Below are 55,058 nucleotides of genomic sequence, written 5' to 3' on the forward strand. Positions count from 1 at the left end.
CACTTCGCAAGGTCAGAGCGCTGTCGCTCGTCGAAGCCCGCGCGATGGCCGAGGAACTCTGTAGCAGGGGGCTCGAAGGAACCAGGGTCGAGATGGAGGTTCTGGCGATTGCACTGCGCGCAGCGGGCGCGATCGTCAGTATTCGGTCCTCCGATGCGGTTTGAGCACTCGCTCATCGGCAGTTGAGTGCGTTCGCCGGCTGGCGCCGCGCTTCTCAGCAGCGCGCGAACCGCGGCATTATCGGGCGTTCGGCCGAGATCGAGGCAGGCACCTGCCGACGCTCATGCTTTGAGGTTGAACGGGTTCGAGAATCGTCGCGACGTGGTTGTCGTAGGCCGACGCTAGATTGGGCGTGTGACTGAGTTCGTGGACTTCAATCTCAAACTGGCAGTTATCGAAGAACTCATGTACGGCGAGTCCCCCAAGCTCGAGCCATGGTCCCTCGAGGACACGCTGGAAGCCCAGGGCTTCGATGGTGACCTCTGGGAGTACTCCGCCGACAACTACTACGACCAGGTCGTGCCGGAAGCTCAGGCCTACTTCGAGAGCCTCGAGCTTTCTGTCGATTTACTCGCAGGGATTGAACAGCTCATCTTCGACGGAGGCTGCCAGGTCTACGCCGAATGTTGCCCGCACTGGGACGGCGAGGGCGAGCAGTTCGACGTCGCCAGTCTCGACGACCTCCATCTCCTCCCGAATCTGAAGCGCGTTCTAGGTGCGGAATTGCTTGCGCCCCACCTCCAGACGGTCTTGCGGTCCCGAGGCATCGAGTTGATCCACTAGCCTCACCGCAGTCGGCGCGACTGAACTTGCTGAGCCACAACACCCCTGAGTACCAGCCGGCCCCGCGTGGCTGCTCGGCTCAGAGCGATCCGCGGCATTTTGCGGACGTGCTCGCCGGGCGCGGCGGTGCGGTGGTTCAATCGCTCGATGCGTGGTGACGAGATCATCGGTCAGTGGAGTGTGGAGGCCGGGTATCACAGCTCGACGGAGGATGAGCAGTTCGTCTTCTGGAGCGATGGTGTGGGGTTGGTGGAGTACGCGCGGCCCGGTGCGAGTGAGTGCGTGCTGTTCGGATGGGCGCGGACGGCGATTCGGACGGTGCGGCTCGAACCGCATCGGTGCGTCCGTCGCGACGGCGATGCGGTGGTGGATGGTGATGTGCCCGAGGTGGTCGAGATCGGTTATCGGATCACGCGGGAGAAGCGGCCGTTGATCGGTGAGGTGCTGCCGGTGCTGTATCTGCCCGCTCCGTTCGCGGCGACTCCGGACGGCGGGTACGGGTTGATCACGCGGGAACCGGCGGTGTATTTCACGAAAATGCGGCGCGCGAGTTCGTGAATCGAGGCGTCGTCGAAAGTCTGGGCGCACCACTCTTACGTCCGCGTGGCCTACTTGTAGACATGTTCGGAGACTTTGCGACCGTTCCGAAACCTGGATTCAGATCAGCCGCAACCATTTTCGCTTGAGAGCAACAGGCAGCCGGTGTACCTTGGGCGCGCCGACGCTGAGCACTCGGCAGTAGGGCAGACGTTCCGACGGCGTCGGATCACTACGGTCAGTTGATTTTCGATGGTGCCGCGCGGCCCGGTTCGGCAGCCTGGGTCGCGGCAAGAGAGCGCGTCGTACGTCGCAACGCCGCCTGCGCATTCGTGTCTGTCAGTTCACTCGATCCAGGCAGTAGCATGCGCTCCGTGCAGTGGGTGGAAGGCGAATTACGGCCAGAAGACTTGGTTATCGCGTATGAGGAGAGGTCGAGAATCTTTGTCTTCGTACCAGCGCAGTCGGCCGAGTTCGACCGAACCATCTGCTGCGATCGCCCGGAAATCGACGTGCCGATACAGCCAGATCAGCAGTGGCTCCAGTGTTTCGAAATCCTCGGGGTGAACCTCTTGTCGGGCTTCGAGATGCCAGCCGGTCGAGGTCTTTCGGAAGCTCGAGCTGAGCATTCCGTCGACCTTCCACGCAGGCCCGACCTGGCTCAGGAACGGTTGTGGGTCCGTGAAGACAAGTTCCCCTCCTTCACTTTCTACAACACCGACATACCCCCGCGAGAGCCGAAGCTCATCAATGGGCGCTTCACCCTGCCCCACCTGCCATCGCAACTCCGCGATGTCCTCGCCGGACAGGTCGGAGCGAAGCTCCACCGAGATCACAAACTCATAGATATCTGCCACCGTCGCACAGTATTACCGAACCCCGACAGACTCGATCACAACAGATGCGACCGCACGTTGAGTGCGTTCGCCGGCTGGTGCCGCGGCCCTCGGCATCGCGCGGGTCGCGGCACGAACGGAGGTCTGTGATGCTGGTTTCTTGGACGGAGCGATCGACTGCTCGAAGGCTAGAGTCGGATTCATGAAACGTCGGCCAGTCCTCGTCGTGGCCCTGATCGGGGGCTTCATCGGCGCAATGCTGTCGAGTCCGTTGGCCGTGTACTTCGGCTTCGGCACTCCTGCGCTCGCGACCGCCATTGTCGGCGTGGGAATTTTGCTCGCTGGAGTCATAATGTTCGGCGGCCTCTGCGCTGCAATGGCATTGGCCGTCAGGGCCGACCGACGTAAGGGTGGTTATCACTGTCGCGGGTGAGAGCCGGGCATAACTTTTCGAAGGTACTGTCTGGCGGCACGGCCAGCAGCCGAGAGGACGCGGCAATCGGCAGGAGCCCGCTTCCGTGGGTTGTGGTCCGTGCACGATGAGTGGTGTCACTCGTGGCGGAGGTCGCCGAGGTCAGTGGTCGGGAACGTGGACCGTGATTTCCCCGCCGAGGTGATACCCCTCGGCCAATCGCAGGTTGTCGCCGCTCCAAAATCTGCCCGGGTCATACCAATTCGGACGTCTGTTCGGCAACAAGCCCATGGCCTCATACGTCATGGCGACGATCTCCGCGCAGTAGGCGTTCTCCAGACCGGCTTGATCGGATTCGCGCTTCTTCGACCGCTTCGGTACCGGCACTCGCCCCAGCAACCAACGCCCCGCCAGCGCGCCGGTGGAGGGGAAGGGCATGCCGTCCAGCCTCGCCACCACCCGCAGCGCCGCACCCTCCATCTCGTGGGTCACCGGCCGATCCAACTGACGCATCCACGCCTGTTGCCCGTACTCCTGGGCCCATCGGATGACCGCGGCCCGCATATCGTGTAGCTGGGCTCCGCGATGATGGCTACCCGACCAGATGTCCGGCAGTGCCCGACCGAGCTCGGCATGCCATATCAGCGCCGGTAGGTCATCGATGACCACTGCCATGCCGACGTGGTTCACCGGACTGTTGGTCAACCCCCGTATCGCGCGATCGGCGCGAGAATGCCCGCGAAACAGCCATAGATCCCCCGTTCGTGTTAGCTCTACTGCTTCGTCCAAGCCGATACTCATCGGGGTTTCGCGTGACACAGCGACTAGCCTAGGCGCATGCGCTGGTGGAAGATATTGGGTCTGGCCGGGACCGCGGGTGTCGCGGCGACCGGAGTGGTCATCGTGCGGGCCGAACGCAAACGTCGCGCCTACACCCCGGACCAGGTCCGCGAACGGCTGCACGCGCGCCTCGGCGATAAATCCAACCGAGCGAACCCCACCACGCCAGTCGATGACGGCAAGTCCTGATCGAAGATCGTCGGGGCATCCCCCTATTCGCCGGGTCGACAACGACCTGCCATCGGCAGAATAGCGGGTTCAGGCGGCCTCATCGACCCAGAGATCTCCCGGGTAGAAGTCGCCCGCAGACAGCGGATTCTCCTCCAGCATGTCAAGTACCCGAGGCAGGATCGCGACGGTTCCGGCGCTCTGCGACAACATGATTCGTACGTCTTCAATGCTCAGTTCCCCGACCGGAACCCGACGCAACTGGTGGACTCTTCGGATCAGGTAGGTCGCATCTGGTGCTGGCTCAGGCCATGCCGCTCCCTCGATCTGTTCTACCGATTGCTGGTCCGAAGGGTGGGCGGGCATGCGGCCCACCGTATCCAACACCAGCGCTTCTGCATTCTGTGCACGCTCATCGGCAGTTGAGTGCATTTCGTCGGGCGGTGCCGCAGCCCTCGGGATCGCGCCGGTCGCGCCATTACAGAGCGACGGTTCCGGACCGGGGTCTTGGCTCGACGCCAACCGATCAGTAGATTTCGGAGATGGCACTCGGACACCTCGGCGTCAACGTCACCGATCTCGTTGCGGCCCGCGTGTATTACGACGAGCTCATGCCACTGCTCGAGTACGAGCCATTACTGGCCGACGACACGCAGTTCGCGTACTGGCCAGCAGGTGGGAAGATCGGAACGTACATGTTCTTCTATCCGGCATCCGAACCCGGTCACGCGCTTGGCCGCGCCGGGCTGCAACACCTCGCGTTCATGGTGCGCACCCGCGCCGACGTTGACAGGGTGCATGCCTGGGCATTCTCGCGTGGTGACGAAATCATCCACGCGCCACAGGAATTCCCGCAGTACCCGCCGCCCTACTACGCCACTTTCTGGACTGGATACGACGGCGTGATGCTCGAAGCGGTCTGTCACAAGGATGCATGAGCTAGAGCCCGTGCCAACGTCAAAACAACCTGAACTCGGCAGATGCGGATGTTACGACCGAGCGATCAGCGGCAGAATAGTGCGTTCTAGCCGACCGTCAGTGTGGAGTGGTGTTAGTGGTGAAGAGGTCCCTGATCGGGTCTCTGGCCTCCCATCCGTCGAACATCGGCTCGCGGGAGCCGGATTCAGGACCAGTGCGGCCATTCGCTGAGCCTCCGACCACCCAACCCGACATTTCTTCGGATGTCACAACGAACAGGTTCTCCCACTGCTTCAGATCGCGTCCGACCACCCTCGGGACGGTTGTCCACACGTCACCGTCGGTCACCATGGCGATGTCGACGCCGGTCAACCTGTTTGGCAGGCATACGAAGTCGGCTGGTTTGAACAGAACTTCGATGCGAGACTCGTCGTTGGCGCCGCCCCAGCTGCGCAGCAATAGCCCAGTGTGCCCCGGGCCCCATTGCCAGACCTCGAAGGTGCGCGAACTCGCGAAGACATGCATGGAGAGATCTTCCTACTACCGCGACCGATCGTCGGCAACAACCCGGATACGGTCGGATCGTTGATCACCCAGTCCCTGGATCGGCAGGGACAGCCGATGATTTGTTCGGATGCCGAGGCCACACGCCCAAGCCGGAAGGGCGCTGCGCTCCTGCTTTCCTCGATAGTCGGCGCCGCACTTCTTGAGCATCGCGGTCCGCCGAAGGGCCGCGCACATCGGCATGAGCGGTTACGCGCCGAAAAGGCACCTGAACTGCTGCGCACCGAGGTGTCGGAGCCACCCCCTACAGTTTTTGGCGTGCTGCAGGTGGAGACCTGCGAGGGAAGCGAGTTGGGCGTGGGATGGAAAGTGCAAGGGCTGATCGTTCAGGGGTCCGTGGATCCGACAGATCTACCAGGCCAGCCCTACGAAACGGGCGAGAGCGCCGACATCGATACGGTGCATCATGGACCCCACGACTACGGGGTTGCCACGGTGGACGGCTGGACCTTCATCGCCGATCCAGAGTTCCGAGTGAGTTTCGATGAACAAGCGGTACTGCAGGTTTCGGGCACCAGGAGGGCGCTCGCATGGGTGACCAACAGCGTCTCGACGACCCATGGCTTCGCTTGGTACCTCGAAGGAGAGATGGTGCGCCAAATCATCTACACCGAAGGAGAGTTAGCCGATGAGCACGGAGCACCGCTTCCCGAGGAACAGGGTGCTCCCGAGCCTCTGAGCGAGGACTACGTCTTCGAGATGATGCTGCGACTGACCGGAGTTGGCTGGGGCGCCGGCGCTGGCGCTGACTACAGCGTGTGGGTCTGTACGTCGTAACTCGTGACGAAGGTTTGCCGCGCTCCGCGCCACGGAGTCTCTGCACTCAAATCGGCAGTTGAGTGCGATTGTCAGCTGGTGCCGCGGCCCTCGGGATCGCGCGGGTCGCGGCAGTACAGGATGTCTGCACCCATCGTAGCTTTCGCGCTGGTGGGGCTTTGCCTTCACGCACAGCACTTGTAGGCGCTTAAAGTGATCGCGTACGGTTCGCCCGGCGCCGGCGGTGTGGTCGTGGGTGTCGTGGACACATCCGGCGGGCACGGCACCTGGACGCAGGAATCCAATGCTTCCGGCTGCTCGAACAACCATGTCACTCCCCATAACAGGGCCGCCAGCAACAGCACCGACGTGAATGCAATCTTGAACCACACCCATTCAGGGTAGAGGAGAAGCCCCGCCGATCGGCAAGTGCTATTCCTTTCCGCACGAGTCATACGGTACGCAAGCGAGCTGATCGAACAGCACGCTTGATCTACACAGAAGCCAAGGGCCGCAACGACATACAAATACTCCCCGCGCCGCACGGCAAGACCAGACGTGCGATCTCCCCACCGTCCTGCCGCACAGATCGAGCGAGCCATCGTCGACCACTGCGGCGGTGATCCTGCTGTCCGACCACGCCGCGGAAATCAGGGGAATTCTTGGTCCACTTGCGTCTGGACAGGTCTACATCGCCACGACTTACCCATTCCTGGGTGGTACCGAGGAGCCGGATACGTACGAGATCGGCTATATCTGGGCGTTTCTGGACATCGTCGCACAGCTCCGGCTCGCCGACGAGAACAAGCCGAAGCGGCGCTGGTGGACACGCCGCGGATGACCATGCACCGGCGCATCGGCAGTTGAGCGCGAGTGCAGGCCGACGCCGCTGCCCCGCAGGATCGCGCGGGTGCCATCGCCCGAGTATCGACGTAGGGTCGAGCAATGTCGCTGGCATGCCGTGAATGGGCGGGTCCGCTGGGTGCGGACACGAAACATGAAGCCTACGAACGGCTACTCGAACTGAAGCACACACTGGACCCGATTCTCGCCCGGTACCCCTCGGCGCGGTTTCGAGCACGCGGCTACTTCTCGACAGCCGACATCGAGAACGACCTGCTCGTAACCGCACAGCTACTGGAAGCAGCTGGTGCGCTGCCGGTTCTTTGGCTCAATATCACCTACGAGCATCCAGACTTGCCCGCCGACGCGCTCCACGAGGTGGAGCGGCGGTTCAGCCTGCGGTTGCTCGGGGAATTCCTGGATGCGGTCTGAGCGCGCTCCACCTGTGTCTCCAGAAGCCTCCGAAGTGTTACCAGGTCAGCGGGCGATGGCCAGGTACTGCAGTTCCTGGTACTCCTCCAGTCCGGTGCTGCCCCCTTCTCTGCCGAGCCCGGAGGACTTCATTCCGCCGAAGGGTGCGGCCGGGTCGGAGATCGCGCCCGTGTTCACGCCGACCATGCCGGTCTGCAGGCTTTCGGCGAATTCGAGTGTGTCGTTGAGGTTTTCGCCGAATACGTATCCGGCGAGACCGGCGTCGGTGTCGTTGGCCAGATGGAGCGCTTCTGCCGGGTCGGTGAACGTGCGGATCGCGGTCACGGGGCCGAAGACCTCCGAATTCCAGAGGCGGGTTCGGGGGTCGACGTCGGTCAGGACCGCGGGTTGCAGGAAGTGACCGGGTCTGTCGGTATCGGTTCCCACGGTGTGCAGGTGGGCGCCCTGGCTGACTGCTTCGTCGATGAGCGCGGTGATCCGGTGCACCGCTGCGCCGTCGATCACGGGTCCGATGCGCGTCGATTCGTCGAGGCCGTCGCCCACCGGCAGCGCGGACACGGCGGTGAGGAACCGTTCGGTGAAATCCGTGGCCAGCGATTCGTGGACCAGGAAGCGGTCGGCGGCGACGCAGGTCTGTCCGGCGTTGCGTAGTTTGGCGAATACCGCGCCGTCGACGGCCTTGTTCAGGTCGGCGGACTCCAAAATGACGAACGGCGCGTTGCCGCCGAGTTCCATCGAGACCCGCAGAACTCCTTGCGCAGCTTGGGCCAGCAGGGTGCGCCCGACGGCGGTGGAGCCGGTGAAGGTGAGCTTGCGCAGCCGCCGGTCGGCGAGAATCGGCGCCGACACCAGTGGTGCGCGCGAGGTCGTCACACAGTTGACGACGCCCGACGGCACTCCGGCTTCCACCAGAATCCGCATGAATTCTATTGCGGTAAGCGGGGTTTGGGGTGCGGGCTTGAGGACGACAGTGCAGCCCGCGGCGAGTGCGGGGGCCACCTTGCGGGTGACCATGGCCAGTGGGAAGTTCCACGGGGTGATCGCGAAGACCGGGCCGACCGGCTGTTTTCGGACCGCGATGCGGCGGCCGCCACTCGGTGCCGGGAAATAGGCTCCGCTGCCGCGGGTGGTCTCCTCGGCGAACCAGCGCAGGAAATCGGCGCCGTAGACCACTTCGCCGCGCGCCTCGGCGAGCGGCTTACCCATTTCGAGGGTGATCGTGCGGGCGATCCGGTCGGCTTCGGCATGCAGCAGGTGGAACGCGCGCAGGAGGATATCGCTGCGGTGGCGCGGATCGGTGGCCGCCCAGCTCTCCTGCGCTGCCGCGGCGGCGTCCAACGCGGCCAGCGCTGTCGTCTCGTCGCCGTCTGCGACGGTCGCGATCTGTGCGCCGGTGGCGGGGTTGCGCACAGGCATCGTCGTCGTGCTGTCCACCCAGTGTCCGCCGACGAACTGGGCGACCGGGAGGTCGGAAAGTGTGGATGTCATCGTGTCTCCAAGTCCGGTGCGAAGACGATCACCTGACGCACGGCCGCACCGTCCGCGAGCTGATCCATGGCCTCGTTGAGATCGTCGAGCCCGATGCGGGCGGAGATCAGTTTCTCGACCGGCAGCCTGCCCGCCCGCCACATCTGTTCGTAGCGAGGAATGTCGCGCGCCGGGACAGCCGAGCCGAGATAGCTGCCGACCACGGTGCGCGCCTCGGCGGTGAAAATCAGCGGTGACAGTGTCACGGTGGCCGACGGGGCGGGCAGGCCGACGGTGACGGTGGTTCCGCCGGGAGCGGTGGCCAGGAAGGCGGTTTCGAAAGCGGCCGGGTGACCGGCGCACTCGATCACATAGCGGGCCCGGATCCCCTGCGCCGCAACCTGTTCTGGTGTGTATGTTTCGGTGGCACCGAGATCGCGGGCGGCCTCGAGCTTGGCGGGCAGGCGGTCGACCGCCACGATGCGCCGCACCCCGATCGCGGTCGCGGTGAGCAGCGCGGCCATGCCGACCCCACCCAGTCCGACCACCATCAGGTCGTCTTCGGGCGCCGGGTCGGCGACATTGAGCACGGCGCCGCCGCCGGTGAGGACGGCGCACCCCAACAGTGCCGCCACCTCCGGCGGCACATCACTGCCGACCGCGACCACCGAGGCCTGGTCGATCACCGCGTGCGTGGCGAATCCGGAGACGCCGAGATGGTGACGCACGGGCTGTCCGGCCCTGGTCAGCCTGCCGGGGTGGTGCAGGAGTTCGCCCGCCGTGTTCGCCCGGGTTCCTTCGGTGCAGGGCAGCGCTCCGTCGCGGGCGCACGCCGCACAGCGTTCGCAGCGCGGCAGGAACGACATGACCACCCGGTCACCCACAGCCAGGTCGTCGACCTGGTCGCCGAGTGCCTCCACGATGCCCGCCGCCTCGTGACCGAGCAGCATGGGCAGCGGCCGCACCCGATTGCCGTCGACCACACTGAGATCGGAATGGCACACACCGGCCGCTTCGATCCGGACCAGCACCTCGGTCGGGCCCGGATCGTCGAGTTCGAGGTCGTACACTCCGATCGGGCGTGACGTGGCGAAGGGTCTGGGGCGGTCGTGGTGGTCCAGGACCGCGCCACGGATGCGCATCAGATTTCCGCCTTCCGGTACTCGCCGACCACACCCGACAGGTAGCGCAGGTGGTCGCCCGCATCGCCGAGGGTGTGCTCGATGGTGGTGAGCCGGGCGGTGTAGTGCCCCACCGGGTATTCGGCGGTCATCCCGATGCCGCCGTGCAGCTGGATCGCCTCTTGGCCGATGTGCTTGCCGGAGAGGTCGATTCGCCGTTTCGCGCGGGAGGCCACGGTGGGATCGACGACTCCGTCAGCCAGCGACATCGCCGCGTACAAGCTCATGCTGCGGGCCAGTTCCAGCGAGACGTACATGTCCGCGGCCCGGTGGGTGAGGGTCTGGAAGGTGCGCAGTGCGACACCGAACTGCTTGCGGGTCTTCAGGTATTCGGTGGTGAGCCGCAAGGCCTCGGCCATCGCACCGACCGCTTCGGCACCGAGTGCCGCTTGGGTGGTGATCACGGCTTCGGCGATGGTCGCACCGCCGTCGAGGCTGCTGCCGAGCAGTTCGGCCGGCGCACCACGGAATTCGATGTCGGCGCCACGGCGCCCGTCGTAGGTGCGGTAGGCGGTGCGCGCGACAGCCGTGTCACGGGCATCGACGAGGAACAGCGCGGTCTCGCCGGTGGGCACGACGGCCGAGACGATCAGCCGGTCGGCCCGATCCCCATAGGGCACAGGGCTTTTGCGACCGGTCAGCGTCCACCGGTCACCGATGTCGACGGCCAGGGTTTCGCATCGCGGGTAGGGCCAACGAACGCCGGGCTCGGCATGCGCGAAGGTGAACAACTGCTCGCCGTCGACAATGCCGGGAAGCAGGGTGGTGCGCTGGTCCGGCGTGCCCGCGCGGCCGATCATGAGGGCTGGCAGCAGGGCACAATCGAAGACCGGTTCCGGCGCCAGGGTACGGCCGAGTTCCTCCATGGCGAGCATGGTTTCGATGGGGCCGCCGTCGATGCCGCCGTCCTCGGCCGACACGGTCAGCCCGAGCAGACCGACCTCGGCGAAGGCCGCCCACACCTTCGGATCCCAGCCGGGATCGTCGGCGCGGCGTTCGTGGGTGTAGTGGCGGGTCAGCACGCTGCGCACGGTGTCGCGCAGCAGGGTCTGTTCAGGGGTGAAGGTGAAATCCATGGCGGTTACTCACAGTCCGAGGATCGTCGAGGCGACGATGGTGCGCTGCACCTCGTTGGATCCTCCGTAGATGGAAGTCTTGCGGTAGTTGAGGTATCCGGCGATGGTGCGGCGCGCCCAGTCGTCGGTCTCCCCTACCCGCGCGACGGCGGCGGGGCCTGCGATGTCGACGAGCAGTTCGGTGACGGCCTGCTGCAGTTCGGTGCCGCGCAGTTTGAGAATCGAGGAGACAGGGTTCGGGGCGCCGCCGCTCGAGCCGGCCGCCACCCGCAGCTGCACCAGTTCCAGTGCCAGCAGCTCGTTGTCGAGATCGGCGATCCGGGCCGCGAAGGCGGGGTCGTCGAGGAGTGTGCCGGTGCCGAGCCTGGTCTGGGCGGCGTGTTCCTTCGCCAATTCCAAGCGGACCATGGTCTGACCGACCGCCGCGATGCCGGTGCGTTCGTTGCCGAGCAGGAATTTGGCGTAGGTCCAGCCGTGGTTCTCCTGGCCGACCAGCTGATCGGCCGGGACGCGCACGTTCTCCAGGAACACCTCGTTGACCTCGAAGCCGCCGTCGATCAGCTCGATCGGGCGCACCGTCACGCCGGGGGTGTCCATGCGGAACAGCAGCATCGAGATGCCTGCCTGCTTCTTCGGGGCGGTGGGGTCGGTGCGGACCAGGCAGAACATCCAGTCCGCGCTCTGGGCGGCGGTGGTCCAGGTCTTCTGCCCGTTGACCACGTAGTCGTCGCCGTCGCGCACCGCGACGGTGCGCAGCGAGGCCAGGTCGGACCCGGCGTCGGGCTCGGAAAAGCCCTGGCACCACCAGATGTCGAGATTCGCCGTCGCGGGCAGGAACCGCTGTTTGAGCTCTTGCGAGCCGAACTCGGCGAGAACCGGGCCGATCATGTTGGCGTTGAAGGTGAGCGGCTCGGGCACCGAGGCAAGTTGCATTTCGTGATGCCAGATGTGGTGCTGCACCGCCGACCAGTCCCGGCCACCCCATTCGGCGGGCCAGTGGGGGACGGCCAGCCCGGCGCTGTTGAGGATGCGCTGGGTGGCGACGTAGTCGTTCTTGCTCAGCTCGTGCATGTGCCGGTTCTGCTCGCGGATGTCCGCGGGGATCTCACGGCGGAAGAAGGCACGCAGCTCGTCGCGGAAGGCGAGCTCGTCCTCGGTGAAGGCCAGTTGCATGATCCAGTATGTTACATAGCGATCCTTGTGTATCAAATAGAGGCGGGAATCCGGCACATGAGCACTTCCATCGCGACGGCCCGATTCGGTACCGGTCACAGCAGCCAACGCGGTCGGTTCCTCACGGCCGCGCGGGCGACCTTCACCGTGCACGGCTATCACGGCACCACGATGGACACCGTGAGCGCGGTTGCCGACGTCACCAAACCCGTGCTCTACCGGCACTTCTCGACCAAGAGCGCGCTCTATCTCGCGGTGATCTCGGACTACCTGGACGAGCTCACGGACAGGTTGCGTGCTGTCGACGACATGGCTACCTCCGATTTCGACCGGGTGAGCCGCACCGTGGGGGTCCTCTTCGATCTCGTCGAGTCCGGCCCACACTCCACATCGGAGCTGGTCTTCGGCGCCTGCGCCCTCGGTGACCACGCCGTCGAAGCCCGGATTGCCGCTGCCACAGCAGAATTCGTCACCGCCCTGGCCACGCACCTGCATCCGGAGGACACCGGCCCGCATCGGACCCGCCTGCTCGCCCACGGCCTCATCGGGGCAACTTTGGCGGCAGCAACCGAATGGCACCGCATGCGACAACCCATACCGCGACAGTCCGCTCTGGACGCCATCGCCGGGTGGTACTGCGCGGGCGTCCGGGAGACGATGAGCGCCAGGACTGCCCGATAGCCGCCGGAGCGAAGGCGGAGGTCGCCTAAGCCCGCAGCAGGGCGGCCTGGACGCGGCTCAGCCGCTCCACGTCACCTTGAAAGCCTGCCACGGCGTCGTTGTACAGGAACGCTTCCCACAATCGGACCAGGGCGTAGGCGAGGGTGGCGCGGTCGATGGGCGGCCGATAGCCCTGCTCCTCGGCGCGTTCGAGCAGACCTTCGACGATCGAGACCGCCGCCGGGTGCACCACCCCGTCGCTGCGGGTGATCACGCGCAATGCCGCCGTGGATTCCTGGTCGAAGTAGGTGCGCAGCGAACCGTCCTCGACCAACCAGTGAATGGCGTTGTCGAGGATCTCGACGAGCCGTTCCCCGCCGGTCGCGGTGCTGCGCCGTTCGGCGTAGGCGACCATGCGCTCGAGCTGGCGGGCCAAAGCCGCCCCGAGCAGCCCGTCGCGGGAGCCGAACCACCGGTAGATACTGGTGCGACCGAGACCGAGTTGGGCGGCAATGGCATTCGCGTCGACCCGCTTACCCGCCAGGAAGGCCACAACGGCCACGTCCAGCACGTCGTCACGGCTGGCCGCGGCCGGGCGACCTGGCGCTCGAGTTCCTTCGGTGCGTGCCACGCCCGACAGCATAGGGCGCGGCATGTGCCCGGCCGCGCACACGCCGCGGCCGAACGGCCGATCTCAGTCGACGTCGCCTTCGAAGCCCGATGCCCAGTAGCGACCACGCAACGACAGGTCACGCAGCATGCCGGTGACCTCTTCCAGAGTCATGGGCCGCGGGTCGGCTTCCAGCCACCACTGCAGCACCGCAACCTGTTCACCGACCCAGGCGCGGGCGAGAACCTCGAGGTCGATCTGCGGTGTCACGCCCTTGGCCTGCGCCCTGGCGGCGAAAATTGTTGCGGCGGCGGCGGTTCGGTCGTCGATGAAACGTCGCAGCGCACGGCCGTCTCCTTCACCGCGCAGGATGACGCGGTAGGCGTCGCGTTCCTCGTCGGCGTGCCGGAACATCTCCAGGACGGGTTTGCCGGTGAATCCCACCGACGAGGTGGACAGCAGCGCCCGCAGGCGTTCGGCGAGTTCCTCGGTCAGGTCGGTGACGATGCGGTCGAGCAGGTTGTCCTTGTCGGTGTAGTGGGTATAGAAGGTGGCTCGGCCCAGGTCGGCACGCTCGGTGATGTCCTCGACGGTGACATTGGCGTAGCCGCGCTCGAGGATCAGCGAAATCAGGGCGTCACGCAGGGCACGGCGGCTGCGACGCACACGGCGGTCTTCGGGTGGCACGGGAGCCCTCTCTCTCCGGAATCCGTCCTGATGAGCATAGGTGACGTTGACATGCAGGCCGTAATCAGACACTCTGTCCACTATCATTCATTGTGTCGAATTTGGAGCCTCATGAATCTGGGCGACTATCTGACCCGCAGCGCCACCTACTGGCCGGAGCGGGAAGCGCTGGTCTGCGGACCGGCGCGTTGGACCTACCGGCAGCTCGAATCCGAGGCCAACCGGCTGGCCTCGGCGCTGCTGCGCCGCGGAATCGAGCCGGGGCAGGCCGTGGGCACGTTCGCGGCGAACTGCGGGGAACTCGTTGTCACCGAAATGGCGCTGTCCAAGGGCGGTTTCATCCGGGTGCCGGTCAACGCGCGCCTCGGCGGCGAGGAGCTGGCGCACATCCTGCGCGATGCGGGAGTGCGGGTGCTGTTCGTCGATACCGCGCACGCCGGGGCGGCACTCACCGCGGTCGAGGCGGCGGGCACCGACTGCGTGGTGGTCGACTACGAGAACCAGGCCGGACACCACACCTACCGTGCGCTCCTCGACACCGGGATCGAGGAGCCGATTTCCGTCGATGTCGACGCCGATGCTCCCGCGGTGCTCAATTACACGTCCGGTTCCACCGGTCGACTCAAGGCGGCGGTCCAGACCCACGGCAACCGGCTCGCCAATATGCGCAAGCGGCTCATGAGCCCCTCGGGCGCACCGACTCCCGACGACCGCTACCTGGCACCTGGCCCCATCACCCACGCCTCCGGCATGGTCTTGCTGTCGCTACTGACCCGTGGCGCGGCGGTGGTGATCCTGCCTGCCTTCGACACCGGGATATTCCTGCGCACCCTCGAATCCGAGCGCATCACCAGCACATTCGTGGTCCCGACCATGCTCAACATGCTCATGGGTCATCCGGCGATCACAGAGGTCGACCTGTCTGCCATGCGAACCCTCGGCGTCGGCGGCGCACCGGTGTCACCGCAGCGGCTGCGCGACGCGGTCGAGGTGTTCGGCCCGATCGTCATGCAGGGCTACGGGCTCGGCGAAACCACCAGCGGGATAACGATTCTCACTGCAGAAGACATCGTGCGCGGGATCGATTCGGATCCCGAACTGCTGATGTCGTGCGGTAGGCCGGTGTTCGACACCGAGGTCCGGGTGGTCGACGAGGCCGGGGTTCCCTTGCCCGCGGGACAGATCGGCGAGATCGTGGCACGCGGCCCGGACTGTGTGCGCGAGTACTGGAACGAACCCGAACTGTCCGCGGAGACCTTCCGCGACGGGTGGGTACACACCGGCGACGTGGGCTATTTCCGCGCCGACGGTTTCCTGTTCATCGTCGACCGCAAGAAGGACATGATCATCTCGGGCGGGTTCAACATCTACTGCAGCGAGGTGGAGGCCGCCCTCTACGAGCATTCCGGCGTCGTCGAGGCCTGCGTGGTCGGCGTGCCCGACGAACAGTGGGGCGAGGCGGTCAAGGCCGTGGTGGTGGCGCACCCGGATCGGGCGCCGACCGAACAGGAACTCATCGACCACTGCGCAACTCGGCTGGCGCGGATGAAGAAGCCGCGCTCGGTGGACTTCGTCGCCGCGCTGCCGGTCAACCGCAACGGCAAGATCGATCGCCGCCTCGTCCGCGCGGGCTATTGGGCCGCCGCGGATCGGCAAGTCAACTGACACAGGACAATTCGATGACTTTCACACTCACCCCCACCTACGACGACAACCCCCGCCTCCAAGAGCTCGTCGGCACACTCCGCGACTACCTCGACGGCGAACTCGCCGAGTACGAGGCCGGATTGGGGCTTGCCCGCGAGGCCCGCTACGGCCGTGAGGTGCTGCAGCCGGTCTGGCAGCGCAGCCGAGAACTGGGCTTCTACGGAATCCATCTCCCCCCAGAACACGGCGGACAGGGACTCACCTTCACCGAACTCGCCGCGCTCAAGGAAGAGGTGGGCGCTTCGCCGCGGATGTTCGCGACCTCGGTACTCGGCGACATGGGCGGGCCGCTGCGCGTCGGGTCGATCTTCCAGTACGCCACCGGGCACCAACTGGAGAAGTACCTGCTGCCGGTACTGCGCGGCGAACGGGCCTGTTGTTTCTCGCTCACCGAGAACGACGCCGGGTCGGATGTTCGCGGCATCCGCACCACCGCCACCCCGGACGGCGACGGCTGGCGACTCACCGGGCACAAGGTGTTCTCCAGCGCGGGCCCGTTCGCGGATTTCTCGATCCTGTTGGCGCGCATGGCCGATGCCGACGGCACGCCGACCGAGACGTTCTCGACCTTCATGGTCGATCTGGACGCGCCCGGATGCTCGGTAACCGACGGCGATACGCCGATGTCGGGCGAACACATCGAGGCCGACATCATCCTCGACGACTGCTATGTCGGGCCCGAACAATTGCTCGGCGAGGTCGGGCAGGGACTGCGCATCGGGCTGGGCCGGGTGACGGTCAACCGACTCCTGCACTGTCCCACCGCGATCGGCGGCGCCCGCCGGGCACTGCAACTGTCGGTGCAGTACGCGAAAACTCGCCAGGTCAACGGCGCACCACTGGGCATGCTGCAGTCGATCCAGCACCGCCTCGCCGATATGGCCGCCGACTACTACGCCGCCCGCTCCATGACCTACGACGCCCTGGCAGCCCTCGATGCGGGCCACCGACCACGCACCGAGGCCTTCCTGTGCAAGCTGTTCGTCGCGGAGAAGGCGTTCACCATCGCCGATCACGCGGTGCAGATCCACGGCAAGGCCGGCGTGGTGCGCGGCGGCGAGATCGAGGGACTGTTCCAGCGCCTGCGCATGTTCCGCATCCTGACCGGATCCTCGGAGATCCAGCGCAACGGCATCGCCCGCGAGCTACTGCTGTCGTGAGCGGCGCGCTCGATTCCGACACGGACCGGGAGCCGGACTACCGCTTCACCCTGGCCAACGAGCGCACCTTTCTCGCCTGGATCCGCACCGCCCTCGGCCTACTGGCCGGGGGTGTCGCGGTGAGCCAATTCTATTCGGCGGGAATGGATCCGGTGGCACACAAGGCAATCGGCGCGTTGTGCGCGGTGATGGCCTGCTTGATCGCGGTCGGCGCGTTTCGGCAGTGGCGGCGCGTGCAGGCCGCCATGCGTCGTGACGCGCCACTCCCCCGACCCCCGCTGGTGACTGCGACCTTGACCGGAGTGTGCCTCGCGGCCGTACTCTCGGTCGCGCTGCTCGCGACATGAGCACGCCGGCCGGCCTGCAATCCGAACGCACTGTGCTGGCATGGCGCCGCACCGCGCTGGCCGCGACCGTGGTGTCGGTACTTCTCCTGCGTGCGGCGGTACCGATCGGCAGCTGGCCCACGCGCCTCGCCCTCGCCTTCTCGGTCGTCACCCTGGCTGCCGTCGTGGTGGCCGCACGTGGGCGGCATCGCTGCTATCGATTCGACGCCACCGACCCGGCGCCGTTGCCCACGGCGTCGGCGGTGGCGATCTGTGCGGGTATCGCCGCGACGGCGTGCTCCGCGCTGCTGCTGCTCGTCTGAGCAGACAACTCTGACAGGAGATTTCGATGACGGGAACTGGCAGGCACCGGCCTCGGATCGGCTGCACGAACTTCTGCACATGACCACGCACGTGAGCTTCGATGGTCGCCCCTACGACCGTGTCCTGGAGGCACATCGGTTCTGGGCGGTGGTCGCGCCCGGATTGCGCCCGTCCGGTTACACCGGCGCACAGAACATCCTCGAGCACCTGACCACCACCCGCGCCACCGGGCCCTTCGATACCGAGTTCCGCTACGACAACGCCAATGTGGAGGTCGTGGCCGAAGTGCTGCGCCGGATCGGCGCGGCCGAGGACGGCTACTACGTCCTCGACACGGCGGGAAACGAAATGGCCTGCGGCGGTTTCGCCGCCACCGCGATGGACGCCGCGCGCCTGGGCGAGATCCTGCGTTGCGGCGGAGCACTCGGCGATCGGCAGGTGTTCCCCGAGTCCGTGGTGGCATCCACGGCCAGCACCTGTTCGTCTCGCCCGGACGGGAGCTCGTCGTCGTGCACTACGGCGCGCAGGTGCTCTCACCGTCGGTACCGCCCACCCCGCTGGTCCCGCTGTACGCACAGATCGCCGCCGCGCTGGTCAACGACAATCCATCGAATGTTTTTGGACATAACGTCTGATTATGGATGAGTGATCCAGTAATATTCACTGCGACTTGCTGCCTATCCGTGCCGGCCCCTCCCGCCGTGTGACACGCGCAGCAGATTCATCGAGAAGGACATCCCCATGACCACACAGGATTTCGTCGCGCCGGGCGCCCGTCGGCGGCGCGGCAAGAATCTCGCCCTGCTCACCGCTTCCTCGGCGATGGACAATGCCGAGGCCAATGTGACGAGCGTGCTCTTCCCGCTCATGCGCGAATCGCTCGGACTGTCGACCTCGGCGCTGGGCACCATCGTCGCCGTCGGCAAAGCGGTCGGCGTCGTCGCAGGGATCCCGTGGGTCATGCTGGCCCAGCGGTACCCGCGCAAGACCGTGCTGGCGGTGTGCGCGGGCTTCTGGGGTGTGTGGTCGATCGCCGCGGGCGCGGCAGGCAGCTTCGGGCAGTTCGTCGTGCTCTACGCCATCGCCGCCGCCGGATTCGCCGGAGCGGGCCCGATCGCGTTGTCGATCATGGGCGACATCTATCACGACAGCCAACGCGGGCGGGCCACCGGAATGCTCTACGGCGGTGTGGCTCTGATCAGCGGCATCTCCGCACCGCTGGTCGGGCAACTGTCCGGCATCGAGGACGGCTGGCGCTATGGCTTCTACATCTCCGGCGGCGTGTGCGTCGTGATCGGCGTGCTGATCATGGCCTTCCTCGACGACCCGACCGCCGGGCACAAGCAAGAAGTAGACGTGCCCACCCTCGAGCAGATCGAGGACAAGGCGCGCGGGCTGCGCGCATCGCTGCGGACCCTGCTCGCGGTGCGGACGTTCCGCTACATCCTGGTGCAGCGACTGTTCTCCGGGCAGAACGTGATCATGAGCTTCGGCACCGTGTTCCTCGTCGAGGAACGTGGTCTCAGCACCGCCACCGCGTCGGTGATCGCCTTGCCGTTCGCGATCGGGTACATGACCGGCACCTTCGCGGGCGGCCGCGTCAACGATCTGGTCCACCGGTTGCACCCCAGCACCGGCCGGGTGGCCATGCTGCAGATCAGCCAGTTCGGTTTCGCCTGCGTCGCCTTCCTCGCCACCCAGATCGGCTGGCAATCCATCGGCATGTACGTGGCACTGTTCGGTCTACTCGGCTTGCTGCAGGGCCAGGTGCCGGTGGTGAACCGTCCGCTGATCATGGCGGTGGTGCCGCCACCGCTGCGCGGCCTTGCCTTCGCGGTATCGGTGTCGACCGTCGAAGCCCTGGCCTACGCGGGCTACGCGCTGATCGTCGGCCTGCTGGGTGACGCCATCGGCCTGGAAGGCGCGCTCCTCGCCGTCACCGTGGTGCTCACCCTCGCCAATGCGGTGGCCTCGGCCGCGCTCTATCGGCCCTACGCGCGCGATTCCGCGGCGATCACCGCCCGCTGGCCGGAAGCGGCGATCCTCGTACGCGACGACGACGCGGAGAACGCACGGCACTGAATTCTTTCGTCGAGTCGGGTGAACCGGCGCGACGATCAGGGTTTGCGGCCGACGCCGCCGACGATGCAGTTGCGTACGTCGGAGAGCGGAGTGAGGTGGGGGCCGTCGGGCCACCAGTCGTCGCAGCGGACCAGGCCGGGTTCGACCATGTCGAGATTGCCGAACATGGCCTGGATCTCGTCGCGCGTGCGGAAGCGACCACTGCCCATCGGGCTGTGGATGAACTTCTCTTCCATCTTCTGGGCGAGCTCGCTGTATTCGGGGGTTTGCGGGTCGTGGAAGTGGGCGATCGCCACGAACGAACCCGAGGGCAGTGCGTCGATGTAGGTCTGCATCAGCGCGGGGCCGTCGTCGCCGAGGTAGTGGTGCAAGGTGCCGATGTGGAACAGGGCCAGCGGGCGGGTGAAGTCGAGCTCGCGGCGCACCGTGGCATCGCCGAGGACTTCGAGGGGGCGGAAGATGTCGGCTTCGGCGATGCGGGTGCGGCTGTTGCTGGCCAGCAGCGCCTGCCCGTGCACGAGGACCGACGGGTCGTTGTCGACGTAGACCACCTTGGACTGGGGGTTCACCCGCTGCACCACCTGGTGGGTGTTCTCCGCGGTGGGCAGGCCCGATCCGAGGTCGAGGAACTGATCGATGCCCATCCTGGCCAGGAAGCGGCAGGTGCGGATGAGGAAATCGCGGTTGGCCCAGGCCAGGTCGTTGACCTGCGGGGCGACCGTGCGGACCTGGGCGAGCACCTCGCGGTCTATTTCGAAGTTGTCCTTGCCGTTGAGCGCGGCATCGTAGACCCGCGCGATACTCGCACGGGTGGTGTCGACCCCGACCGGCACAGCACTGGGGTAGGCGGCGGAGGATTGCGACATCGGGGGCCTTTCGGGCTTCGAATCGACGGGACGAATCCAGCCTAGAGCATCGGTTACGTTGGCAGACAACCTATTCCGTCACCGCCATCGCGCGACCGCCGATACGGGTACCTGGAGTACTCGTATCGATGGGCTCCTGTTCCCGCCATGCCCGCTGATCCCACGATCAGAGCATGATCCAGATACTCAAAGCCCCTGTGCCCGATGTGGTGTCGGGCAGGCGTTCGATCGCTGTGCTCGTCGTGATCCTGACCGGCCAGTTCATGACCGTGCTCGACGGGTCCATCGTCAATGTCGCCATCCCCTCCATTCGTGCGAACCTCGATACGGGCGGGGCCGCACTGCAATTGATCGTCGCAGGCTATGTGATCGCGTACGCGGTTCTGCTGATCGGTGGTGCGCGCCTGGGTGACCGGTTCACGCAGCGGCGCACGTTCATCGTGGGTCTGGCGGTGTTCACGCTGACCTCGCTCGCCTGCGGGCTGGCGTGGAACGAGATGTCGCTCATCGTGTTCCGCTTCGGTCAGGGTATCGGGGCGGCCGCGCTGGCGCCGCAGGTGATGACGCTGATCCAACGCACCTTCGCCGGAGCGGCGCGAGCCAGGGCGCTGAGCGTCTATGCGGCGATCGTTTCGGGCGGCCTGCTCGCGGGCCAGATTCTCGGCGGGCTGATCGTCGACGCGGACCTGGGCGGCAGTGGTTGGCGGGCGGTGTTTCTGGTGAATGTACCGATCGGGCTCGCACTGCTGGTGCTGGCACCGCGGGTGCTCCCGGTCACCGTCGCGCGCACGGACCGGACCGTCGACGGGCTGGGCTTGGTGACGCTCACGGCCACCGTGCTGCTGCTGGTCGTGCCGCTGGTGCTCGGGCGCGAACTCGGATTCCCGCTGTGGTCGTGGTGGTGCCTCGGCGCGGGCTTGCTCGGTCTCGCAGTGTTCGTGCGGGTCGAGCGCGTGGTCGCCGGGCGTGGTCGTGATCCACTGTTCGCGCCGCGAGTACTCGCAGCGCCCGGTCTGCTCGCCACTGCCGCGACCCTGTTCCTGGTGATGGGGACCTTCGGTGGGTGGCTGTTCGTGAGCGCGATCCACCTGCAGAGCGGACTCGGCTACAGCGCGCTGCGGGCGGGCGTGCAGTTCTTGCCGATGGGTGTCACCTTCGCGCTGGCGGGGTTGTGTTGGCAGCGCGTTCCGGCCCACCTGCACGCGAGGATGATTCCGTTCGGGCTGGTGGTGAGTGCCGCCACGCTGGGTTGGCTCGCCTGGTTGCTCGGCGACGGCGCGGGCATCGGACCTGCGGCGTCGATCGCGTTCGGGTTGTTCGGTCTCGGTAACGGGCTGGCGTTCAGCCCGTTGATGACGCGGGCGCTGGCCACGGTCCCGGTGACGCTCGCTGCCGATGCCAGCGGGATTCTCGTCACCAGTGTGCAGCTGGGAACGGTGGTCGGGATCGCGAGCATCGGATCGGTGTACTTCGAAACCGCGGGAACGACCGCCGAGCCGGTGGCGGTCGTCCATCTGCTCTGCGCCATGACGGCACTCGTCGCCGCCGCCTCGGCCGCGGTTGCCGTGCACCGGATCCGCCGCTGAGCGTGCCATCGCGAGGTCATCGATCGCCGACAGCCTGCCGCGCAGTACGCGCTGTCGGCGAACGCTCAATAGCTCAGAGCTGGGCTTCGATCGCCTGCACGACCTCGGGGGCATCGGGGGTCGTGCGGGGGCGGAACCGGCCCGCGACCGTGCCGTCACGACCGACGAGGAACTTCTCGAAATTCCACTGGACATCGCCTGCGGCGCCTTCGGCATCGGCCGTCTCGACCAGCGCGGCGTAGAGCGGGTGCCGGCCGTCACCGTTGACATCGGCCTTGGCGAGCAGTGGGAAATCCACGCCGTAGGTGACCGAGCAGAATTCCTGGATCTCCTCGGCGGTGCCCGGCTCCTGACCCATGAACTGGTTGCTCGGGAAGCCGATCACGGTGAAACCGCGCTCGCCGTAGGTCTTCTGCAGCTCGACCAGGGCGCCGTACTGCGGGGTCAGGCCGCATTTGGAGGCGACGTTGACCAGTAGCACGGCCCGCTCACCCGCCAGCTCGCCCAGTGTGGTGTCTTCGCCCGTCAGGGTCTGCACCGCAATGTCTCGAATATTTTCGCTCATCACTTCACCACCAGATCTCGTCTGTGTCGCCGTCGATCGCCACCGTACCGGAGCCCGATGGGTGCGCAAGCGTCCCGCTGGGCGGGACATTCTGTAACACGTTCTTGTTTTGTCGGGCGGTTGGCGGCACCATTCCTGTGACGGGCGGTCGCGCCCGCACCCCGAGCACCGGAGGAACCCGTGAGCGAACAGCCATATCGGATCGACACCGTCCGCCCGCTGCGCGCGAGCGAGGTGACACAGTGGGATTTCGAGACCGATGTGGTGGTGGCCGGTTTCGGCATCGCCGGTGTGTGCGCGTCGATCGAAGCCGCGCGGGCCGGTGCGAAGGTGCTCATCCTGGAACGGACCGGCGGATGGGGCGGCGCGGCGGCGCTGGCGGGCGGCTTCGTCTACCTCGGCGGCGGCACACCGCTGCAGAAGGCGCTCGGATTCGACGACACCCCCGAGAACATGGCGACGTTCCTCACCGCGGCGCTCGGGCCCGGCGTCGACGAGGCGAAGATCAACGACTACTGCGCGGGCAGTGTCGAGCACTACAACTGGCTCGTCGACTGCGGTGTGCCGTTCAAGGAGTCGTTCTGGGGTGAGCCCGGCTGGGAGCCCCCGCACGACGAGGGCCTGATGTACTCCGGTGGCGAGAACTCCGCGCCATTCCTCGAGATCGCCGAACCCGCTCCGCGCGGCCACGTTCCTGAGCTGGCGGGCAAGAAGATCGGTGAGCGCAGCGGTGGCTACATGCTGATGAAGCCGCTGGCCGACACCGTCGCCGGGCTCGACATCGACGTCGAGTACGACACCCGCATCCGTCGACTCGTCGTCGACGACGCCGACCGCGTGGTCGGCGTGCTGGCGACCACCTACGGCAAGCCCGTCACCGTGCGGGCCGCGCGCGGCGTCGTCCTGGCGACCGGCAGTTTCGCCTACGACACCGAGATGATCGACCGCTACACCCCGCGCCTGAGCGGCAGGCCCGGCGCTGCCATCGAGGAACACGACGGCATCGGCATCCGCCTGGCCCAGGCGATCGGCGCCGAGCTCGCGCACATGGATGCCAGCGAGGTGGCCATCTTCGGTGATCCGCAGATGATGGCGCGCGGCATCCTCGTCAACGGCCGTGGTCAGCGCTTCGTCACCGAGGACACCTACCCCGGCCGGATCGGTCAGGCAACCCTGTTGCAGAACGACAACCAGGCGTTCCTGATCATCGACGAGACCTCGCTCGAGGAGGCACTGGCGACCGAGAGCGCCACCCCGTTCTTCCGCTTCCAGCCCAAGTGGGTCGCCGAGACGGTCGCCGAGCTCGAGGCCGAAATGGGGCTGCCCGCACAGACACTGCAGACCACGGTGGCCACCTACAACCAGCACGCCGAGCACTGCACCGACCCGCTGCTGGGCAAGAAACCCGAGTGGGTGCGCCCGATCAAGGGATCGCTCGCCTGCTTCGACCTGCGTGGGCTCACCGCCGGGTTCACCCTCGGCGGGCTGCGCACCGACCTGGATTCGCGGGTGCTGCACGTCAGCGGTGAGCCGATCGAGGGACTGTTCGCCGCCGGGCGCTGCACGTCGGGGCTGTGCGCGTACGGCTACGTCAGCGGGGCCTCGCTCGGCGACGGCAGCTTCTACGGCCGCCGCGCGGGTAAAGCCGCGGCGGCGGGCTGAACCGGCCACGACCCACCGCGCCCTTGCTGTCAGTACTCTGCTTGCAGCGTCACGCCCGACGACGAGTCCGGCTGCGCTCGCGGCCTTTTCACGCCCGTGAGCAGGCGCGCCGAACGACAGACGCAGTGCAGATCGGAGTTGGACAGTGCAAGCAGGTGGGACGTCCGCGGATTACGTGATCGTCGGCTCCGGGTCCGCGGGGGCGGTGCTCGCGAATCGGCTCAGTGCCGACCCGAGCACCACGGTCGTAGTGTTGGAGGCAGGCCCGGCCGACGACGACAAGTTCGCCCATATTCCGGCCGCGTTCTCGAAACTGTTTCGCAGCGAGTGTGATTGGGACTATCTGACCGAACCGCAGGCCCAGCTCGGCGACCGGCAGATCTACTGGCCGCGCGGCAAGACCTTCGGTGGCTCGTCGTCGATGAACGCGATGATGTGGGTGCGTGGTTTCCGCGCCGACTACGAGGAATGGGGGCTGCTGGCGGGCGAGAAGTGGAATTTCGCGGCCGCGGTGGAGCAGTTCCGCAAGATCGAGAACGTCCAGGACGCGCAGTTCCCCGACGAAGGGTCGAAGGGGCCGCAGTACGTGCAGCGCCAGCGCAGCCCGCGCGCGTCCACGCACGCGTTCCTCGAGGCGGCGCGCCAGGCCGGCCATGATCTGGAATCGGCGAATCGGCCTGCGCCCGAAGGCTTTACGCAGACCATGGTGACCCAGCGCGACGGCAGGCGCTGGAGCACCGCCGACGGGTACCTGCGGCCGGCGATGAAGCGGTCGAACCTGACCGTGCTGGCGTCCTCGCTCGCCACCCGCGTGTTGTTCGAGGGAACCAAGGCGATCGGCGTCGAGTACCGCAAAGGCGACCAGACCCACACGGTGACCGCGAATCGTGAGGTCGTCCTGTGCGGTGGCGCGGTGAACAGTCCGCAGCTGCTGCAGCTTTCGGGCATCGGCGATCAGGAGGAGCTGAAGCAACACGGCATCGACCTGGTCGCCCACTCCCCCGAGGTCGGCGCGAACCTGCAGGACCACCTCATCGCGGCGCTCGGCTACAGCGTGGAATCGGACTCGCTGTTCACCGCGGAGAAGCCACTCGAGCTGATCAACTACCTGGTCCGGCACCGCGGCATGCTCACCTCCAATGTCGGTGAGGCATACGGTTTCGTGCGCAGCGAGCCCGACCTCGAGCACCCCGATCTGGAACTGATCTACGCACCGGCGCCGTTCTACCACGAGGGTCTCGTCGAGGCAGAAGAGCACGGTGTGGTGCTCGGCGCGATCCTGCTTCGTCCGCGCAGTCGCGGCAAGATCAGCCTGGCCTCGGCCGATCCGACGGCCAAGCCGGTGATCGATCCGCGGTATCTGTCCGATCCCGACGGCGCCGACCGAGCCACGCTGGCCGCCGGGCTGCGGGTGTGTGCCGGGCTCGCCGAGCAGCCCGCGCTCAAGAGTGCCCTCGGCGCGCTGATCTACCCGCCCGCGGCACCCGATGATCTCGAGGCAGCCATCACGCTGACCATCGAACAGTTCTCGCACACCCTGTACCACCCGATCGGCACCTGCCGGATGGGTACCGACGCCGCGAGCGTCGTCACCCCCGATCTGTTGGTCCGCGGCGTCCAAGGGCTGCGCGTCGCCGACGCCTCGGTTATGCCGCTGATCATCCGCGGCCACACCAACGCCCCCGCCATCTTCATCGGCGAACAGGCCGCTGACTTCATCCTGACGCAAGCCTGACCCGGGTGCTGGTGGCGCGCTGTGAAGGCGCGCCACCAGCACTGCGGTCATGCCCCTGCGAGACCGAGCGACGCCGCCGCGAGCAGCAGATAGGGCAGCGGATAACCCAGATCCGCGTACTTGCGCGCCCGCAGCACGGTGAGTTCGGCGGCGAGGAAATACAGCACGAGCCCGGCCGCGGCGGCCACTGCCAGCGGCCGATAGACCAGGCCGGCGAGCAGGCCGAGTCCACCCGCCGCCTTGATCAGGGCCAGCGGCGTGAGCGTCCACGGCGCGATGCCGTAGTCGCGCATGTTCTCGCGCACCCAGTCGGCACGAACGACATCGATCAGCGCGGCTGTCAACGCGCCGAGCGCGGCGAGCACGGTGACGACGATATAGGTGGTGTGCATCGGGATCAGGACCTCCGGTTTCGGGTGATCGGCGCCTCTGACATCGTGGAGACCGCCACCGTGATCGGACGGCGAGTGCCGTCCGATCGATAGACGACCGGTGTGAGCGAAAGGTGACCGATGCGCGCAGATCCACCGGAGGCGTCGGCGCGTGCGTTCGAACAACGGCGCGACCGCCTGCGTGGCATCGCCTATCGGATGGTGGGTTCGGCGGCCGAAGCCGAGGATGCCGTCCAGGAGGCGTGGTTGCGCCTGGCCGGGACCGACACCGAGATCGCCGATCTCGACGGCTGGCTCACCACGGTCGTGTCGCGAATCTGCCTCGATCTGCTGCGCACCCGCACCCGTCGCGCCGAAGTCGCGTCGGTGGATACGCCCGCTCGGGCGGCCACCGGCGCGGGTGCGGACCCCGAAGCCGAAGCGCTACAAGCGGATTGCGTGGGTCGGGCACTGCTCGTCGTGCTCGGGACGCTCGGCCCCGAGGAACGGGTCGCCTTCGTTCTGCACGACCTGTTCGCCGTGCCGTTCGCCGAGATCGCGCCGATGCTCGGGCGCACGCCCGCCACCACCAAGAAACTTGCCAGTCGCGCCCGGCTGCGCGTGCACGCGCCCGCACGGATCGAGTCGACGGAACTTCTCGAACACCGGGCCGCGGTGACAGCCTTCGCACGGGCTGCGCGTGAGGGCGATCTGGGCGGACTGCTCGCAGTGCTCGCACCGGATGTGGTGCGCACCGCGGACCCGGCGTCGCTGTCGCCCGGGATGGCTGTTGTCGTGCGGGGTGCTCGCGCGGTGGCCGAGGGTGCGCTCGCGCTGCGGCGGCGGTCGCGCGATGCGGTGCTGATGCTCGTGGACGGCAGGCCCGGTCTGGTGGTGGCGGAAGCGGGCGGCCCCGTGTTCGCCGTGACGTTCGTGGTGCGCGGCGGGCGGATCGCGGCTTACGACGTCGTGGCCTCGCCGCATCGTCTGGCCGTCCTCACCCTCTCACTGCCGCCGGCAACGCCGTGATCCGGGCCCCGAAATTACCGGTTGCCGGCCATTGTGGCATTCGCTGCAACGATGCAGTTGGTGCACCTTCACAGTGTTCCAGCACAAAACCGGCGCCTCGGTACAGGTCAGCGGGCGGGGACGCGGGCGAACCCCATCGGTGGTGTCGGTACGCGGCCGGAGCGCAGGTCGTGCCGGAAATCGGGGAGCAGCGGCAGCATGTCGACATTGCGGGCGGCGTAGCAGCGCACCATCGGCAGTGCGAGCGAGACCTCGGCACGTTCGACCGGTTCGGCGTCGAGGAACGCGAGCGCGTCCAGGCCGAGACCGAGGGTGCCTGCGATGCGGACGATCGAGGCGGATTTGCGGCCCCAGCCGACCTCGACCGCGGAGAACATCTCGTACAGACCGTGGCGGTACAGCGTGCGCAAGGTTCTGGCACGATCACCGCGCGCGGCGACGGCATGCAGCACACCGCGCTCGCTCAGTTTCGTCAGCGTGCGAAGTGCCGGTGGGCGCAGCGTGGTGCCGGTCTCGTCGTGGACGACACCCTCCCAGAGGGTCTCGTCCAGTTCCCAGACCAGACAACGGACGGGAGGTCGCATGGCGCTGAACTCTACAACCACTCATAGCGAAGAACCAGACTTGTGACCCCTCACTACCCGGGCCTGCGGCCGTGGGCCCCATACCCAGAACCTGACGTTCCATTCCGGTTTCGTTTGCAGTTCGTTAGGGTGGGGTTTCGCTGGACAGCGGGGGGTACAGCCGAAACAGGCGAAGGGAACACAGATGTCCGTCCACAATCCACCCCGGCCGTCGTTGACCGTCTCGGGCAAGCCGATGTCGTTGCCACTCAAAGACGTTCGCGCGCTGTCGCGGCAGATGGTCGGCCATTTCGTCGCCAATGTCGCCCCCTGCGGAACGCTACCTGGTGACGCCATCTCCGGTGACGTCACCACCATCACTCGTATCTGCCTGGAATTCGCTGTCGGGATGCTCGATGGGCGTGATATCCCCAGTCAACTGATGCGCCTGCAGGACGCGGCCAGTGCGTGGGCCCGTGAGGGCGTGCCGATCGACACGATCCACCATTCGATCGCCGAGGGCTTCAAAATAGGCCTCGACCTGGTGGTATCGAGCGCCTCGGGCAACGACTTCGACAGTCTCGTCGGCGGCGTCAAGGTCGTGATGGAACTGCTCGACACGATCACCGCCCAGATCTCGCTGGCCTATGTCCGCGAGCTGCGCGGTGTGGTGAGCGAACATCACACGGCCGTCCACACCCTCACCTCCGCCCTGCTGGGCGGCCACAGCACCTCGACGATGGCCCGCGAATGCGGCATCACCATCGCCGAGACCTACACCGTCCTCGCCCTGGCGATCCCGCAGCACCGCGAGGAAGCCAACCCGGCGCTGGATTCGAAGGTCGTCGCCCGCCGCAAACTGCGCCGGGTGCAGGCCGAACTGGCCAAGCGCTGCGGCGACTCGGCGCTGTCGCTGCTCAGCGTCGACGGCGGGACGGTACTCATCCCCGCCGACGCCTTCGACCGCGAGGGTCTGGCCGCACTGGTCGCCCAGCTCTCCCAGGCCGCTCAGGTCGGCATCACCGCCGCGATGGTCGAAACGAGCACCACCGGGGTTCCCGATGCCGCCGACCAGTCACACGAGCTCCTGGACATGGTGCAGCGGCTCGAGGTGACCTCGGGTCTTTACCGCTTCGACGAACTCGCCCTCGAGTACCAGCTGACCCGCCCCGGCCCCGGCCGCGAATTCCTCGGCTCGCTGCTCGATCCGCTGGATCAGTACCCCGAGCTGCTCGAAACCCTGCAGCGCCACATCGCCAACAACCTCAACCGCCAGCGCACCGCTCGCGTCCTGCACGTGCACACCAATACCGTCGACTACCGGCTCAAACGGATCGGCCAGCTCACCGGCTTCGATCCCACCCAGCCCTCAGGACTGTGGTACCTGCGCTCCGCACTCGTCGCGCGTAGTTACCGTTCCGTCCCGGCCTGATCGGCGAACACGACGAAGGCGCTGTCCACATCGAGTGGACAGCGCCTTCGTCGTTGTCAGCGAGAGCGGGTCAGAGCGAGCCGCCGCCACCGACGAGCCACGGGTTGAACACGCAGGTCAGCTGCGGGTTCTGCACCGGGTCGAGCGCGCGCAGCGCGATCGAGAGGGCACGCGGGGAGTACATGATCGTCAAGTGATCCGAGATGTCCTGCTCGCAGCCGTCCTGCAGGGTGATGTTGTTGACCTGCGCCCCCGGGCCCGCCTTCAGGAAGGTCAGGTCGTAGGGGTTGGTGACCTCGTCGTACCGGGTACCGACCACGGTGTAATCGACGCCGGCGATCGTGTCACCTGCTGCGTTGAGGTTGTTGACGAAATCCGAGCCGATGGTCTGCTGGATACCCGCGTGCCCGACGAAGATCTCGATCGGGCCCAGGATGTCGATACCCAGGTTGTTGATCATGCGACCCAGCGCGCCGATACCGTCGAGGCTGGTGCCGTGGTGGGTGGCGCCGAAGGTGATCAGCTTGTTCACCTTGGCCGCACCGCCCTCGAACTTGGTGTAGTAATTCGCCATCGCCCCACCTTGGGAGTGCGCGACGATGTCGACCTCGTCGGAACCGGTGGCCGCGAGGACCCGGTCGATGAATGTCGCGGTCTGCTTCGCCGAATCCTCGATGTAGCCCGTACCCATCACACCGGGCAGGAACGAACCGAGGCCGCCACCCTCCATCATGTTCGAGCGGCCGTAGTTGAACGTGAACGTGCAGTAACCGGCGTCCTTGATCGGCTGACCCATGTAGGCGTAGCCGTTGTAGGCGTTCATCCAGGTGCCGTGCAGCAGCACGACCGGGCGAGGATGCTCGGCGGTCGGCTTGCAGTTCCAGTCGTTCGTGCCGGGCGCGGCGGCATCGGGATTGCCGAGGCCGTACGCGAACGCGGCGAGGAACGCCGTCGACGCGGGCCCGTAAGCGCCGGGATCGGACGAATAACCGCCCGAGGAACCCGAGCTGGAACCCGAACCGCCGTAGCAGTCACCGGACCCGTTACCCGACCCGGCACCACTGCCGGACGTGCACGCCGAACCCGACCCGGCGACCTGACGGCCTTCGGAGACGATGGCGGCGAGATCCTGCTCGGTCGGCGCCGCAGCGGGAGCCGCGCTCGCCCCCGGCCCGGTGAGCACCATGGAGAGGGCGCCGACACCGGCGAATACCGCCGTGTGCAGCGTGCGTCTGCGACTGGGAGATTTCATGTGTTGACTTGTCTTCCTGTGCGATTCGAATATTCGTCGCCCCTTTTCTTGCCGGGAGAACGAATGGCTTGTCGAAACCGCCCAAAACATAAGCCGCAGAATTCCTTACGAGACGATTGTCACGTCCGGTCTGGGCAGGTCACCACGTCCTCTCGAAAAGTGCCATGACGGGGCACAGGAAATTTTTCAGCATTCGCTGCGCGCCGGGATCCCGAGAAGTCGCTCGTCGAGCCACAACATCGCCTCCGGGTACCCGGTCGCCGCGCCGATGATGTGTTCACCTAGCACGCCGCGATACACCGCGTTGGCGCCGAGTTCGCACTGCTCCGCGTAGAGATTGCGGGCTCCCTCCGCCGGGATCCACCACTCTTGCTCACCGTTGTAGATATAGAGCGGAGTGGCCGACCGCATGCCCTGCATCCGGGTGATCTCGTAGATGTCGGTGGCCAGTTCCGAGCGCAGCGGGTCGGCGATATTGGCACCGACATCGATGGGCAGGTGCAGGATTCCGGGAATCGCGAAAACGCTGGCGCAGGTGTCTTTCATTATCGACGTCGTGACCCAGCGCCCGAGATTGTTCATCGCAGCCAGGATTTCGGGGCGTTCCCGGCCGATCGCGAAGGTCGCGGCCATAAATATTCCGGAGGCGAGATTGGCATTCATACTGCGCGACAGGATTTCGAAGTCGGCCGGTACACCGCCCAGTGCCGCGCCGACGATCGCGTCGGCCAGTTCCGGTGCGTAGGAGTCGATCAGCTTGGCCGCGCCGTTGGTGGCGATCGCGCCGCCGGAATAGCCGGTCATCGCGAAGCGGCTCTCGCCGTAGGCCACCGGGTCGACGCCGCGCACCGCCCGGATCGCGTCGAGCACCGCGTGCCCGGCGACATACGGTTCGGCGTAGGCCATCCACGGACCCTGGTGGTCGGGTACCAGGACGGCGTATCCGCGCAGGACCGCCAGCTGGGTGGTCGGCGGAATGAACTCGGTCGCGCTGGATTGCGAGGTCAGTCCGTGTGCCAGCGAGTAACCCGGGGTGCACTTGCGCCCCAGTGCGTCGATGGGCAGGTTGTTCACCAGCACAGGACGATCGCCGGGACCGGTCCAGTCGGTGGCGGGCACGATCAGGGTCGCCGTCGAGTAGGACGGTCTGCCGTGCGCGTCGTCGGTGCGGAATTTCAGCAGCGTCGCCGAACGGATCGGCACCAGGGTCAGCCAGGCGGCGGTACCGGTGATGTCGCGAGATTCGATCAGATCGCCGGGCGACAACTCCGCCAGGCCCGCGGGCCACTGGTCGAAGATCGGATCGCCGACCGCCGAGGGCAGCACCGCCGCACGAAGTGCCGCGAGCTCGGCAGCCGGATCGGCGGCGTTCGGCTGAATCGGTGAGGGCAGCACCTGGTCGATCCAGCGCTGCAGGTCGGGCAGGAAGCCCGGTGTCCCCACCTGTGGCACCGGGAATTCCTGGGTCGGCGGCGGATCGGCGGCGGCGGTGCCCGCCGCGAACGCGAACGCGAACGTCATCGAACAGACAAGTACTCGAACAGATCTCATGGCACACACGCCTTCGGGTGGCAACGGATTCGTCGATGACGTGCCACTATGCGGTGCTTCGAACCCGACCGAAACTCCCCCACCGCGCCGTCGTCAGAGCTTTTACGCTACGGGCAGCGGCGAACTGACTTCGGCGTTGTGCCCGAGTCGTGTGCGCAATGCCGCTGTATCGCAACAAGAATCGACCCGTCACGACACGAATCGACCCGGATCCGCGTTGGGGCGCGCGGATCCGGGTCGAGACGGAACCGGACTCAGCAGGTGCTGGGCGCCGGTTCCCCCTGCAGCCGCGCATCGAGCCAACTCAGCGCGGAAGGCAGTCCGAGCACAGCTGCGGTCAGGTGGTCCGGGGTCGGTGTCTGCTGGCTGACGACCTTGGCGCCCGCAGCACACCAGCGCTGGGTGGTGGCGTTGATCGCGTCGACCGGAATGAGGCCGTCGATCGGCGAATGCCATTCGAAGACAGGCATTGTCGGCGCGCCCGGATACAGTTCGAGGCTGTTCTCCTCCACCACGGCGCGTGCGTCGGGATCGGCAACCAGCGAGGTGGTGGCCGCGAAGTCGAGTATCCCGCGGCCGGCTCCCGCACCGAGGATGTCGTTGGTGCAGGCATCGCGGATCGATGCACGCGCGGCCAGGCCGCTGGCGTTCATCTGCTCGCTGATCGGAAACCGTTGGGGGTATTCCCGTTCCAGGCCGATTCCGGCGGCCAGCGCGAGCCCGAAAACCGGATGCGATCCGAAGCCGAGCCCCTCGAGCATCGACACCAGGTTCATCGGCACCCCACCCATCGCCGCACCCGCGATCTCCAGCTCGGGCGCGTACTCGGGCTGCAGCGCCGCCGCCCACGCCGTCGCCATGCCGCCACCGGAGTACCCGGCCATCGCCACCCGACTGCCGCCGATCCGCAACTGCTCGACCTGGCGCGCCGCGCGGATGCCGTCCAGGGTCACCTGACCGCCCAGTTTCGCTGCGCCATAGGCGAAATTGGGTCCGAGGTGGTCGGGCACGGCCATCGTCCAGCCGCGCTTCAACGGGTAGTTCCAGGCCACCGCCTCGCGCACCATCAGGTCCGGATCGTCGGTGTAGAGAACTTTCGAGACCGAGCACCGCGTGCCGAGGCCGTTGATGATGTGCTGGTAGGACAGCACAGGGGCATCGGCGCGGTGGTTGTTCGGCTGGAGCACCGTTGTCGTCGCGGCGATCGGATCGCCTGCGGAATTCGTTGAACGGAACTGGATCAGGGTGATCGTCGTGTCGGGGAACATCGCCAGCGGCGGCATCGCCCGCACGCCGAGGACGTCACCGGGCTCGCTGTCGGCGATGTCGGCGGGCTGGTTGTAGAAGGGGTCGGGGTCGGCGGTCGGGAACAGCGGTGCGGCCTGGACCGCCCCCGCGCAGACCACGTTGAGCACCGCTGCCGCCAAGCAGACCAACAGTGTTCGGCGCGGCCGAGTGTGCCGTGCCGCGGCAAGCCAGATCATGCGGCTGTCCCTCCCGTGTCGCTGCTGTCGAGAGCAAGCTTCGCCGGTACCGTGGCTCCTCGTCGACGGATACCGCGAACATCGGCGGAGCTCACAACATCACCTGGTGCATGGTTGTGACCGGAGGCAGCCCGCCGATGGGCGGACGCACCGCCGCGGCGACAGTTGGATTGTGAGATCTCCAAGGCGAAATCGGAACGTGTTCCTGTCGATGGTGCAAGACCTACCGTCGAGTAGGAAGGCGCTCACCAGTGCCGGGGCGAAAGGAGCACGCCATGATTCCCATCGACGAGAACATCGCCGCCACCCTCCACCGCATCGACCCGAACGAGATACCGACCCGGCGGATCACGGTCTACTTCGACGGCCCCACACCCGAGGACGCACTGGTCCTGAAATACGCGGCGACCCAGGCCGAGGCGTGGGAGTTCACCTCGGCGGCCGTGCATTCCGGTCTGCTGGTGACCGTCGACGGCCAGGTCGACCCCGATCTGCGCCGGTTGCCCTGCCGGTCCCTGTGGCACTGAAGTTCGCGACGCCGCCCCGCTAGGCTGGCGAGGCGGGCGCTCACCGGCCCCGCACCGACAGGAGGGGCAACCGTGGCACGGTGGCAGATCCCGCTCGCACTCGCCGCGGCGGCCGTACTCACCGGCTGCGGCTCGGCCGACACCGTGGATGTCGCGACCCCGTCCACCACCACTGCGCCGACGACCACCAAACGGGTGCCCGCCACCATCGCACCGCCGACCACCACGGTCGATCCCTACGCGGGCCTGCCGCTCATCGATCACGTGACCTGGACCGAGAACATCGACGGCCCCCGCCTGCTCGTCTATCCCACCCAGGCGGGCCGCAAAACCGCCGCACCCGGCACCGACGAGCTGGCCTGGCGGGAAGTGCGCGCCCTGGACGCCGATGCCGACGCGCCGGGCATGCGCGACCAGTTCCTTTGCCACTGGGTGTGGGCGAGGATGGTGGCACCCGACAAGCCGAGCTGGAATCTCGAACCGTGGCGCCCCGACGTCGGCTACCAGGCCACGGTATCGGCGAACTGCAACCCTGGCGGCCCCGAACGCTGATAGGAGCACCCCATGCGCATCGTCATCGCAGGCGGACACGGCAAGATCGCCCTGCTGCTCGCCCCACTGCTGACCCGTCGCGGCCACCAGGTCCACGCGCTCATCCGCGACCAGAGCCAGGCCGCCGACATCGCCGCGACCGGCGGCGTCCCGGTCATCTACGACATGGAGCGCGACACCCCCGCCGATCTCGCGGCCGCGGTCGCCGGTTCGGATGCGGTGGTGTTCGCCGCGGGCGCGGGCGCGGGCGCGGGCAGCGGCGCCGCACGCAAGTACACCGTCGACCTCAACGGTTCGGTGCAGCTGGCCGATGCCGCCGAGCACACCGGCGTCACGCGGTTCGTGCAGATTTCGACCATGGGTGCGGGCAGCCCGCCCGAACCGGGCACCGACGAGGTGTGGGCCGCCTATCTCGACGCCAAGACCCGCGCCGAGGAGGACCTGCGCAGCCGCGATCTGGATTGGACGATCCTGCGTCCCGGCGTACTCACCGACTCCGAAGGCAACGGTCTGATCACGCTCGGACCGCCGCCCATTCCGCGCGCGTCGGTGCCGCGCGCCGATGTCGCCGCGACGCTCGCGTCGATCTTGTTCGCGGACAACACCTTTCGGTGCACGCTCGAGCTGGTTTCCGGCTCGCTGCCGATCGAGTCAGCTGTCTCGACCATTTGATAGCCGCAAATTAACTGTCGCAGTATATTTCGCCCCCTCGGTGTAGCTGTTGTCGGCCCGCACGACTTTTTCGCCACCCGATGAATACACCGAACCGCCGGTCACGCCATTATTTGCGCACCACCTGCGATGAAAACGATCGTGTGACCCTGGATTCGCCGCTCAGAAGCCGGGAAATGCGCCGCATCGAGACGGAATCGATCGTGCAGATGTGCTTGCATCTGAAAGTCTCTCCGTCCTAAACTCAGGGCCGCAACACAATTCAGGGGACAGCCAGGGAGGCCGCGAGCGGCACACCCAGGGTAAGGATTGCCTTGGGTTTGCCACTGCCTGAGAAGTACAGGGGCATGCACATGAACAACACCACCGGCCGATTCGGCCTCGCCGATCGCGCGCCGACCACCCATCCCGACACCACCCGGTGGTCGAGGGAAAGCGCGGTCGCCTTTGTCATCGATGCCGTGGAATCCACCGGCGCGGCGACCCGTAATGATTTCGATATCGACCGGATCGTGAGCACCGCGCACGAATTGGCCGACGACTGGGATCTCCAGACGCTGACCGCTGATACTTTCTGGCGTATCGCCGCCGGCTGCATCCGGTACTGAACGACGATTCGTCTCGGACTGCTCGATCTACTGAGCGGTCCGAGACGAATTCCGCGTGTCAGTCCCGCTCGGCGTAGGACAGCAGGATTTCGCGGGAGCGGTCCGGCCGCTCGGCCTGGACGCTGAGCTGATCCATCACCGACAGATACATCGCGAGGTCCTGGCGACGCTCGAGGTAGAGCGCACTGGTGAGTTGCTCGAGATAGACGATGTCGGGCAGTTCCGGTTCGCCGAAGCGCAGAATGCTGAACGAACTGCCCGCCGCCGCGTGCCCACCTGCCGAGTACGGCAGCACCTGCACCGTCACGTTCGGTAGCTCCGAGAGTTCGACAAGGTGGCGCAGCTGCGCCCGGTGTACTTCGCGCCCGCCGATCGGACGGTGCAGTACGGCCTCGTCGATCACCGCCCACACCACCGGCGGGTCGACTCGGCGCAGGACGTCCTGGCGCAACTGCCGAACCTGGACCCGACGGTCGGTTTCGGCGTCGTCGACACCGAGGGTGACGATGGCTCTGGTGTACTCCGGCGTCTGCAGCAGGCCGGGTACCAATTGGGCCTCATAGGTACGGATCTGGCTGGCCGCCTGCTCGAGCCCGAGATAGGTGCTGAACCACGACGGCAGCAGATCGCTGTAGCGATGCCACCAGCCGGGTTCGCTTGCCTGCCTGGCCAACTCGAAGAACGAGGTGCGTTCCACGGGATCGTGCACGCCGTAGAGCGTGAGCAGATCCCGGATGTCGCGCTCCTTGAAACCGGTGCGACCCAGCTCGAGTCGGCTGATCTTGGCGTGCGAACCGCGGATCGCGTCGCCCGCGGCCTCGCGGGTGATGCCTTTGCCTTCGCGTAGCTTGCGCAACTGGCCACCGAGTGCGATGCGCAACACGGTGGGGCCACGGTCGGCAACAGGTTGTACGCGACCGATCTCGTCGGGTTCAGCCGTCATGGACCCAGATGTTACCGATTACCCGGTCAGATAGTCGAACTCTCCGGCCTTCGCGCCGCGGATGAATGCGTCGATTTCGGGCCGGGTATAGAAGATCACCGACCCCTGTGGGTCGCGCGAGTTGCGCACGGCGACCGAACCGTCGGCCGCTTCGGCAACCTCGACGCAATTTCCACTCGGGTTGCTGTAGGTGCTCTTGCGCCAGGCTCCATCTACCGGGCGTTCACGCTGATCATGCTGCATTCCGGACATACCGCACTCCTCCTTCTCGAATGGTGCCCAACGGTACGAAAATTGCAGATGCACGCTCAAACGTTCTTGCATCTGCTTGCGCGATGGGGAGATTAACATGCGCGACGGCACTGCGCACCGGTCGGTACTTACCCGATGTCAGCACTCGGATCAGGCACCGACCGAGTCGTCCAGCCCCCTGAATTCGTAAGCGCCACAACCCCATCGCGGCCCGACACGGCCCCAACGAACGTGCAGATGTGCTTGCATTCGAAAACGATGCGCCCGTAGACTCAGGCCGCAAGATCACCGAGCGGTACCTCGGCCGCACCGGCCGAGGCGGCCTTTCGGCGCCGAATGGGAGGGGACTTCGATGAGTAGTCCGTTGCAGCGACACCTCGGTGCCGCAGGCGCACCGCCCACCACGTGTAGTGACGAGCCGAACGGGCTCACCTACCGTCAGGCACGCGAGATGCTGCGCCAACACGACATCCACGGCCCACAGTGCCGCCAGTGGCTGGCCGCGGCCGCGTATCTGTCTGCGGGGCTGGACGACGAATAGTCCGGTTGTAACGTCTTCGTGCTGGTCAGGTCGGGTGCGGACCGGTCATACTCGGCAGCGACGATCGATCCGGACAGGTGGTGCGCGTATGCGGATATCGGAGATCTTGCGCAACAAGGGCACGGCGGTCACCACGGTCAGACCGCCGACCACGGTGCGTGAACTGTTGGCGGCGCTGGCCGAGCACAATATCGGCGCGGTGGTCGTCTCCCCAGATGGCGCCCAGATCGCGGGCATCGTGTCCGAACGTGATGTGGTGCGTCATCTCCACGCCCACGGCGCCGCGCTGCTGGATCGGCCGGTCACCGACATCATGACCGCCCGGGTTCGCACCTGTGGGCCCGAGGAGGATGTGTCGTCGCTGCGCGATGTGATGACCGAGCACCGGATTCGGCACATGCCGGTGGTGGAGTCCGATCGACTGATCGGCATCGTCAGCATCGGTGACGTGGTGAAGAGCGAGATCACCGAACTGGCGGCCGAACGCGAGCACCTGGTCGAGTATCTCCAGGGCAATTACTGAGCGCGACACCACCCCGCGGTCGACGAAAAGCGTTGCGCCTGAGAATTCTTCGCGAGCCGCACCTGAAACGTGCGTATCGTTGAACAGGTGCACCCCGCCCAACCCGAGCTCGCCGCAGCCTCGGTAATGCGGCACGCGCCCCCACCGGTGCCCGCCACGATTCGGACGCGGTTTCCCGCTCTGGCCGATCCCGCCATGGTCTATCTCGACAGCGCCGCGACGACTCAGAAGCCCGACACCGTCATCGCGGCCGTCACCGACTACCACCGCGAGCACACCGCCAATGTGGGCCGCGGCACCTACGGTTGGGCCACCTCGCTGTCGGCGCGGATCGCCGCCGTCCGCACCAGGGCCGCCGGTTTCGTCGGCGCGCAGCACCGCGACGAGATCGTGTTCACCAGCGGGGCCACCGCCGCGCTCGGCACGATCGCGCACAGCTGGGGGCTGGCCGAGCTGAACGACGGCGACGAAATCCTCTACAACCCCGCCGATCACGCCGCCAATGTGCTGCCGTGGCACCACCTGCGCGACACCCTCGCCAGGTTCGGCCGTCGAATCGTGTTGCGGCCCTATCGAAGCACGGCGACCGGCGAGGCCGATGTCGAAGACATCCTCGCGCAGGTCGGTCCGCGCACCCGGCTGATCACCACCAGCCACCTGCACCACGTGTTCGGCGGGCTCACCACCCTCGAGGAGTTGCACGGCCGGATCGACCCCGAGATCCTGCTGTGCTTCGACTGCTCGCAGAGCGGTGGGCACCTGCCTGTCGACGTGCGCGCGCTACGCGCCGATTTCGCGATCTTCGCGGGCCACAAGATGTTCGGCGCGCCCGGCACCGGCCTGCTGTACTGCCATCGCCGGGTACACGAACGACTGCGCCCCTTCCTGCCGGGCGGACAGTCCGGGGTCAGGATCACCGAAGCCGGTCTCGTCGGCACCGGGATGCCCGAGCTACTCGAGGGTGGCACTCCCAATATTCCCGGAATCCTCTCCCTGGCACCGGCTTTCGACCTACTGGACGAACTCGACCGATACGCTGTCGCCGCGCACAACCGGGTGCTCACCCTGCGGCTCATCGAGGGACTACGCGAGGTTCCCGGGCTCGATTTCCTCGCCGGGCCCGCGCACGCCGCGTGCGCTGTGGGCTATGGCATCGTCTCGTTCACCCTCGACGGGATCACCGCGGCCGATCTCGGGTTCGTGCTGGCCGATGCCGGGTTCCTCGTGCGCACCGGGGCACACTGTGTGCCTTCGGCCGCCGCCGGGAGCGGGTCGGTGCGGGTGAGTACGCAGCTCTACAACACCCTCGACGAGATCGACCGATTCGTCACCTGTGTGTCCGGCATCGCCGGGCGCTGACTCGACCTGCCCCGACGCCGAGGAGGAATGATGGGTACGCCCCCCGTGCAGCACTACGATCGCCGCGCCGCGTCCCGGGTACTGGCCCGACTGGCCGCCCCCGGGCTCTTCGCCGCCACCGAACCGCCGCCTCCCGTCTGCATTACTCTCCGCGCCACTGCTTTACGGCCCGAACCGAACAGCGCGCTGACGCTGCCCCAGCGGATGTACCTGGAACGGTTCATGCGACCGTGCCGCCCCGACCAGGTGACCAGCGCCACCCACCGCCTCACCTGGACCGACAGCGCGGGCATCCCCAACACCGGGTACTTCCATACCGCCGGCGCAGGTCCCGAACTCGCGGTGATCGCCAGGGAAACCGTTCTCGCGCTGTGGCATTCGCTTGCCGAGTCCGGCCTGCCGGAACGAGCCGCGGCGCTGCCCGCCCCTGATCACGCTGTCCTGTTCGCGACCACCACCGATCACGATCCGCACGAGATCTTCCGGGTCGGGATCGAGGCCACCGGACGGGCGCTGGTGCAGCACGGACTGATCGCCGCCGACACCCCCTATCGCGACGTCGTCGAATTCACCAGGGGGATCAATGATTCCGGCATCTTCACCGCCGTCGCAACCCGCTGGTTCTGGGAGTTGCAGGCGTCGACCTTCCGGCGCGGGATGATCCCGGTGCGATTGGCCATCCAACCCGACGGGTCCGTGCGCTACACCGCCGACTCGATCGCGGTCCTGCGCGCGATGAAGGACGCCACCATCGCCGACGCGCACGCGGTGATGCGGCGCGCGACCACCGAGGAAGGCCTCGACAGTGAGACTGCCGTCGCGAAGTACCACGACGACCTCGACCTGATCTCTCGGCAGTACGCGCTGCTCCCCGCCGACACCCGACCCACCTGTCTCGCTGCGACGCAGCACGATATCGACGGCGCGGGCGTGCAGGTGCTGGCCGCGGTCGCCGACCGGTTCGTCGAGACATTCGCCGCACTGGCGAACTCGGTGGAGGTGGTCGAGAACCTTACCGAGGAGCTGTCCGGAACCGAGCACGATGACGGTGTCTTCTACGTACCCGATATGAGCTGCCGGCACTGTGTCCGCACGATCACCGCGCTGCTCGAGTCGATGGATATCCCTGTCGTCGAGGTCGACCTGGAATCCAAGCGGGTGATCGCCCGGATTCGCAGTCCGCGCAACCGGTTCCGGGTGTTCGAGGCACTGCGCGACGGCGGCTACAACCCGGTCGACGACGTGCCGGCGCAGGTGCCCGGCGCGTCGGTGGGATGATCCCGCCCGCCGTTCCCGCCGCGCTGCATCCGCTCGTCGCCGCGTTTCTCACCGACCGCGACGGCGTGCGGGCGGCGCTGCGCCGCTACGGCTCGCCCCTGCACCTGGTGTTCCCCCAGGTCTTCACCGCCAACCTCGCCGCGCTGAGAGCCGTGCTCGACGCAGGCGGTGTCCGGCACCGAATCTGCTACGCGCACAAAGTGAATCGCTCGGTGACGTTCGTCCGCACCGCCGAGCAGGCGGGGATTTCGGTCGATGTGGCGTCCGCGCAGGAGCTGCGTTCCGCACTGGATGCCGGATTTCGTGGCGACCGGATCGAGGTGACCGGGCCGAAAGGGGCCGCGGTGCTGGGGGCGGCACTGACCGCGGGGGCGACGGTGAACGTGGACAACCTCTGGGAACTCGACACCCTCGCCGAGCTTGCACCGCCGGGTCGCGCAGTCCAGGTGCTGCTGCGGGTTTCGGGCTTCCTCGGTAGCTCGCCGAGTCGGTTCGGCATCGATCTGGCAGACATCACGACGGCCATGGATCTGCTCGTACGGCACCGAGATCGGTTGCGGTTGTCGGGTTTCGCCTTTCACCTCGACACCGCTGCCACCACGGAACGGGTCAACGCCGTCGGTGACTGTCTCGAACTGATCGAACGAGCCTACGAGCACGGCCTGGCGCCGACAGTGCTCGATATCGGCGGCGGCCTGCGCCAGGTCTTCACCGCCGACGCCGCGGGCTACGACGCCTACGACCACGCACTGCGGGCAGGTCTGCTCGGGCGGGGACCCGCGATGCACTGGGGCAACAACACTTTCGGCTACCACGTCGCCGAGGGCATGGTGCACGGCGGGCCGGTGTTCCACAAGTACGCCAATACCGAACCCGCCGCCGCGATCCTCGCCGAACTACTCGCCGCCCCACTCCCCGGGCACGGCGGTCGCGCACTGGGGACGGTGCTCACCGACAATCTGCTCGAGCTGTGGCTCGAACCGGGCAAGGCAATGGTCGACCACGCCGGAATCACCGTGGCGCAGGTCGAATTCGTCAAACAGGCGGGCAACGGCGCGACGCTGGTACATCTGGATCTCAGCCGCGACACCGTCACCGCCGCCGACCAGGAGGTGCTCATCGATCCGATCGTGCTCGGTGACAACGCCCGCTCCGACCCCGCCGGTGTGTACTTCGCCGGCCGTCTGTGCCTCGAGCGCGACCTGATCACCCAGCGGCAGGTGCGAGTCGAGCGGTTACCGTCCCCCGGCGATCCGGTGGTCTTCGCCAATACCGCCGCCTACCACATGGACTTGTCGGCCGCACAGGCGAGCATGCACCCGGTTCCGATGAAAGTCGCAGTGCTGCAACGCGACAACCAGTTCGCGGTCTGTCCCGATGCCGACTACCGACCCGGGGACCAGTGATGGTCTACACCCACATCACCGAGCTGATCGGCAACACTCCCCTCCTGCGCCTCGACCCCGCCGTCCACGGACTACCCGATGTCGACCTGTACGCGAAACTGGAGTCGCACAACCCTTTCGGTTCAGTCAAGGACCGCGTCGCCTGGGCGATGATCCGCGACGACCTCGAGCACATGACCGCGAGCGGGCAGTCGCTCATCGAGGCCTCCAGCGGCAACACCGCCAAAGCGCTGCGGGTACTCGGCGCGCTCCACGGCATCGGGCTGCGCGCGGTCACCAACCGGATCAGGGTGGGCGAAGTCCGCCAGCTGCTGCAACTGCTCGGCACCGAGATCGTGGAACTCCCCGGCCTGTCCGAGTGCCCCGATCCGCATGCGGCCGACGATGTTTCGGCCGTCATCGAGCAGACCGTCGGCCAGGCGCCCGACCGTTGGTATCACCCCTCGCAGTACACGAACGAGCGCAATATCGCCGCCCATCACGACGGCACCGGCACCGAGATCGCCACCGAACTGGCCGACGCGGGCATCGGCCACCTCGACTACCTGATCGGCGGTCTCGGCACCACCGGCTCCACCCGCGGCACCGCGACCGCACTGCGCGCCCATCATCCGGGGCTGCGCACCATCGGCGTGGTGTCGGACCGCTTCGATTTCATTCCTGGCATTCGTTCCGAGCGTGAGATGTGGGATGTCGGCCTGTTCCGTCCGGATTTCTACGACCAGATCGTCACCGTCGACTCCGCCGCTGCCATCGAGTCGACCCTCGACCTTGCCCGCGGCTACGGCGTCCTCGCCGGACCGACAAGCGGCGCAGGCTATTTCGCCGCTTTGCGGACCCTGGCCGCGACACCGCGACCCGAGGGCCGCCCACTGGTGGCCGTGTTGATCGTGTGTGACCGGATCGAACCGTATCTGTCCTACTTCGCCAAACGCAGGCCGGACCTGTTCGGCAAGCCGACCGCACCGGCGCCTCCGAGCCCCGACGACACCGCGCCGACGCTGTCGCCCGCCGCACTGGCCGAACTCGACCGCACCGGCAGACCCACCGTGGTCGACACCCGTGGCGCGATGGCCTACCGAGTCGGGCACGTCCCCGGCGCACTCAATATCCGCGACGACCAGCTCGACGACATGCTCACCCAGGGCGTGCCGTTTCCACGGTCGCGGCCGGTGGTGTTCGTCTGCCCCGTGGGCGAGACCTCACTGCGCTTCGCCGCGCTGGCCCACCGCGCGGGCTATGACGCGTTCAGCCTCGCGGGTGGCATCGTCGCGTGGCGCGACGCCGGCTACGCCATGGAGCGCGGCAGCTGATCAGACGAGCACCCTGGTCGCGCGGCGGGCGGCGCGCAGCGAACGACCGTGGCCGGTACCGGCCAGCAAGACGGCCAGTGGGCCGCGGTACCCATCGGCGAGCATTTCGACGACCGCACGGAAGCGGGCGACGAAGTGCTGTGCGGTCGCCTCGTCGAACCGGGCGATCGGATAGAGGAACGACCCGTCGACCCCGGCAGGCGCGCCGAGCTGGTCGTAGTGATCGGTGAGCCCGAACTCGAGGTCGTGTTTGGCCCTGACCACACCGGTCGGCACCTCGGTGATCGAAAGGCCCTGTGCCGGTATTCGTTCGGCGGTGACGCGTGGCGCCTCGGCGCGCTGGAGGATGAGGGTCGCCTGGAACAGCGGGAGCGCGGCGTCCTGCGGCAGGCAGCGTTTGAGGCGGGGGTTGGGAGTGTCGGGGTGGGCGTAGGCGGCGAGCGCGACCCGGCGGACCTGATCGAGGAGCTCGCCGACATCGGCCGCGCGGTCGAGGCGAACCCGCATCAGCACGTCGTCGGAGAAATTGCCGACGAGGTCGTCGAGCAGACGGTGATCGCGACCCGAGATCGCCGTGGCGACAGTGACATCGCAGGTGCGGGCGACGGCGCCGATGGTGAGGGCGAACGCGGCCTGCAACACCATGAACAGACTCGCCCGCGCGTCCTGCGCCACCCGCAGCAGGCCTGCGTGCGTCGCGGCATCGAACGAAATCGGCAGCAGCGCACCGGCAACCGGGTCGATCGAGGGTACGGGCTGTTCGCGCGCGGGCAGGTCGAGCAGGGCGGGGCGACCCGCCAGTGCGTTGGCCCAGTAGCGCAGCTGATGGGTGGCGCGGCTCCACTCGTCGGTGAACTCACCGAGCTGCTCGTGCTTCCACAGGGTGTAGTCGATGTAGCTGACCGGCAGCGGTGGCCATTGCGGGGAGGTGCCCGCGCGGCAGGCCAGGTAGGCGGTGACCAGGTCGCGGATCAGCGGGGCCATGGACCGGCCGTCGACCGAGATGTGGTGCACGACAAGGGCGAGCACTACGTCGTCGGGTCCGAGTACGAACAGCCGCGCCCGCACCGGCAGGTCGCGGGTGAGGTCGAAGGGTTGCTCGGCCAGCGCGGCGACCGCGGGCGCGAGTTCGGCTTCACCGACGCCACATTCGACCACGTCGAGAACGACCTCGTCGGGATCGACCACCTGTTGGGCGGGGCCGTGCTCGGTCACCGGATAACGCGTGCGCAGCGGAACATGGCGGGCGACAAGCAGGGTCAGCGCCGCACGCAGCGCGGCCACATCGACGGACGCGCCGCGCAAGCGCATGGCCCGCGCGACATTCCAGTCCGCCGACCGGCCGAGCCGGGCGGCCTGCCACATCCGCTCCTGGGCGGGCGCGAGCGGCACATGGGCCGGACACGGGCGTGGCGCGAGGACCGGTGCGGCGGTGGGCCGCAGACACACCGGGGCACTTCCCGTGCGCGCCGTCGCCATCAGAACGCCGCGACCTGCGTCGAATCCCCCCGATCTCATCCCCACACCGGGGTCCAACACGCGTCTACAACCTCCACACCGTCCGACAGGTGCGCAACGCTAACGACCCGACATGAACATGCAGTTACCGGATCGTGACAATGCACGGTCGGCCCGCCCGGATCGCGGATCTCCAGATTTCGCCGACTATCCACTTTCCGGGCGAAATCGCCCAAAAGCCGCGTTAGAGTAGCGATGGGAAGCGGAACGAGGAGTGTGTTGGTGTCCATCGGGAAATTGGTGTCGTTCGACGGTTCACGGGGTTTCGGCTTCATCCGGCCCGATGACGGCGGGCCCGATGTTTTCGTCCACGTCAACGACATCGGCCTCGACGAGGACGAACTGCGTCAGGGTCGCCTGTTCGAATTCGATGTGACCGAGGGTGACCGTGGCCCCAAGGCGATCAACCTGACCGCGGTCGGCCAGCCCGTCGCGGCACCGAAGGTGCGCAAGACCGGCGACCGGCTCGGTCCCGACGAACTGCGTCAGCAGATCACCGAACTGCTGTTGGAGGCCTCGCCCGCGCTCACCGCGGCCGAGATCATCACCATCCGCGACCGGTTCACCATCTTCGCCGACGAGCGCGGCTGGCTCGACAGCTGATCGCGACACCGCGCACCCGATCTTGCGCGCACCTGTCGGTACCTCGTCCTACGATCGCCTCACACACCGATTAATCGGGCGTGCTCGCATCGTCGACACGGGTGAACACACCCGCGAGGAGGATCGGATGGATCTACCGGTGATGCCGCCAGTGCGCCCCATGCTGGCCAAGTCGACCCCGTCGTTACCGCGCGAGCCTGGACTCAGTTATGAGCCGAAGTGGGACGGCTTCCGCTGCATCGTGTTCCGCGACGGTGCCGAGATCGAACTCGGTTCGCGCAACGATCGCCCGCTCACCCGGTATTTCCCCGAGTTGGCCGAGCTGCTCAAAGCCGCGCTGCCGCAACGCTGCGTCGTGGACGGGGAGATCGTGGTCGTCACCGATCAGGGCCTGGATTTCGATACCTTGCAGCAGCGGTTGCATCCGGCTGCTTCGCGGGTGAACAAGCTCGCGGTGGAGACACCAGCCAGTTTCGTCGCCTTCGATCTGCTCGCCCTCGGCGATCGCGATCTCACGACCGACCCGTTCGTCGAGCGGCGGCGTGAACTCGAATCGTTGCTGGAGGCTGCGCCGGGCCGGATCCATCTCACGCCGATCACCCGAGATCCCGACGTGGCGCAGGACTGGTTCACCCGATTCGAGGGCGCGGGCTTCGACGGCGTGATGGCCAAGTCCGACGAGCAGGCCTACCTGCAGGACAAGCGAGTGATGCTCAAGATCAAGCACGAACGCACCGCCGACTGTGTGGTCGCCGGATACCGGATGCACAAGGACGGCGAGGGCGTCGGTTCGCTGCTGCTCGGGCTGTTCGACGACGAGGGCAACCTCAATCACGTCGGCGTGGCATCGAGTTTCACCGCGGCCCGGCGCCGCGAGCTGCTCGGCGAGCTGGCGCCCTTGCGCGAGAACGCACTCGACGACCATCCGTGGCGCAACTGGGCCGATGCCGTCGCACAGGCCAACGCCGACGGCAAGATGCCCGGCGGGCAGAGTCGGTGGAGCGGCGGCAAAGACCTGTCGTGGGAACCGTTGCGGCCGGAGCTGGTCGCCGAGGTGCGCTACGAGCACGTGCAGTCGGGACGGTTCCGCCACGGCGGTCGGCTGGCCCGGTTCCGACCCGACCGCACCCCCGATTCGTGCACCTATGCCCAACTCGACGAAGTGGCACCCGCCGAGCTCGACGCGATCTTCGGGATCGGCCGATGAGCGCCGCGCTGGAACTCGACATCGACGGCCGCGCGCTGACGATCAGCAATCCCGACAAGATCTACTTCACCAAACGCGGCGAGACGAAGCTCGACCTGGTCAATTACTACCGGGCGGTCGCCGACCCGCTGCTCGGCGTGATCGGTGGCCGCCCGCTGCTGCTGGAACGTTATCCCGACGGCGCGTCGGGCAAATCGTGGTTCCAGAAGCGAGTGCCGAAGTCGGCGCCGGACTGGCTGCGGACCGTCGAGGTGTCCACCCCGAACGGCACCACCAGCGACGCACTGGTCGCCCACGATCTCGCGCACATCCTGTGGGCGGTGAATCAGGGCTGCCTCGGTTTTCACGTGTGGCCCAATCACGTCCCCGATCTGCGGATCGCCGACGAACTGCGCGTCGACCTCGATCCCTCGCCCGGCATCGGTTTCGACGATCTACGCCGGGCCGCGGTGCGCACTCGCGAGCTGCTGACCGAACTCGGCATCGACTCGTCCATCAAGACCTCGGGTTCGCGTGGGCTGCACATCTACGCCGCGCTGGAACCGCGGTGGGACGGTTACGAGGTGCGCGCGGCCGCGGTGGCGATGGCCAGGGAACTCGAACGCAGGCACCCCGACGAGATCACCGCGCAGTGGTGGAAAGAGGAGCGCGGCGCGCGGGTGTTCATCGACTTCAACCAGAACGCACCGCACAAGACCGTTTTCGGTGCCTGGTCGGTGCGGCCGAAGGTCGGCGGTCAGGTGTCGACGCCGATCACCTGGGCCGAACTCGACACCGTGGTCCCCGACGAACTCACGCTCGCCACCGTGCCCGCCCGGCTCGCCGAATCGGGTGATCCGTGGGCGAACCGGGCACCGCAGTCGATCGCACCGCTGCTGGAGATGTCGGAGCGCGACATGGCAGCGGGCCTGATGGACGCACCGTGGCCCCCGCAGTACCCGAAGATGCCGAACGAGCCGCCGCGCGTACAACCGAGCCGGGCCAAGAAGGACTGAGCGCCGGCCGCGGATCCGGCAGACCAGATGCGGAGGCCGGGTCTATTCGGCGGTGGTCCAAGGCGACCAGACCGCGGCACTGCCCTTGCCCTCGCACACGAGCGCATGGTTGTCGGAGGTGCGGCCCGACTTGTCCACCGAGGGATCGCATTTCGCACCCGCGGTGTAGTACGACCCCGACACCCGGAACGGTCCCGACCAGGTGTAGCCGCTCGGTCCGCGCAGACACAGCAATGTCGCACCGTCTGCGGCGACGCCGAGCAGACCTACCTTCTCCGCGGCACACTCCGTGCCCTTCTCGACGACACTGCCCTTCTCGGGCGGGCTCGTCACCGGGACGGGTTGGGTCGCCGTCGGCGCGCCCTGGGAGGTGACCGACACCGTCACCGGCATCGGCGTCGAGGTCGCCGACTGTGCCAGCGTCGGAATCGACACCTCCAGCCCGCCGAACACCGCGAGCCCGATCGTGGCCGCGACCGCCGCCTCGGAAATGCCGAGCAGCAAGGCCAATACCGCGATCCCCCGCCCGCGCGGATGCCCGAACGACAGCAGCCCGAACACGATCGCGATCGGGAACAGCACCACCAGCGCGGCGGCGAGCGCCACCATCGCATACGGATTCACGCGCGGCTGATCCCCGCGACGACCCCCTGCGGCTTCGTCCGCACTCACCTGCGGCCAGCGCTGGCCGTCCCACCGCCGATCATCGGACTCGTGCTCGGGGTCGTCATCCCATTCCTCATACCGTGCCATCAACCCCGGGTCCCTCTCCGATCTCCCCGGGCGCGCACGAAACAGGTGCGACGCCGGGTTACGCGACGAGAATAGGGACTCGGACCCCGGTAGCACAGCTCAAACGCGAAATAGGGTCACAGTGATATAACACGTAATTTCGCCGCAGCCCCCCGGGTAACGAGCCAGCTATCGCCTCTGCACAGGTGACCGGATCAGGTTCATGCTGGTCAACTGGTCAACCATTGTCTCCACCCCTGCTCACGAGAAGGATTCCACGACCAACAGCACGCCTCCGGTAGACCGACCGTTAGCCGAGGATCTCCATGCCGACGGTTACGCAACCGGCCGTGCCGGCCCACAGCGTCAGAAGTGCGGTGGTCGCGATGCGGCACTCGGCGCACGCGCTCGATTCCTAGCGTTCGCCCGGTTCCACGCTCGGTATCGGCTCGGTGGCCAGCACGCTCGGAATCGTCACGGTGATCATCGTCAGCAGCGTGTCGGCCAGCAGTTGATGCACCTGCGTCCTGGTGAGCGTGCCGCGGGTGATCCATTCGCGCCCGGCGACCTTCACCAGGCCCGCGTAGGCGAGCACCAGCGCGCGCAATGGCGCACTGTGTGCCAGCTCGGCGCGTCCGATCATCACCAGCATGCGTTCGGCGGCGGCGTCGTCGGCCTGGTCGAGGATTTGCTGCACTTCGGGGTCGTCACCGACGCCCTCGTGGCTGGTGACCTTCACCCAGGTGGTGCCGTGTTCGGCGATGGTGTCCAGCAGCCAGCCCACGATCGCGTCGACCCGCTCGCCCGGTGTGCCGTCGGGGATGGAGACCTTGTCCTGACGCGGCAGGGTCACCATGCGACGCACGACCGCCAGGTACAGGTCGCGCTTGTTGCCGAAGTAGTGGTTGATCAGGCCGCGCGCCACCCCCGCGCGCTGGGCCAGTTCCGCGGTCGACACCGCCGCGTAGGGCCGTTCGCCGAACATGTCGATGGCACAGGCCAGGATCTGCGCGCGTCGCTCGTCGGGTTCGAGCCTGCGCCTGCGCGGCGCGTCTGCGGTGTCGGTGTCCAGCGGGGAAATCGCGGTGCTCCGTCGAGTTCGATAGGCGTCGCGCGGTTGCGGCGACGGCCCATCACGATACCCAGCGGGTCGCTCGCGGGGCGAATGCGAGAATAGATGTCGTCCACCGCTCCCGCACGAAGGAATGTCGCACTCCCCGATGACCGAGAACATGATCGATCCGGATGAGTTGGCGACCTGTCTGCGGGTGCTGGAACACGCCGGGCAACTGGAGAAGGAACACCCCGATTCCATCGCTGTGCAGCGTGCGGTCGGGCACATGTTCAAGAAGCTCAAGCACCGTCGGCGTATCGAGGCCAGAGAGCAGATCTCGTCGAACGATCGCGCGGTCATCGCCGCGACCGCCACGGGGTCGCCGCAACGTATCGACGACGAGACCGCGGGCATCGCGATCAGCTCGTCCACCTCCGGCGCGAGCGCGGGCACTCTACTCAAGGCGCGGCCCTGCTACATCTGCAAGCAGAAATACACCCAGGTCGACGCGTTCTACCACCAGCTGTGCCCCGATTGCGCGGCCGCGAGCCACACCAAGCGCGATGCCCGCACCGACCTGTCCGGCAAGCGCGCCCTGCTCACCGGTGGTCGCGCCAAGATCGGCATGTACATCGCATTGCGCCTGCTGCGCGACGGTGCGCACACCACCATCACCACCCGCTTCCCCAACGACGCGATCCGCCGCTTCGCCGCCATGGAGGACAGCGCCGACTGGCTGCACCGGCTGCGCATCGTCGGCATCGACCTGCGCGACCCCGCACAGGTCGTCGCACTGGCCGACGACGTCGCCGCGCAGGGCCCCCTCGACATCCTGATCAACAACGCGGCCCAGACCGTGCGCCGATCGGCCGGTGCCTACAGCGCCCTGGTCGACGCCGAGACCGCGCCGCTGCCCGCGGGTGTACTGCCGGAGATGGTCACCTTCGGCAAGACCATGCAGGCACACCCGACCGCGCTCACCGCCTCGCTCACGCCGTCGCTGTCGGCCACCGATGTCGCCGAACTCGCGCTGGTCGCCGGTTCGGCCACCCCGGAACGGATCGCGGCGGGCGTGGCCATCGACGCCGGTGGTCTCGTCCCCGACCTCGCGCACACCAACAGCTGGGTGCAGACCGTCGGCGAGGTGGAGGCCACCGAACTGCTCGAGGTGCAGCTGTGCAATTCGGTCGCGCCGTTCATCCTGGTGTCACGGTTGCGGCCGGCGCTGGCCGCCGCGGCGGGCAGGCGCAAGTACGTAGTGAACGTCTCCGCGATGGAAGGCCAGTTCGGCCGCGGTTACAAGGGCCCTGGGCATCCGCACACGAATATGGCCAAGGCCGCGCTGAACATGCTCACCCGCACCAGCGCGCTCGAGATGTTCGAGGCCGACTCGATCCTGATGACCGCGGTCGACACCGGTTGGATCACCGACGAGCGCCCGCACTTCACCAAGGTTCGCCTCGCCGAGGAGGGCTTCCACGCACCCCTCGACCTCGTCGACGGCGCCGCTCGCGTCTACGACCCGATCGTGCAGGGTGAGGCAGGCGTCGACCTGTACGGCTGCTTCCTGAAGGATTACCGGCCTTCGCCCTGGTGAAGTCCAAGCGATGCCGAACCGGAATCATGATCATCATTGCGGTCGGCGAGCGGGTACATATTCTGAACAGGTGCCGTTCCGCGTGTTGGCCGACGTTCTCGCCGTCACCCACGTCGCGTTCATCGCGTACGTGGTCGCCGGCGGCTTCCTGGCGTGGCGATGGCCCCGCACGATCGGCCTGCACGCGCTGGCCGTGGCGTGGGGTTTCGGCACCGTCCTGATCGGCTTCCACTGCCCGCTCACCTACGCGGAGAACTGGGCGCGCAGGCAGGCCGGAGTGGGCGAGTTGCCCGCCGCGGGATTCATCGACCACTACCTGACCGGGGTGATCTACCCCGACAGCGCGGTCGGCTTGGTACGCGCGCTCGCGGCGCTGGCGGTACTCGTGTCGTGGTTCGGCTACGCGCGCCTGTACCAGCGCCGGCTCAGTTCACGTGCCGTGTGATCTCCTGCGCCACCGCGGCGTGCTGTTCGTCGAGATAGAAGTGCCCGCCACCGAATGTGCGCAGGCTGAACGGCCCGTCGGTGACCGAGCGCCACTGCTCAGCCTGTGCCACGGTCGTCGTCGGATCCTCGGTGCTCACCAACGCGACGACCGGGCAGCTCAGTAGCGGTCCCGGCCGGTGCCGATAGGTTTCGACCGCCTCGTAGTCGGCACGGACGGCAGGGAGCACGAGATCGGCCAGACCCGGTTCGGTGCGCAGCAGTCGCACCGGTGCGGGGTCGTTCGCCAGCCGTTCGAGGTCATCGATGAGGGCGCCATCGGTGGCCTGGTGCAGACGCGCGGTTTCGACGAATTCCGGTGCGGGACGGCCGGATACGATGAGCGCGGCGATCGGCTGTCCGGCGACGGCGAGTCGCAGTGCGGTCTCGTAGGCCACGGTCGCGCCCATGCTGTGGCCGAACAGCGTACGGGCCGGTCCCGGCTGACGCGCGATGTCGGCGGCGATCCGGTCGGCGAGCACATGCAGGTCGGTGATCGCCGGATCGTCGAGGCGGTCCTGTCGACCCGGATACTGCACCGCCGTCACTTCCACGCCGGCACCGATGTGTCGCGCCAACGCCCGATAGAAGGTCGCCGATCCCCCGCCCGGCGGAAAACACGTCAGCCGCCCGCACGCCGACGTGCCAGGTCGCAGTAGCCGAACCCACTCCGTCGCAGCCGTATTCACGCCCACATCACACTCCTCACCGTCATCACCACAACTAGGCTGGTCGATGTGACCACCGCGCAGCAGCTCGTCCACGCCTACGAGTCGGGACTGGGACTCCCACCGTCGGGCGATGCCGACGTGCCGCAGGCCGGTGCGCGGTTGGCGGCCACCCTACCGGTGTGGGCGCTCGCTGCGGGCTCGGTCGCGGCGGCGAGCGCGGCCGCCAACCGGATCAGGATCGCACAGGGCCTGCCCACCCGCCCGGTTCGCCTCGATGCCGACCGGGTGACCGCGGCCTTCAGCAGTGAACGCCTGTTCCGTCGAGGCGGCAGCGCACCCGCGGTCTTCGCCGAACTGTCGGGTTTCTTTCGCACCGCCGACGGATGGGTGCGCACCCACGCGAACTACCCACACCACCGGGAACGGCTGCTGACGGCGCTGGAGCTGGCCGCCGACAGCGACGCCGCCCAGCTCACCGCTCGATTGTCCACGAGCAAGGCCGCTGAGATAGAAGACGCCGCGACAGCTTTCGGCGCGCTCGCGGTCCGTGTTCGTCCCGAAGACGAATGGTCGGCCAGCCCGATGGGTCGTGCGGCCGCCACCGGCCCGGTGGTCGCGATGGATGTGCGCGACGACGAGCAGGACCGACAACCGACCGATCGGCTCAGCATCGCCACGTCGGCGACCGCCACGACCGATCGACCCCTGACCGGCATCCGCGTCCTTGACCTCACCCGTGTCCTCGCAGGTCCGGTCGCCACCCGAACCCTCGCGCTGCTCGGCGCCGACGTACTTCGCGTCGACCCGCCGCACCTACCCGAGATCGACTGGCAGTTCGCTGACACCTGCCAGGGCAAGCGCTCCACGCTGCTCGACCTGCGCACCGATCTGGCGACCTTCGAAGATCTCCTCGATGCGGCGGATGTCCTGGTCACCGGCTATCGCCCGGGCGCGCTCGCCGCGGCAGGGGTCCGCGCGGCCCGACGTCCCGGCTTGATCGAGGCATCCGTCTCCGCCTGGGGCACGAACGGGTCTTGGGGTAACCGACGCGGTTTCGACAGCATCGTCCAAGCGGCATCGGGCATCTCGCTGCTCGAAGGTGCACCGGATCGTCCCGGCGCGCTACCCGCCCAGGCACTCGACCACGGGTCGGGCTACCTGCTGGCCGCCGGTGTCATGGACGCGCTGTTGGCTCGTGCCGACGACGGGTTCGGCCGGATTGTTCGAGTTTCCTTGGCCCGCACCGCATCCTGGCTGCTGGCCGCGGCCGACCGCTCCCCCGATCACCGCGCCGCGACACCGCCCGATTCGGCGTCGATCGTCACCCACAGCGAACTGGTCACGGCCGCACCGGCATTCGCCGACTACGACGACTATCGTTGGCCCGCACCACCTTACGGGTCAGCACAACCGTTCTGGGTAGAAGCGCCCGATCACTACCATCGCCCGTGACCGGCCTCGGTCACTTCCCCGCGAGCGCCTGGACAGCCACCGTGAGCTGATCACCGTCGACAGCCACCTCGCCCGGATCCAGTAACCACAGCAGCCCGAGCCCTTGGGCGATCACGAAGTACATCCGCCCGATCGCCGCGGCCTGTGCCGCATCGAGTTCGGGGTGCGCCGCCTGCACGTGGGCACCGAGGTCGGCGAACGCCCCGGACATCTGGTCGCCCAGTTGCGCCCGGGCGTCGTCGGATCGCACGATCCGAACGATGTTCTCCAGGCTGGCCAACATCGCCTCGTGATTGCCCGCGAACACCTCGGGCATCCCGTTCCACAGCAGCGCGAGCCCCTCCAGCGGTGACTTCCCGGTGCCCGCGGCGATCAGGTCGTCCATCGCCTGACCCATGGAGTTGCCGAGCGCCTCACTGAGCGCCTCGGTGACGAGCCGGTCCTTCGAGCCGAAGTGGTAGCCGATCGCGGCCAGGCTCACCCCTGCCGCGGTGGCGATATCGCGCGCGGTCGCCTTCGCGACGCCGCGCTCCAGAATCACTTTCCGCGCCCCAGCCAGTAGATCTTCCCTGTTGCCCATGCTCAGCAGCCTACCCGACTGTCTTAGACATTTGTTCTAGACATGCGTGCAATACTTTGTTAGACATATGTCTAAGACATTCGTACATCAGACGGGAAACACCATCATGAGCATCACCAGCCCCCTCCACGTTCTCGTCTCCGGTGGCGGTATCGCGGGCAACGCGGTCGCACTCCAGTTGCTGCGCAACGGCATTCGCACCACCGTCGTCGAGCGCGCCGCGGTCCCCCGCCCCGGCGGTCAGGCCGTCGACCTGCGCGGCCCGAGCAAGGAGGCCGCCGAGCGAATGGGGCTGATGGAGGGCATCGCCGAGTACCAGCTCGACGAGCGCGGCATGTCCTATGTCGACGGTGACGGCAAGATCTACGCCAGGATGGCGATGGCGGACTTCGATGGCCAGGGCGCCGTCGCCGAAATCGAGATCACCCGCGGCGATCTGAACCAGGTGTTGCTCGACGCGGTGGCGATCGCCGACAACGGTCAGCTCGACTACCGCTACGGCGAGTGGATCGACAAGATCGTCCAGGACGACACCGGCGCGGACGTCACCTTCG

61 protein-coding genes (1 of these 61 running past the window's edge) are annotated in these 55,058 nt (G+C 67.0%); 37 read left to right on the plus strand and 24 right to left on the minus strand.

The window, feature by feature from the left end; genetic code table 11:
- Positions 1–354 precede the first annotated feature (354 nt).
- Both ACLJPD_RS31675 and ACLJPD_RS31680 read left to right on the plus strand, forming a co-directional pair.
- Positions 355–783, plus strand: a complete 429-nt coding sequence (locus ACLJPD_RS31675) for a DUF6892 domain-containing protein (protein WP_410877120.1) — start codon at positions 355–357, stop codon at positions 781–783.
- Between the two features lie 147 nt (positions 784–930).
- Entirely contained in the window at positions 931–1,341 is a 411-nt protein-coding gene (locus ACLJPD_RS31680; protein WP_410877122.1) for a hypothetical protein, read from the plus strand.
- Positions 1,342–1,715: 374 nt separating this feature from the next.
- Here the strand turns inward: ACLJPD_RS31680 and ACLJPD_RS31685 are convergent, their stop codons facing one another.
- Positions 1,716–2,177 (minus strand): hypothetical protein, encoded by a 462-nt coding sequence (locus tag ACLJPD_RS31685; protein WP_410877123.1) that lies wholly within the window; start codon positions 2,175–2,177, stop codon positions 1,716–1,718.
- 181 nt (positions 2,178–2,358) lie between these two features.
- Here ACLJPD_RS31685 and ACLJPD_RS31690 point away from each other — a divergent pair, with 181 nt between their 5' ends.
- Complete coding sequence (locus ACLJPD_RS31690) at positions 2,359–2,589, plus strand: hypothetical protein (protein ID WP_410877125.1); 231 nt, start codon at positions 2,359–2,361, stop codon at positions 2,587–2,589.
- A 141-nt stretch (positions 2,590–2,730) separates the two neighbouring features.
- Here the strand turns inward: ACLJPD_RS31690 and ACLJPD_RS31695 are convergent, their stop codons facing one another.
- Positions 2,731–3,369, minus strand: a complete 639-nt coding sequence (locus ACLJPD_RS31695) for a hypothetical protein (protein ID WP_410877247.1) — start codon at positions 3,367–3,369, stop codon at positions 2,731–2,733.
- Positions 3,370–3,405: 36 nt separating this feature from the next.
- On the opposite strand from ACLJPD_RS31695, the gene ACLJPD_RS31700 reads away from it, so the two are divergent.
- On the plus strand, positions 3,406–3,597 hold the full coding sequence (locus tag ACLJPD_RS31700; protein ID WP_410877126.1) for a hypothetical protein: 192 nt from the start codon (positions 3,406–3,408) through the stop codon (positions 3,595–3,597).
- A gap of 69 nt (positions 3,598–3,666) precedes the next feature.
- On the opposite strand, the gene ACLJPD_RS31705 is transcribed toward ACLJPD_RS31700, so the two are convergent.
- Positions 3,667–4,125, minus strand: coding sequence for a contact-dependent growth inhibition system immunity protein (locus ACLJPD_RS31705; protein ID WP_410877128.1), 459 nt, complete (start codon positions 4,123–4,125; stop codon positions 3,667–3,669).
- Between ACLJPD_RS31705 and ACLJPD_RS31710 the strand changes: the two genes are divergently transcribed.
- Positions 4,119–4,514 (plus strand): VOC family protein, encoded by a 396-nt coding sequence (locus ACLJPD_RS31710; RefSeq protein WP_410877130.1) that lies wholly within the window; start codon positions 4,119–4,121, stop codon positions 4,512–4,514. The genes ACLJPD_RS31705 and ACLJPD_RS31710 overlap by 7 nt on opposite strands.
- Before the next feature lie 97 nt (positions 4,515–4,611).
- Here ACLJPD_RS31710 and ACLJPD_RS31715 read toward each other — a convergent pair whose 3' ends face one another.
- On the minus strand, positions 4,612–5,019 hold the full coding sequence (locus ACLJPD_RS31715; RefSeq protein ID WP_410877132.1) for a hypothetical protein: 408 nt from the start codon (positions 5,017–5,019) through the stop codon (positions 4,612–4,614).
- 60 nt (positions 5,020–5,079) lie between these two features.
- Between ACLJPD_RS31715 and ACLJPD_RS31720 the strand changes: the two genes are divergently transcribed.
- From ACLJPD_RS31720 to ACLJPD_RS31730, 3 genes are all read left to right on the plus strand, one after another.
- The gene (locus tag ACLJPD_RS31720) at positions 5,080–5,835 is read left to right on the plus strand and encodes a DUF6461 domain-containing protein (RefSeq protein ID WP_410877133.1); all 756 of its coding nucleotides are present in this window, start codon (positions 5,080–5,082) and stop codon (positions 5,833–5,835) included.
- A gap of 598 nt (positions 5,836–6,433) precedes the next feature.
- Entirely contained in the window at positions 6,434–6,655 is a 222-nt protein-coding gene (locus tag ACLJPD_RS31725; RefSeq protein ID WP_410877135.1) for a hypothetical protein, read from the plus strand.
- A 104-nt stretch (positions 6,656–6,759) separates the two neighbouring features.
- Positions 6,760–7,089 (plus strand): hypothetical protein, encoded by a 330-nt coding sequence (locus tag ACLJPD_RS31730; RefSeq protein ID WP_410877137.1) that lies wholly within the window; start codon positions 6,760–6,762, stop codon positions 7,087–7,089.
- A gap of 45 nt (positions 7,090–7,134) precedes the next feature.
- Here ACLJPD_RS31730 and ACLJPD_RS31735 read toward each other — a convergent pair whose 3' ends face one another.
- Genes ACLJPD_RS31735 through ACLJPD_RS31750 form a run of 4 tightly spaced genes read right to left on the minus strand, consistent with a single transcriptional unit; the run spans position 7,135 to position 11,986 of the window.
- Entirely contained in the window at positions 7,135–8,577 is a 1,443-nt protein-coding gene (locus ACLJPD_RS31735) for an NAD-dependent succinate-semialdehyde dehydrogenase (RefSeq protein ID WP_410877139.1), read from the minus strand.
- Positions 8,574–9,698 carry an alcohol dehydrogenase catalytic domain-containing protein gene (locus ACLJPD_RS31740; RefSeq protein ID WP_410877141.1) on the minus strand — a complete coding sequence of 375 codons (1,125 nt, stop codon included), beginning with the start codon at positions 9,696–9,698 and terminating at the stop codon, positions 8,574–8,576. The genes ACLJPD_RS31735 and ACLJPD_RS31740 overlap by 4 nt, the downstream gene beginning before the upstream one ends.
- Positions 9,698–10,813, minus strand: coding sequence for an acyl-CoA dehydrogenase family protein (locus ACLJPD_RS31745; protein WP_410877142.1), 1,116 nt, complete (start codon positions 10,811–10,813; stop codon positions 9,698–9,700). The genes ACLJPD_RS31740 and ACLJPD_RS31745 overlap by 1 nt, the downstream gene beginning before the upstream one ends.
- A gap of 9 nt (positions 10,814–10,822) precedes the next feature.
- Entirely contained in the window at positions 10,823–11,986 is a 1,164-nt protein-coding gene (locus ACLJPD_RS31750; RefSeq protein WP_410877143.1) for an acyl-CoA dehydrogenase family protein, read from the minus strand.
- Between the two features lie 57 nt (positions 11,987–12,043).
- Between ACLJPD_RS31750 and ACLJPD_RS31755 the strand changes: the two genes are divergently transcribed.
- The gene (locus ACLJPD_RS31755; RefSeq protein ID WP_410877144.1) at positions 12,044–12,667 is read left to right on the plus strand and encodes a TetR/AcrR family transcriptional regulator; all 624 of its coding nucleotides are present in this window, start codon (positions 12,044–12,046) and stop codon (positions 12,665–12,667) included.
- A gap of 25 nt (positions 12,668–12,692) precedes the next feature.
- On the opposite strand, the gene ACLJPD_RS31760 is transcribed toward ACLJPD_RS31755, so the two are convergent.
- Together ACLJPD_RS31760 and ACLJPD_RS31765 are read right to left on the minus strand one after the other, a co-directional pair.
- Complete coding sequence (locus ACLJPD_RS31760) at positions 12,693–13,277, minus strand: QsdR family transcriptional regulator (protein WP_410877145.1); 585 nt, start codon at positions 13,275–13,277, stop codon at positions 12,693–12,695.
- A gap of 63 nt (positions 13,278–13,340) precedes the next feature.
- Entirely contained in the window at positions 13,341–13,943 is a 603-nt protein-coding gene (locus tag ACLJPD_RS31765) for a TetR/AcrR family transcriptional regulator (RefSeq protein WP_410877146.1), read from the minus strand.
- Positions 13,944–14,054: 111 nt separating this feature from the next.
- On the opposite strand from ACLJPD_RS31765, the gene ACLJPD_RS31770 reads away from it, so the two are divergent.
- From ACLJPD_RS31770 to ACLJPD_RS31795, 6 genes are all read left to right on the plus strand, one after another.
- Positions 14,055–15,608 (plus strand): acyl-CoA synthetase, encoded by a 1,554-nt coding sequence (locus tag ACLJPD_RS31770; RefSeq protein ID WP_410877147.1) that lies wholly within the window; start codon positions 14,055–14,057, stop codon positions 15,606–15,608.
- A 14-nt stretch (positions 15,609–15,622) separates the two neighbouring features.
- Entirely contained in the window at positions 15,623–16,810 is a 1,188-nt protein-coding gene (locus tag ACLJPD_RS31775) for an acyl-CoA dehydrogenase family protein (protein WP_410877148.1), read from the plus strand.
- Positions 16,807–17,157: a YidH family protein gene (locus tag ACLJPD_RS31780; protein WP_410877149.1), complete on the plus strand. Its 351-nt coding sequence runs from the start codon at positions 16,807–16,809 to the stop codon at positions 17,155–17,157. Before ACLJPD_RS31775 ends, ACLJPD_RS31780 begins: the two co-directional genes overlap by 4 nt.
- Complete coding sequence (locus ACLJPD_RS31785) at positions 17,154–17,459, plus strand: DUF202 domain-containing protein (RefSeq protein ID WP_410877150.1); 306 nt, start codon at positions 17,154–17,156, stop codon at positions 17,457–17,459. The genes ACLJPD_RS31780 and ACLJPD_RS31785 overlap by 4 nt, the downstream gene beginning before the upstream one ends.
- Before the next feature lie 79 nt (positions 17,460–17,538).
- Positions 17,539–18,105, plus strand: a complete 567-nt coding sequence (locus ACLJPD_RS31790) for a hypothetical protein (RefSeq protein ID WP_410877151.1) — start codon at positions 17,539–17,541, stop codon at positions 18,103–18,105.
- A gap of 96 nt (positions 18,106–18,201) precedes the next feature.
- Complete coding sequence (locus ACLJPD_RS31795) at positions 18,202–19,542, plus strand: MFS transporter (RefSeq protein WP_410877152.1); 1,341 nt, start codon at positions 18,202–18,204, stop codon at positions 19,540–19,542.
- 35 nt (positions 19,543–19,577) lie between these two features.
- On the opposite strand, the gene ACLJPD_RS31800 is transcribed toward ACLJPD_RS31795, so the two are convergent.
- The gene (locus ACLJPD_RS31800) at positions 19,578–20,408 is read right to left on the minus strand and encodes an SAM-dependent methyltransferase (RefSeq protein ID WP_410877153.1); all 831 of its coding nucleotides are present in this window, start codon (positions 20,406–20,408) and stop codon (positions 19,578–19,580) included.
- Between the two features lie 173 nt (positions 20,409–20,581).
- Between ACLJPD_RS31800 and ACLJPD_RS31805 the strand changes: the two genes are divergently transcribed.
- Complete coding sequence (locus tag ACLJPD_RS31805) at positions 20,582–21,994, plus strand: MFS transporter (RefSeq protein ID WP_410877154.1); 1,413 nt, start codon at positions 20,582–20,584, stop codon at positions 21,992–21,994.
- A 73-nt stretch (positions 21,995–22,067) separates the two neighbouring features.
- Here ACLJPD_RS31805 and ACLJPD_RS31810 read toward each other — a convergent pair whose 3' ends face one another.
- Positions 22,068–22,559: a glutathione peroxidase gene (locus tag ACLJPD_RS31810; protein WP_410877155.1), complete on the minus strand. Its 492-nt coding sequence runs from the start codon at positions 22,557–22,559 to the stop codon at positions 22,068–22,070.
- A 180-nt stretch (positions 22,560–22,739) separates the two neighbouring features.
- On the opposite strand from ACLJPD_RS31810, the gene ACLJPD_RS31815 reads away from it, so the two are divergent.
- The gene (locus ACLJPD_RS31815) at positions 22,740–24,221 is read left to right on the plus strand and encodes an FAD-dependent oxidoreductase (RefSeq protein ID WP_410877156.1); all 1,482 of its coding nucleotides are present in this window, start codon (positions 22,740–22,742) and stop codon (positions 24,219–24,221) included.
- Between the two features lie 145 nt (positions 24,222–24,366).
- Positions 24,367–25,956: a GMC family oxidoreductase gene (locus ACLJPD_RS31820; protein ID WP_410877157.1), complete on the plus strand. Its 1,590-nt coding sequence runs from the start codon at positions 24,367–24,369 to the stop codon at positions 25,954–25,956.
- Between the two features lie 47 nt (positions 25,957–26,003).
- On the opposite strand, the gene ACLJPD_RS31825 is transcribed toward ACLJPD_RS31820, so the two are convergent.
- Complete coding sequence (locus ACLJPD_RS31825; protein ID WP_410877158.1) at positions 26,004–26,348, minus strand: DoxX family protein; 345 nt, start codon at positions 26,346–26,348, stop codon at positions 26,004–26,006.
- Positions 26,349–26,468: 120 nt separating this feature from the next.
- Here ACLJPD_RS31825 and ACLJPD_RS31830 point away from each other — a divergent pair, with 120 nt between their 5' ends.
- Positions 26,469–27,356, plus strand: a complete 888-nt coding sequence (locus ACLJPD_RS31830; RefSeq protein ID WP_410877159.1) for a sigma-70 family RNA polymerase sigma factor — start codon at positions 26,469–26,471, stop codon at positions 27,354–27,356.
- A gap of 107 nt (positions 27,357–27,463) precedes the next feature.
- On the opposite strand, the gene ACLJPD_RS31835 is transcribed toward ACLJPD_RS31830, so the two are convergent.
- Positions 27,464–27,940, minus strand: a complete 477-nt coding sequence (locus ACLJPD_RS31835; RefSeq protein WP_410877160.1) for an HAD-IIIC family phosphatase — start codon at positions 27,938–27,940, stop codon at positions 27,464–27,466.
- Between the two features lie 184 nt (positions 27,941–28,124).
- On the opposite strand from ACLJPD_RS31835, the gene ACLJPD_RS31840 reads away from it, so the two are divergent.
- Positions 28,125–29,351: a PucR family transcriptional regulator gene (locus ACLJPD_RS31840; RefSeq protein WP_410877161.1), complete on the plus strand. Its 1,227-nt coding sequence runs from the start codon at positions 28,125–28,127 to the stop codon at positions 29,349–29,351.
- 70 nt (positions 29,352–29,421) lie between these two features.
- On the opposite strand, the gene ACLJPD_RS31845 is transcribed toward ACLJPD_RS31840, so the two are convergent.
- The 3 genes from ACLJPD_RS31845 to ACLJPD_RS31855 all read right to left on the minus strand — a co-directional run bounded on the left by ACLJPD_RS31845 (position 29,422) and on the right by ACLJPD_RS31855 (position 33,638).
- Complete coding sequence (locus ACLJPD_RS31845) at positions 29,422–30,603, minus strand: esterase/lipase family protein (protein ID WP_410877162.1); 1,182 nt, start codon at positions 30,601–30,603, stop codon at positions 29,422–29,424.
- Between the two features lie 186 nt (positions 30,604–30,789).
- Positions 30,790–32,124, minus strand: a complete 1,335-nt coding sequence (locus ACLJPD_RS31850; protein ID WP_410877163.1) for a lipase family protein — start codon at positions 32,122–32,124, stop codon at positions 30,790–30,792.
- Positions 32,125–32,408: 284 nt separating this feature from the next.
- Entirely contained in the window at positions 32,409–33,638 is a 1,230-nt protein-coding gene (locus tag ACLJPD_RS31855) for a lipase family protein (protein ID WP_410877164.1), read from the minus strand.
- Between the two features lie 275 nt (positions 33,639–33,913).
- Between ACLJPD_RS31855 and ACLJPD_RS31860 the strand changes: the two genes are divergently transcribed.
- From ACLJPD_RS31860 to ACLJPD_RS31875, 4 genes are all read left to right on the plus strand, one after another.
- On the plus strand, positions 33,914–34,165 hold the full coding sequence (locus ACLJPD_RS31860; RefSeq protein ID WP_410877165.1) for a hypothetical protein: 252 nt from the start codon (positions 33,914–33,916) through the stop codon (positions 34,163–34,165).
- Positions 34,166–34,237: 72 nt separating this feature from the next.
- Positions 34,238–34,717, plus strand: coding sequence for a DUF2599 domain-containing protein (locus tag ACLJPD_RS31865; protein WP_410877166.1), 480 nt, complete (start codon positions 34,238–34,240; stop codon positions 34,715–34,717).
- Positions 34,718–34,729: 12 nt separating this feature from the next.
- A complete protein-coding gene (locus tag ACLJPD_RS31870; protein ID WP_410877167.1) occupies positions 34,730–35,389 on the plus strand; it encodes an SDR family oxidoreductase in 660 nt (219 codons plus the stop codon).
- 353 nt (positions 35,390–35,742) lie between these two features.
- The gene (locus tag ACLJPD_RS31875) at positions 35,743–35,997 is read left to right on the plus strand and encodes a hypothetical protein (protein ID WP_410877168.1); all 255 of its coding nucleotides are present in this window, start codon (positions 35,743–35,745) and stop codon (positions 35,995–35,997) included.
- Between the two features lie 58 nt (positions 35,998–36,055).
- Here ACLJPD_RS31875 and ACLJPD_RS31880 read toward each other — a convergent pair whose 3' ends face one another.
- Both ACLJPD_RS31880 and ACLJPD_RS31885 read right to left on the minus strand, forming a co-directional pair.
- On the minus strand, positions 36,056–36,940 hold the full coding sequence (locus ACLJPD_RS31880) for a helix-turn-helix domain-containing protein (protein WP_410877169.1): 885 nt from the start codon (positions 36,938–36,940) through the stop codon (positions 36,056–36,058).
- Between the two features lie 18 nt (positions 36,941–36,958).
- Positions 36,959–37,246 carry a DUF397 domain-containing protein gene (locus tag ACLJPD_RS31885; RefSeq protein WP_410877170.1) on the minus strand — a complete coding sequence of 96 codons (288 nt, stop codon included), beginning with the start codon at positions 37,244–37,246 and terminating at the stop codon, positions 36,959–36,961.
- A 298-nt stretch (positions 37,247–37,544) separates the two neighbouring features.
- On the opposite strand from ACLJPD_RS31885, the gene ACLJPD_RS31890 reads away from it, so the two are divergent.
- From ACLJPD_RS31890 to ACLJPD_RS31915, 6 genes are all read left to right on the plus strand, one after another.
- Positions 37,545–37,733: a hypothetical protein gene (locus ACLJPD_RS31890; RefSeq protein WP_410877171.1), complete on the plus strand. Its 189-nt coding sequence runs from the start codon at positions 37,545–37,547 to the stop codon at positions 37,731–37,733.
- 88 nt (positions 37,734–37,821) lie between these two features.
- The gene (locus ACLJPD_RS31895; protein WP_410877172.1) at positions 37,822–38,256 is read left to right on the plus strand and encodes a CBS domain-containing protein; all 435 of its coding nucleotides are present in this window, start codon (positions 37,822–37,824) and stop codon (positions 38,254–38,256) included.
- Positions 38,257–38,343: 87 nt separating this feature from the next.
- Complete coding sequence (locus ACLJPD_RS31900) at positions 38,344–39,615, plus strand: aminotransferase class V-fold PLP-dependent enzyme (protein WP_410877173.1); 1,272 nt, start codon at positions 38,344–38,346, stop codon at positions 39,613–39,615.
- A 30-nt stretch (positions 39,616–39,645) separates the two neighbouring features.
- Entirely contained in the window at positions 39,646–40,893 is a 1,248-nt protein-coding gene (locus ACLJPD_RS31905; RefSeq protein ID WP_410877174.1) for a heavy-metal-associated domain-containing protein, read from the plus strand.
- Positions 40,890–42,299: a decarboxylase gene (locus tag ACLJPD_RS31910; RefSeq protein ID WP_410877175.1), complete on the plus strand. Its 1,410-nt coding sequence runs from the start codon at positions 40,890–40,892 to the stop codon at positions 42,297–42,299. The genes ACLJPD_RS31905 and ACLJPD_RS31910 overlap by 4 nt, the downstream gene beginning before the upstream one ends.
- Positions 42,299–43,612: a pyridoxal-phosphate dependent enzyme gene (locus tag ACLJPD_RS31915; RefSeq protein ID WP_410877176.1), complete on the plus strand. Its 1,314-nt coding sequence runs from the start codon at positions 42,299–42,301 to the stop codon at positions 43,610–43,612. Before ACLJPD_RS31910 ends, ACLJPD_RS31915 begins: the two co-directional genes overlap by 1 nt.
- Here ACLJPD_RS31915 and ACLJPD_RS31920 read toward each other — a convergent pair whose 3' ends face one another.
- Positions 43,613–45,130 carry a condensation domain-containing protein gene (locus ACLJPD_RS31920; RefSeq protein WP_410877177.1) on the minus strand — a complete coding sequence of 506 codons (1,518 nt, stop codon included), beginning with the start codon at positions 45,128–45,130 and terminating at the stop codon, positions 43,613–43,615.
- A gap of 216 nt (positions 45,131–45,346) precedes the next feature.
- Here ACLJPD_RS31920 and ACLJPD_RS31925 point away from each other — a divergent pair, with 216 nt between their 5' ends.
- The 3 genes from ACLJPD_RS31925 (at position 45,347) to ligD (ending at position 47,935) form a co-directional block, all read left to right on the plus strand.
- Entirely contained in the window at positions 45,347–45,733 is a 387-nt protein-coding gene (locus tag ACLJPD_RS31925; protein ID WP_410877178.1) for a cold shock domain-containing protein, read from the plus strand.
- A 127-nt stretch (positions 45,734–45,860) separates the two neighbouring features.
- Positions 45,861–46,940 carry an ATP-dependent DNA ligase gene (locus ACLJPD_RS31930; RefSeq protein WP_410877179.1) on the plus strand — a complete coding sequence of 360 codons (1,080 nt, stop codon included), beginning with the start codon at positions 45,861–45,863 and terminating at the stop codon, positions 46,938–46,940.
- Positions 46,937–47,935, plus strand: coding sequence for a non-homologous end-joining DNA ligase (gene ligD / locus ACLJPD_RS31935; protein ID WP_410877180.1), 999 nt, complete (start codon positions 46,937–46,939; stop codon positions 47,933–47,935). Before ACLJPD_RS31930 ends, ligD begins: the two co-directional genes overlap by 4 nt.
- A gap of 42 nt (positions 47,936–47,977) precedes the next feature.
- Here ligD and ACLJPD_RS31940 read toward each other — a convergent pair whose 3' ends face one another.
- Positions 47,978–48,688, minus strand: a complete 711-nt coding sequence (locus tag ACLJPD_RS31940; RefSeq protein ID WP_410877181.1) for a hypothetical protein — start codon at positions 48,686–48,688, stop codon at positions 47,978–47,980.
- Between the two features lie 394 nt (positions 48,689–49,082).
- Positions 49,083–49,652 carry a TetR/AcrR family transcriptional regulator gene (locus ACLJPD_RS31945; protein WP_410877182.1) on the minus strand — a complete coding sequence of 190 codons (570 nt, stop codon included), beginning with the start codon at positions 49,650–49,652 and terminating at the stop codon, positions 49,083–49,085.
- 235 nt (positions 49,653–49,887) lie between these two features.
- On the opposite strand from ACLJPD_RS31945, the gene ACLJPD_RS31950 reads away from it, so the two are divergent.
- Positions 49,888–51,318 (plus strand): SDR family NAD(P)-dependent oxidoreductase, encoded by a 1,431-nt coding sequence (locus ACLJPD_RS31950; protein ID WP_410877183.1) that lies wholly within the window; start codon positions 49,888–49,890, stop codon positions 51,316–51,318.
- 70 nt (positions 51,319–51,388) lie between these two features.
- Positions 51,389–51,763, plus strand: coding sequence for a DUF2784 domain-containing protein (locus ACLJPD_RS31955; protein ID WP_410877184.1), 375 nt, complete (start codon positions 51,389–51,391; stop codon positions 51,761–51,763).
- Here the strand turns inward: ACLJPD_RS31955 and ACLJPD_RS31960 are convergent.
- Positions 51,744–52,496 (minus strand): thioesterase II family protein, encoded by a 753-nt coding sequence (locus ACLJPD_RS31960; RefSeq protein ID WP_410877185.1) that lies wholly within the window; start codon positions 52,494–52,496, stop codon positions 51,744–51,746. The genes ACLJPD_RS31955 and ACLJPD_RS31960 overlap by 20 nt on opposite strands.
- Before the next feature lie 42 nt (positions 52,497–52,538).
- Here ACLJPD_RS31960 and ACLJPD_RS31965 point away from each other — a divergent pair, with 42 nt between their 5' ends.
- On the plus strand, positions 52,539–53,924 hold the full coding sequence (locus ACLJPD_RS31965; protein WP_410877186.1) for a CoA transferase: 1,386 nt from the start codon (positions 52,539–52,541) through the stop codon (positions 53,922–53,924).
- Positions 53,925–53,934: 10 nt separating this feature from the next.
- On the opposite strand, the gene ACLJPD_RS31970 is transcribed toward ACLJPD_RS31965, so the two are convergent.
- Complete coding sequence (locus ACLJPD_RS31970) at positions 53,935–54,504, minus strand: TetR/AcrR family transcriptional regulator (protein ID WP_410877187.1); 570 nt, start codon at positions 54,502–54,504, stop codon at positions 53,935–53,937.
- A gap of 106 nt (positions 54,505–54,610) precedes the next feature.
- Here ACLJPD_RS31970 and ACLJPD_RS31975 point away from each other — a divergent pair, with 106 nt between their 5' ends.
- On the plus strand, positions 54,611–55,058 hold the 5' end (the start) of the coding sequence (locus ACLJPD_RS31975) for an FAD-dependent monooxygenase (protein ID WP_410877188.1). Its footprint extends 767 nt past the window's final position; 448 of the gene's 1,215 nt are visible here — the first part of the coding sequence; its start codon is at positions 54,611–54,613; the stop codon falls past the right edge of the window.

Source organism: Nocardia sp. A7 (assembly GCF_046549215.1).
Taxonomy (GTDB): domain Bacteria; phylum Actinomycetota; class Actinomycetes; order Mycobacteriales; family Mycobacteriaceae; genus Nocardia.

Bases quoted from the DNA above. Each gene is read 5' to 3' on its own strand.
- ACLJPD_RS31950 (WP_410877183.1), top strand. From the start codon at position 49,888: ATGACCGAGAACATGATCGATCCGGATGAGTTGGCGACCTGTCTGCGG.
- ACLJPD_RS31730 (WP_410877137.1), top strand. From the start codon at position 6,760: ATGTCGCTGGCATGCCGTGAATGGGCGGGTCCGCTGGGTGCGGACACG.
- ACLJPD_RS31715 (WP_410877132.1), bottom strand. From the start codon at position 5,019: ATGCATGTCTTCGCGAGTTCGCGCACCTTCGAGGTCTGGCAATGGGGC.
- ACLJPD_RS31910 (WP_410877175.1), top strand. From the start codon at position 40,890: ATGATCCCGCCCGCCGTTCCCGCCGCGCTGCATCCGCTCGTCGCCGCG.
- ACLJPD_RS31870 (WP_410877167.1), top strand. From the start codon at position 34,730: ATGCGCATCGTCATCGCAGGCGGACACGGCAAGATCGCCCTGCTGCTC.
- ACLJPD_RS31860 (WP_410877165.1), top strand. From the start codon at position 33,914: ATGATTCCCATCGACGAGAACATCGCCGCCACCCTCCACCGCATCGAC.
- ACLJPD_RS31920 (WP_410877177.1), bottom strand. From the start codon at position 45,130: ATGAGATCGGGGGGATTCGACGCAGGTCGCGGCGTTCTGATGGCGACG.
- ACLJPD_RS31905 (WP_410877174.1), top strand. From the start codon at position 39,646: ATGGGTACGCCCCCCGTGCAGCACTACGATCGCCGCGCCGCGTCCCGG.
- ACLJPD_RS31775 (WP_410877148.1), top strand. From the start codon at position 15,623: ATGACTTTCACACTCACCCCCACCTACGACGACAACCCCCGCCTCCAA.
- ACLJPD_RS31740 (WP_410877141.1), bottom strand. From the start codon at position 9,698: ATGCGCATCCGTGGCGCGGTCCTGGACCACCACGACCGCCCCAGACCC.
- ligD (WP_410877180.1), top strand. From the start codon at position 46,937: ATGAGCGCCGCGCTGGAACTCGACATCGACGGCCGCGCGCTGACGATC.
- ACLJPD_RS31970 (WP_410877187.1), bottom strand. From the start codon at position 54,504: ATGGGCAACAGGGAAGATCTACTGGCTGGGGCGCGGAAAGTGATTCTG.
- ACLJPD_RS31745 (WP_410877142.1), bottom strand. From the start codon at position 10,813: ATGGATTTCACCTTCACCCCTGAACAGACCCTGCTGCGCGACACCGTG.
- ACLJPD_RS31785 (WP_410877150.1), top strand. From the start codon at position 17,154: ATGAGCACGCCGGCCGGCCTGCAATCCGAACGCACTGTGCTGGCATGG.
- ACLJPD_RS31680 (WP_410877122.1), top strand. From the start codon at position 931: ATGCGTGGTGACGAGATCATCGGTCAGTGGAGTGTGGAGGCCGGGTAT.
- ACLJPD_RS31825 (WP_410877158.1), bottom strand. From the start codon at position 26,348: ATGCACACCACCTATATCGTCGTCACCGTGCTCGCCGCGCTCGGCGCG.
- ACLJPD_RS31800 (WP_410877153.1), bottom strand. From the start codon at position 20,408: ATGTCGCAATCCTCCGCCGCCTACCCCAGTGCTGTGCCGGTCGGGGTC.
- ACLJPD_RS31840 (WP_410877161.1), top strand. From the start codon at position 28,125: ATGTCCGTCCACAATCCACCCCGGCCGTCGTTGACCGTCTCGGGCAAG.
- ACLJPD_RS31890 (WP_410877171.1), top strand. From the start codon at position 37,545: ATGAGTAGTCCGTTGCAGCGACACCTCGGTGCCGCAGGCGCACCGCCC.
- ACLJPD_RS31835 (WP_410877160.1), bottom strand. From the start codon at position 27,940: ATGCGACCTCCCGTCCGTTGTCTGGTCTGGGAACTGGACGAGACCCTC.
- ACLJPD_RS31945 (WP_410877182.1), bottom strand. From the start codon at position 49,652: ATGTTCGGCGAACGGCCCTACGCGGCGGTGTCGACCGCGGAACTGGCC.
- ACLJPD_RS31735 (WP_410877139.1), bottom strand. From the start codon at position 8,577: ATGACATCCACACTTTCCGACCTCCCGGTCGCCCAGTTCGTCGGCGGA.
- ACLJPD_RS31895 (WP_410877172.1), top strand. From the start codon at position 37,822: ATGCGGATATCGGAGATCTTGCGCAACAAGGGCACGGCGGTCACCACG.
- ACLJPD_RS31795 (WP_410877152.1), top strand. From the start codon at position 18,202: ATGACCACACAGGATTTCGTCGCGCCGGGCGCCCGTCGGCGGCGCGGC.
- ACLJPD_RS31830 (WP_410877159.1), top strand. From the start codon at position 26,469: ATGCGCGCAGATCCACCGGAGGCGTCGGCGCGTGCGTTCGAACAACGG.
- ACLJPD_RS31695 (WP_410877247.1), bottom strand. From the start codon at position 3,369: ATGAGTATCGGCTTGGACGAAGCAGTAGAGCTAACACGAACGGGGGAT.
- ACLJPD_RS31850 (WP_410877163.1), bottom strand. From the start codon at position 32,124: ATGACGTTCGCGTTCGCGTTCGCGGCGGGCACCGCCGCCGCCGATCCG.
- ACLJPD_RS31855 (WP_410877164.1), bottom strand. From the start codon at position 33,638: ATGATCTGGCTTGCCGCGGCACGGCACACTCGGCCGCGCCGAACACTG.
- ACLJPD_RS31755 (WP_410877144.1), top strand. From the start codon at position 12,044: ATGAGCACTTCCATCGCGACGGCCCGATTCGGTACCGGTCACAGCAGC.
- ACLJPD_RS31790 (WP_410877151.1), top strand. From the start codon at position 17,539: ATGACCACGCACGTGAGCTTCGATGGTCGCCCCTACGACCGTGTCCTG.
- ACLJPD_RS31930 (WP_410877179.1), top strand. From the start codon at position 45,861: ATGGATCTACCGGTGATGCCGCCAGTGCGCCCCATGCTGGCCAAGTCG.
- ACLJPD_RS31700 (WP_410877126.1), top strand. From the start codon at position 3,406: ATGCGCTGGTGGAAGATATTGGGTCTGGCCGGGACCGCGGGTGTCGCG.
- ACLJPD_RS31845 (WP_410877162.1), bottom strand. From the start codon at position 30,603: ATGAAATCTCCCAGTCGCAGACGCACGCTGCACACGGCGGTATTCGCC.
- ACLJPD_RS31940 (WP_410877181.1), bottom strand. From the start codon at position 48,688: ATGGCACGGTATGAGGAATGGGATGACGACCCCGAGCACGAGTCCGAT.
- ACLJPD_RS31915 (WP_410877176.1), top strand. From the start codon at position 42,299: ATGGTCTACACCCACATCACCGAGCTGATCGGCAACACTCCCCTCCTG.
- ACLJPD_RS31770 (WP_410877147.1), top strand. From the start codon at position 14,055: ATGAATCTGGGCGACTATCTGACCCGCAGCGCCACCTACTGGCCGGAG.
- ACLJPD_RS31875 (WP_410877168.1), top strand. From the start codon at position 35,743: ATGAACAACACCACCGGCCGATTCGGCCTCGCCGATCGCGCGCCGACC.
- ACLJPD_RS31880 (WP_410877169.1), bottom strand. From the start codon at position 36,940: ATGACGGCTGAACCCGACGAGATCGGTCGCGTACAACCTGTTGCCGAC.
- ACLJPD_RS31810 (WP_410877155.1), bottom strand. From the start codon at position 22,559: ATGAGCGAAAATATTCGAGACATTGCGGTGCAGACCCTGACGGGCGAA.
- ACLJPD_RS31710 (WP_410877130.1), top strand. From the start codon at position 4,119: ATGGCACTCGGACACCTCGGCGTCAACGTCACCGATCTCGTTGCGGCC.
- ACLJPD_RS31750 (WP_410877143.1), bottom strand. From the start codon at position 11,986: ATGCAACTGGCCTTCACCGAGGACGAGCTCGCCTTCCGCGACGAGCTG.
- ACLJPD_RS31690 (WP_410877125.1), top strand. From the start codon at position 2,359: ATGAAACGTCGGCCAGTCCTCGTCGTGGCCCTGATCGGGGGCTTCATC.
- ACLJPD_RS31805 (WP_410877154.1), top strand. From the start codon at position 20,582: ATGATCCAGATACTCAAAGCCCCTGTGCCCGATGTGGTGTCGGGCAGG.